The organism is Enterobacter sp. D2 (assembly GCF_034427575.1).
GTDB lineage: Bacteria > Pseudomonadota > Gammaproteobacteria > Enterobacterales > Enterobacteriaceae > Enterobacter > Enterobacter cloacae_M.
The window spans coordinates 567,268-624,085 of the sequence record NZ_JAXQPP010000002.1 but is presented as its reverse complement, the minus strand read 5'-3'; the positions used below and the strand labels follow the sequence as shown (position 1 = coordinate 624,085).

General features: G+C 55.2%; 55 protein-coding genes, 2 tRNA genes and 1 pseudogene (2 of these 58 running past the window's edge). 32 read left to right on the top strand and 26 right to left on the bottom strand.

The annotated features are described in order from the left end of the window. The 4 genes from rplM to sspB all read left to right on the top strand — a co-directional run. Positions 1-373 carry the 3' portion of a 50S ribosomal protein L13 gene (gene rplM, locus SPG90_RS15240; protein ID WP_006178824.1) on the top strand. Its footprint begins 56 nt before the window's first position, so the window shows 373 of its 429 coding nt (coding positions 57-429); its start codon lies off the left edge, out of view; the stop codon is at positions 371-373. A gap of 15 nt (positions 374-388) precedes the next feature. Next, on the top strand, positions 389-781 hold the full coding sequence (gene rpsI, locus SPG90_RS15235) for a 30S ribosomal protein S9 (RefSeq protein ID WP_003860436.1): 393 nt from the start codon (positions 389-391) through the stop codon (positions 779-781). Positions 782-1,089: 308 nt separating this feature from the next. Beyond that, a complete protein-coding gene (sspA, locus tag SPG90_RS15230) occupies positions 1,090-1,728 on the top strand; it encodes a stringent starvation protein SspA (protein WP_322408218.1) in 639 nt (212 codons plus the stop codon). Positions 1,729-1,733: 5 nt separating this feature from the next. Further along, positions 1,734-2,231, top strand: a complete 498-nt coding sequence (gene sspB / locus SPG90_RS15225) for a ClpXP protease specificity-enhancing factor (RefSeq protein WP_024906337.1) — start codon at positions 1,734-1,736, stop codon at positions 2,229-2,231. A 28-nt stretch (positions 2,232-2,259) separates the two neighbouring features. Here the strand turns inward: sspB and gltD are convergent, their stop codons facing one another. Together gltD and gltB are read right to left on the bottom strand one after the other, a co-directional pair. Next, the gene (gltD, locus tag SPG90_RS15220; protein ID WP_023309377.1) at positions 2,260-3,678 is read right to left on the bottom strand and encodes a glutamate synthase subunit GltD; all 1,419 of its coding nucleotides are present in this window, start codon (positions 3,676-3,678) and stop codon (positions 2,260-2,262) included. Between the two features lie 9 nt (positions 3,679-3,687). Continuing rightward, the gene (gltB, locus tag SPG90_RS15215) at positions 3,688-8,148 is read right to left on the bottom strand and encodes a glutamate synthase large subunit (protein WP_126303142.1); all 4,461 of its coding nucleotides are present in this window, start codon (positions 8,146-8,148) and stop codon (positions 3,688-3,690) included. Positions 8,149-8,834: 686 nt separating this feature from the next. Between gltB and SPG90_RS15210 the strand changes: the two genes are divergently transcribed. Further along, positions 8,835-9,776 carry a TIGR01212 family radical SAM protein gene (locus SPG90_RS15210; protein ID WP_126303141.1) on the top strand — a complete coding sequence of 314 codons (942 nt, stop codon included), beginning with the start codon at positions 8,835-8,837 and terminating at the stop codon, positions 9,774-9,776. Here the strand turns inward: SPG90_RS15210 and SPG90_RS15205 are convergent. Then, positions 9,756-11,258, bottom strand: coding sequence for a helicase HerA-like C-terminal domain-containing protein (locus SPG90_RS15205; protein ID WP_126303140.1), 1,503 nt, complete (start codon positions 11,256-11,258; stop codon positions 9,756-9,758). The genes SPG90_RS15210 and SPG90_RS15205 overlap by 21 nt on opposite strands. Positions 11,259-11,395: 137 nt before the next feature. On the opposite strand from SPG90_RS15205, the pseudogene SPG90_RS15200 reads away from it, so the two are divergent. Then, positions 11,396-13,035: pseudogene (locus tag SPG90_RS15200) on the top strand (dihydroxyacetone kinase subunit DhaK). A gap of 43 nt (positions 13,036-13,078) precedes the next feature. Here the strand turns inward: SPG90_RS15200 and ahr are convergent. The 5 genes from ahr to pepA all read right to left on the bottom strand — a co-directional run bounded on the left by ahr (position 13,079) and on the right by pepA (position 19,704). After that, positions 13,079-14,098 (bottom strand): NADPH-dependent aldehyde reductase Ahr, encoded by a 1,020-nt coding sequence (ahr, locus tag SPG90_RS15195; RefSeq protein ID WP_021242270.1) that lies wholly within the window; start codon positions 14,096-14,098, stop codon positions 13,079-13,081. An 83-nt stretch (positions 14,099-14,181) separates the two neighbouring features. Next, positions 14,182-14,685, bottom strand: a complete 504-nt coding sequence (locus SPG90_RS15190; RefSeq protein ID WP_023309368.1) for a GNAT family N-acetyltransferase — start codon at positions 14,683-14,685, stop codon at positions 14,182-14,184. 123 nt (positions 14,686-14,808) lie between these two features. Next, the gene (locus tag SPG90_RS15185) at positions 14,809-17,664 is read right to left on the bottom strand and encodes a valine--tRNA ligase (RefSeq protein WP_023309367.1); all 2,856 of its coding nucleotides are present in this window, start codon (positions 17,662-17,664) and stop codon (positions 14,809-14,811) included. After that, on the bottom strand, positions 17,664-18,107 hold the full coding sequence (holC, locus tag SPG90_RS15180) for a DNA polymerase III subunit chi (RefSeq protein ID WP_008502815.1): 444 nt from the start codon (positions 18,105-18,107) through the stop codon (positions 17,664-17,666). Before holC ends, SPG90_RS15185 begins: the two co-directional genes overlap by 1 nt. 85 nt (positions 18,108-18,192) lie before the next feature. Then, on the bottom strand, positions 18,193-19,704 hold the full coding sequence (gene pepA / locus SPG90_RS15175) for a leucyl aminopeptidase (RefSeq protein WP_023309366.1): 1,512 nt from the start codon (positions 19,702-19,704) through the stop codon (positions 18,193-18,195). A gap of 266 nt (positions 19,705-19,970) precedes the next feature. On the opposite strand from pepA, the gene lptF reads away from it, so the two are divergent. From lptF to mtgA, 5 genes are all read left to right on the top strand, one after another. Further along, on the top strand, positions 19,971-21,071 hold the full coding sequence (gene lptF, locus SPG90_RS15170; RefSeq protein WP_024906345.1) for an LPS export ABC transporter permease LptF: 1,101 nt from the start codon (positions 19,971-19,973) through the stop codon (positions 21,069-21,071). Continuing rightward, positions 21,071-22,153 (top strand): LPS export ABC transporter permease LptG, encoded by a 1,083-nt coding sequence (lptG, locus tag SPG90_RS15165; protein WP_126303138.1) that lies wholly within the window; start codon positions 21,071-21,073, stop codon positions 22,151-22,153. Before lptF ends, lptG begins: the two co-directional genes overlap by 1 nt. A 135-nt stretch (positions 22,154-22,288) precedes the next feature. Further along, the gene (gene arcB / locus SPG90_RS15160) at positions 22,289-24,622 is read left to right on the top strand and encodes an aerobic respiration two-component sensor histidine kinase ArcB (protein WP_023309363.1); all 2,334 of its coding nucleotides are present in this window, start codon (positions 22,289-22,291) and stop codon (positions 24,620-24,622) included. Positions 24,623-24,854: 232 nt separating this feature from the next. Then, complete coding sequence (elbB, locus tag SPG90_RS15155) at positions 24,855-25,508, top strand: isoprenoid biosynthesis glyoxalase ElbB (protein WP_126303158.1); 654 nt, start codon at positions 24,855-24,857, stop codon at positions 25,506-25,508. After that, a complete protein-coding gene (mtgA, locus tag SPG90_RS15150; RefSeq protein ID WP_047173360.1) occupies positions 25,505-26,230 on the top strand; it encodes a monofunctional biosynthetic peptidoglycan transglycosylase in 726 nt (241 codons plus the stop codon). Before elbB ends, mtgA begins: the two co-directional genes overlap by 4 nt. A 39-nt stretch (positions 26,231-26,269) precedes the next feature. Here the strand turns inward: mtgA and npr are convergent, their stop codons facing one another. The 11 genes from npr to SPG90_RS15095 form a co-directional block, all read right to left on the bottom strand. Beyond that, the gene (npr, locus tag SPG90_RS15145; RefSeq protein WP_003861872.1) at positions 26,270-26,542 is read right to left on the bottom strand and encodes a PTS phosphocarrier protein NPr; all 273 of its coding nucleotides are present in this window, start codon (positions 26,540-26,542) and stop codon (positions 26,270-26,272) included. Then, on the bottom strand, positions 26,539-27,393 hold the full coding sequence (rapZ, locus tag SPG90_RS15140) for an RNase adapter RapZ (protein ID WP_014885397.1): 855 nt from the start codon (positions 27,391-27,393) through the stop codon (positions 26,539-26,541). The genes npr and rapZ overlap by 4 nt, the downstream gene beginning before the upstream one ends. Before the next feature lie 45 nt (positions 27,394-27,438). Further along, complete coding sequence (ptsN, locus tag SPG90_RS15135) at positions 27,439-27,930, bottom strand: PTS IIA-like nitrogen regulatory protein PtsN (protein ID WP_008501443.1); 492 nt, start codon at positions 27,928-27,930, stop codon at positions 27,439-27,441. Positions 27,931-28,012: 82 nt separating this feature from the next. Next, on the bottom strand, positions 28,013-28,300 hold the full coding sequence (gene hpf, locus SPG90_RS15130) for a ribosome hibernation promoting factor (RefSeq protein WP_008501444.1): 288 nt from the start codon (positions 28,298-28,300) through the stop codon (positions 28,013-28,015). Positions 28,301-28,322: 22 nt separating this feature from the next. Continuing rightward, on the bottom strand, positions 28,323-29,756 hold the full coding sequence (rpoN, locus tag SPG90_RS15125) for an RNA polymerase factor sigma-54 (protein WP_032659700.1): 1,434 nt from the start codon (positions 29,754-29,756) through the stop codon (positions 28,323-28,325). 47 nt (positions 29,757-29,803) lie between these two features. Next, the gene (gene lptB / locus SPG90_RS15120; RefSeq protein WP_023309359.1) at positions 29,804-30,529 is read right to left on the bottom strand and encodes an LPS export ABC transporter ATP-binding protein; all 726 of its coding nucleotides are present in this window, start codon (positions 30,527-30,529) and stop codon (positions 29,804-29,806) included. 6 nt (positions 30,530-30,535) lie between these two features. Further along, the gene (lptA, locus tag SPG90_RS15115; protein WP_023309358.1) at positions 30,536-31,090 is read right to left on the bottom strand and encodes a lipopolysaccharide ABC transporter substrate-binding protein LptA; all 555 of its coding nucleotides are present in this window, start codon (positions 31,088-31,090) and stop codon (positions 30,536-30,538) included. Continuing rightward, complete coding sequence (lptC, locus tag SPG90_RS15110) at positions 31,059-31,634, bottom strand: LPS export ABC transporter periplasmic protein LptC (protein WP_126303137.1); 576 nt, start codon at positions 31,632-31,634, stop codon at positions 31,059-31,061. Before lptC ends, lptA begins: the two co-directional genes overlap by 32 nt. Then, positions 31,631-32,197 (bottom strand): 3-deoxy-manno-octulosonate-8-phosphatase KdsC, encoded by a 567-nt coding sequence (gene kdsC / locus SPG90_RS15105; protein WP_047173361.1) that lies wholly within the window; start codon positions 32,195-32,197, stop codon positions 31,631-31,633. The genes lptC and kdsC overlap by 4 nt, the downstream gene beginning before the upstream one ends. Before the next feature lie 14 nt (positions 32,198-32,211). Then, positions 32,212-33,198 carry an arabinose-5-phosphate isomerase KdsD gene (gene kdsD / locus SPG90_RS15100; protein ID WP_023309355.1) on the bottom strand — a complete coding sequence of 329 codons (987 nt, stop codon included), beginning with the start codon at positions 33,196-33,198 and terminating at the stop codon, positions 32,212-32,214. 13 nt (positions 33,199-33,211) lie between these two features. Further along, on the bottom strand, positions 33,212-34,189 hold the full coding sequence (locus SPG90_RS15095; RefSeq protein WP_047173363.1) for a calcium/sodium antiporter: 978 nt from the start codon (positions 34,187-34,189) through the stop codon (positions 33,212-33,214). Between the two features lie 227 nt (positions 34,190-34,416). Here SPG90_RS15095 and mlaF point away from each other — a divergent pair, with 227 nt between their 5' ends. From mlaF to murA, 7 genes are all read left to right on the top strand, one after another. Continuing rightward, on the top strand, positions 34,417-35,229 hold the full coding sequence (gene mlaF / locus SPG90_RS15090; protein WP_126303136.1) for a phospholipid ABC transporter ATP-binding protein MlaF: 813 nt from the start codon (positions 34,417-34,419) through the stop codon (positions 35,227-35,229). A gap of 7 nt (positions 35,230-35,236) precedes the next feature. Continuing rightward, entirely contained in the window at positions 35,237-36,019 is a 783-nt protein-coding gene (gene mlaE / locus SPG90_RS15085) for a lipid asymmetry maintenance ABC transporter permease subunit MlaE (RefSeq protein WP_010436044.1), read from the top strand. Positions 36,020-36,023: 4 nt separating this feature from the next. Next, a complete protein-coding gene (mlaD, locus tag SPG90_RS15080; RefSeq protein ID WP_023309352.1) occupies positions 36,024-36,572 on the top strand; it encodes an outer membrane lipid asymmetry maintenance protein MlaD in 549 nt (182 codons plus the stop codon). Positions 36,573-36,590: 18 nt separating this feature from the next. Further along, a complete protein-coding gene (gene mlaC, locus SPG90_RS15075) occupies positions 36,591-37,226 on the top strand; it encodes a phospholipid-binding protein MlaC (protein WP_029739617.1) in 636 nt (211 codons plus the stop codon). Further along, a complete protein-coding gene (gene mlaB, locus SPG90_RS15070; protein ID WP_045355401.1) occupies positions 37,226-37,519 on the top strand; it encodes a lipid asymmetry maintenance protein MlaB in 294 nt (97 codons plus the stop codon). Before mlaC ends, mlaB begins: the two co-directional genes overlap by 1 nt. A 126-nt stretch (positions 37,520-37,645) precedes the next feature. After that, complete coding sequence (gene ibaG / locus SPG90_RS15065) at positions 37,646-37,900, top strand: BolA family iron metabolism protein IbaG (protein ID WP_008501458.1); 255 nt, start codon at positions 37,646-37,648, stop codon at positions 37,898-37,900. Between the two features lie 50 nt (positions 37,901-37,950). Further along, positions 37,951-39,210 carry a UDP-N-acetylglucosamine 1-carboxyvinyltransferase gene (gene murA / locus SPG90_RS15060; RefSeq protein WP_023309349.1) on the top strand — a complete coding sequence of 420 codons (1,260 nt, stop codon included), beginning with the start codon at positions 37,951-37,953 and terminating at the stop codon, positions 39,208-39,210. 60 nt (positions 39,211-39,270) lie between these two features. Here the strand turns inward: murA and sfsB are convergent, their stop codons facing one another. Continuing rightward, positions 39,271-39,558: a DNA-binding transcriptional regulator SfsB gene (gene sfsB, locus SPG90_RS15055; RefSeq protein ID WP_023309348.1), complete on the bottom strand. Its 288-nt coding sequence runs from the start codon at positions 39,556-39,558 to the stop codon at positions 39,271-39,273. Between the two features lie 229 nt (positions 39,559-39,787). Next, entirely contained in the window at positions 39,788-40,759 is a 972-nt protein-coding gene (gene ispB / locus SPG90_RS15050) for an octaprenyl diphosphate synthase (protein ID WP_045355402.1), read from the bottom strand. 257 nt (positions 40,760-41,016) lie between these two features. Here ispB and rplU point away from each other — a divergent pair, with 257 nt between their 5' ends. The 4 genes from rplU (at position 41,017) to cgtA (ending at position 43,858) form a co-directional block, all read left to right on the top strand. After that, positions 41,017-41,328, top strand: a complete 312-nt coding sequence (gene rplU / locus SPG90_RS15045) for a 50S ribosomal protein L21 (protein ID WP_003025032.1) — start codon at positions 41,017-41,019, stop codon at positions 41,326-41,328. 19 nt (positions 41,329-41,347) lie between these two features. After that, a complete protein-coding gene (gene rpmA / locus SPG90_RS15040; RefSeq protein ID WP_004385076.1) occupies positions 41,348-41,605 on the top strand; it encodes a 50S ribosomal protein L27 in 258 nt (85 codons plus the stop codon). Between the two features lie 96 nt (positions 41,606-41,701). Next, on the top strand, positions 41,702-42,667 hold the full coding sequence (locus SPG90_RS15035; protein WP_047173365.1) for a DMT family transporter: 966 nt from the start codon (positions 41,702-41,704) through the stop codon (positions 42,665-42,667). A 15-nt stretch (positions 42,668-42,682) separates the two neighbouring features. Next, positions 42,683-43,858: an Obg family GTPase CgtA gene (gene cgtA / locus SPG90_RS15030; protein ID WP_023333597.1), complete on the top strand. Its 1,176-nt coding sequence runs from the start codon at positions 42,683-42,685 to the stop codon at positions 43,856-43,858. A gap of 34 nt (positions 43,859-43,892) precedes the next feature. Here cgtA and pmrB read toward each other — a convergent pair whose 3' ends face one another. From pmrB to dacB, 3 genes are read right to left on the bottom strand one after another with little or no spacing between them, the layout of a single operon-like run. Beyond that, positions 43,893-44,936, bottom strand: a complete 1,044-nt coding sequence (gene pmrB, locus SPG90_RS15025) for a two-component system sensor histidine kinase PmrB (RefSeq protein WP_045403533.1) — start codon at positions 44,934-44,936, stop codon at positions 43,893-43,895. Further along, the gene (gene pmrA, locus SPG90_RS15020; protein WP_047173366.1) at positions 44,933-45,595 is read right to left on the bottom strand and encodes a two-component system response regulator PmrA; all 663 of its coding nucleotides are present in this window, start codon (positions 45,593-45,595) and stop codon (positions 44,933-44,935) included. The genes pmrB and pmrA overlap by 4 nt, the downstream gene beginning before the upstream one ends. A gap of 2 nt (positions 45,596-45,597) precedes the next feature. Beyond that, entirely contained in the window at positions 45,598-47,031 is a 1,434-nt protein-coding gene (gene dacB, locus SPG90_RS15015; protein WP_045403530.1) for a serine-type D-Ala-D-Ala carboxypeptidase, read from the bottom strand. 228 nt (positions 47,032-47,259) lie between these two features. Between dacB and greA the strand changes: the two genes are divergently transcribed. Beyond that, positions 47,260-47,736 (top strand): transcription elongation factor GreA, encoded by a 477-nt coding sequence (gene greA / locus SPG90_RS15010; RefSeq protein ID WP_014171793.1) that lies wholly within the window; start codon positions 47,260-47,262, stop codon positions 47,734-47,736. A 151-nt stretch (positions 47,737-47,887) separates the two neighbouring features. Here the strand turns inward: greA and yhbY are convergent, their stop codons facing one another. Continuing rightward, entirely contained in the window at positions 47,888-48,181 is a 294-nt protein-coding gene (gene yhbY / locus SPG90_RS15005) for a ribosome assembly RNA-binding protein YhbY (RefSeq protein ID WP_003861814.1), read from the bottom strand. Between the two features lie 127 nt (positions 48,182-48,308). Here yhbY and rlmE point away from each other — a divergent pair, with 127 nt between their 5' ends. The 6 genes from rlmE to SPG90_RS14975 all read left to right on the top strand — a co-directional run bounded on the left by rlmE (position 48,309) and on the right by SPG90_RS14975 (position 53,901). Beyond that, on the top strand, positions 48,309-48,935 hold the full coding sequence (gene rlmE / locus SPG90_RS15000; protein WP_003861812.1) for a 23S rRNA (uridine(2552)-2'-O)-methyltransferase RlmE: 627 nt from the start codon (positions 48,309-48,311) through the stop codon (positions 48,933-48,935). 102 nt (positions 48,936-49,037) lie between these two features. Continuing rightward, positions 49,038-50,972, top strand: coding sequence for an ATP-dependent zinc metalloprotease FtsH (gene ftsH / locus SPG90_RS14995; RefSeq protein ID WP_029739626.1), 1,935 nt, complete (start codon positions 49,038-49,040; stop codon positions 50,970-50,972). A 98-nt stretch (positions 50,973-51,070) separates the two neighbouring features. Then, on the top strand, positions 51,071-51,919 hold the full coding sequence (folP, locus tag SPG90_RS14990) for a dihydropteroate synthase (protein WP_023309340.1): 849 nt from the start codon (positions 51,071-51,073) through the stop codon (positions 51,917-51,919). Next, positions 51,912-53,249 carry a phosphoglucosamine mutase gene (glmM, locus tag SPG90_RS14985; RefSeq protein ID WP_023309339.1) on the top strand — a complete coding sequence of 446 codons (1,338 nt, stop codon included), beginning with the start codon at positions 51,912-51,914 and terminating at the stop codon, positions 53,247-53,249. Before folP ends, glmM begins: the two co-directional genes overlap by 8 nt. A 223-nt stretch (positions 53,250-53,472) precedes the next feature. Continuing rightward, the gene (gene secG, locus SPG90_RS14980; RefSeq protein ID WP_023309338.1) at positions 53,473-53,805 is read left to right on the top strand and encodes a preprotein translocase subunit SecG; all 333 of its coding nucleotides are present in this window, start codon (positions 53,473-53,475) and stop codon (positions 53,803-53,805) included. Between the two features lie 9 nt (positions 53,806-53,814). After that, positions 53,815-53,901 (top strand) — tRNA-Leu (locus SPG90_RS14975). A gap of 185 nt (positions 53,902-54,086) precedes the next feature. Here the strand turns inward: SPG90_RS14975 and argG are convergent. Beyond that, positions 54,087-55,433 carry an argininosuccinate synthase gene (gene argG / locus SPG90_RS14970; protein ID WP_126303134.1) on the bottom strand — a complete coding sequence of 449 codons (1,347 nt, stop codon included), beginning with the start codon at positions 55,431-55,433 and terminating at the stop codon, positions 54,087-54,089. A gap of 287 nt (positions 55,434-55,720) precedes the next feature. Here argG and SPG90_RS14965 point away from each other — a divergent pair. From SPG90_RS14965 to nusA, 3 genes are all read left to right on the top strand, one after another. Next, positions 55,721-55,797 (top strand) — tRNA-Met (locus SPG90_RS14965). A 207-nt stretch (positions 55,798-56,004) separates the two neighbouring features. Further along, on the top strand, positions 56,005-56,457 hold the full coding sequence (gene rimP, locus SPG90_RS14960) for a ribosome maturation factor RimP (RefSeq protein ID WP_014833432.1): 453 nt from the start codon (positions 56,005-56,007) through the stop codon (positions 56,455-56,457). Positions 56,458-56,485: 28 nt separating this feature from the next. After that, positions 56,486-56,818, top strand: the 5' portion of a protein-coding gene (gene nusA / locus SPG90_RS14955; RefSeq protein ID WP_003861798.1) for a transcription termination factor NusA. Its footprint extends 1,170 nt past the window's final position; 333 of the gene's 1,503 nt are visible here — the first part of the coding sequence; its start codon is at positions 56,486-56,488; the stop codon falls past the right edge of the window.

Sequence of the window (56,818 nt, the reverse complement as noted above, 5' to 3'; positions counted from 1 at the left end):
CGCGACCGGTAAAACTCTGGGCCGTCTGGCTACTGAACTGGCTCGTCGCCTGCGCGGTAAGCATAAAGCGGAATACACTCCGCACGTTGATACCGGTGATTACATCATCGTTCTGAACGCTGATAAAGTTGCTGTAACCGGCAACAAGCGTACTGACAAAGTGTACTATCACCACACTGGCCACATCGGTGGTATCAAAGAAGCGACCTTTGAAGAGATGATTGCCCGCCGTCCTGAGCGTGTGATTGAAATCGCGGTTAAAGGCATGCTGCCAAAAGGCCCGCTGGGTCGTGCTATGTTCCGTAAACTGAAAGTTTACGCAGGCAACGAGCACAACCACGCGGCACAGCAACCGCAAGTTCTTGACATCTAATCGGGATTATAGGCAATGGCTGAAAATCAATACTACGGCACTGGTCGCCGCAAAAGTTCCGCAGCTCGCGTTTTCATCAAACCGGGCAGTGGTAAAATCGTAATCAACCAGCGTTCTCTGGAACAATACTTCGGTCGCGAAACTGCCCGCATGGTAGTTCGCCAGCCGCTGGAACTGGTTGACATGGTAGAAAAACTGGATCTGTACATCACCGTTAAAGGTGGTGGTATCTCCGGTCAGGCAGGTGCGATCCGTCACGGTATCACCCGCGCTCTGATGGAGTACGACGAATCCCTGCGTTCTGAACTGCGTAAAGCTGGCTTCGTTACTCGTGACGCGCGTCAGGTTGAACGTAAGAAAGTGGGTCTGCGTAAAGCACGTCGTCGTCCACAGTTCTCCAAACGTTAATCCATTCTGCTTACGCAGAACGATTGGCGAAAAACCCGCTTCGGCGGGTTTTTTTATGGATAATGCGCAGGTTATCCACAATATCCATGCATATATCTTCTCTTTTTCCACATTTCCAGAATCCCCTCACCACAAAGCCATCAAAATCTGGTAAACTATCATCCAATTTTCTGCCCAAATATCGGTGAATACTCGATTTTTGTTCGTTTCTTGAACAATGTGTTTTCTCTGGGATGGGCGATACAACATCTGGCTGGCCCCTGTTGGGCTGGTAGCAGTAAAAATTCTGAATATACCTGGAGGTTTTCATGGCTGTCGCTGCCAACAAACGTTCGGTAATGACGCTGTTTTCTGGTCCTACTGACATTTATAGCCATCAGGTTCGTATCGTGCTGGCCGAGAAGGGTGTCAGTTTTGAGATCGAGCATGTGGAAAAGGATAACCCGCCTCAGGATCTGATCGATCTCAACCCGAGCCAAAGCGTACCGACGCTGGTGGATCGCGAGCTGACCCTGTGGGAATCCCGTATCATTATGGAATATCTGGATGAGCGTTTCCCTCATCCGCCACTGATGCCTGTTTACCCTGTCGCGCGTGGTGAAAGCCGCCTGTACATGCAGCGTATCGAAAAAGACTGGTACTCGCTGATGAACGTGATTACCAGCGGTTCTGCTTCTGAAGCTGACGCTGCACGTAAACAACTGCGTGAAGAGCTGCTGGCGATCGCTCCTGTGTTTGGTCAGAAACCATTCTTCCTGAGCGATGAGTTCAGCCTGGTGGATTGCTACCTGGCACCGCTGCTGTGGCGTCTGCCAACCCTGTGCGTAGAGTTCAGCGGTCCTGGCGCAAAAGAGCTGAAAGGCTATATGACTCGCGTCTTTGAGCGCGACTCTTTCCTGGCATCTTTAACTGAACCGGAACGTGAAATGCGTCTCGGCCGAGGCTAATGACTGTGGAAATGTCACAACTTACCCCACGCCGTCCGTATCTGCTGCGCGCCTTCTATGAATGGCTGCTGGATAACCAGCTCACGCCGCACCTGGTTGTGGATGTGACGTTGCCGGGCGTGCTGGTTCCAATGGAATACGCACGTGACGGACAGATCGTACTGAACATCGCCCCGCGCGCGGTGGGTAACCTGGAGCTGGCAAACGATGAAGTGCGCTTCAACGCGCGTTTCGGCGGCGTGCCGCGTCAGGTTTCCGTACCTCTGGCAGCCGTGCTGGCTATCTACGCGCGTGAAAACGGTGCGGGTACCATGTTCGAGCCGGAAGCGGCGTATGATGAAGATGTTGCCAGCCTGAATGATGACAACGCATCCGATGAGCGCGAAAGCGACACGGTGATGTCACTTATCGATGGCGATAAACCCGATCATCACGATGACAATGACCCTGATGACGATCCGCCTCCGCGCGGTGGTCGTCCGGCTCTTCGCGTCGTGAAATAAAAAACAGGCCCAATCGGGCCTGTTTTTTTTACACTTCCAGGTAGTTCAGGATCCCGTCAGCCGCTTTACGACCTTCGGCAATCGCCGTTACCACCAGGTCAGAACCGCGAACGATATCGCCACCGGCGAAGATTTTAGGGTTGCTGGTCTGGAATGCGTTGTCGCTGCCTTCTGGCGCAATCACGCGACCCTGCGAATCCAGCTCAACGCTGTGCTTCGCCAGCCATTCCATGCTGTGAGGACGGAAGCCGAACGCCATCACTACGGCATCGGCCGGGATCACGTGCTCAGAACCGGCTACGATCTCGGCGCGACGACGGCCTTTCGCATCCGGTGCGCCCATCTCAGTGCGCGCCATCTTCACGCCGCTCACTTTACCGTTGGCATTCACTTCAATACCCAGAGGCTGGATGTTGAACTGGAACTCCACGCCCTCTTCACGCGCGTTTTTCACTTCGCGTTTAGAGCCCGGCATGTTCTCTTCGTCACGACGATAGGCGCAGATCACGTGTGCCGCATTCTGACGAATGGAGGTACGCACGCAGTCCATCGCGGTATCACCGCCGCCCAGCACCACCACGCGTTTTCCTTCCATGCTGACGAACGGCTCATCGGCGGTTTCGCCGTAGCCCATGATCTGCTTGGTGTTGGCAATCAGGAACGGCAGCGCGTCGTACACGCCTGGCGCATCTTCGTTCTCCAGACCGCCGCGCATGGACTGATAGGTGCCCACGCCGAGGAACACGGCGTCGTAATCCTTCAGCAGGTCGTCGAGCTGCACGTCGCGGCCCACCTCCACGTTCAGTTTGAACTCAATGCCCATGCCGGTGAAGATTTCACGGCGACGGGTCATGACCTCTTTTTCCAGCTTGAAGGCCGGGATACCGAAGGTCAGCAGACCGCCGATTTCCGGATGACGGTCAAAGACGACCGCCTTCACGCCGTTGCGGGTCAGCACGTCCGCACAGGCCAGGCCCGCCGGGCCCGCACCGATGATTGCCACGCGCTTGTCGGTTTGCTTCACGCCGGTCATATCCGGACGCCAGCCCATCTCGAACGCTTTATCGTTAATATAGCGCTCGATGTTGCCGATGGTCACCGCGCCGAACTCGTCGTTCAGCGTACAGGAACCTTCGCACAGACGGTCCTGAGGGCACACGCGGCCGCACACTTCCGGCAGGGTGTTGGTCTGGTGAGACAGCTCGGCGGCTTCAAAAATACGCCCTTCGTTGGCCAGCTTCAGCCAGTTCGGGATGTAGTTGTGTACCGGACATTTCCATTCGCAGTAAGGGTTACCGCAGGACAGGCAGCGGTCTGCCTGTGCCTTGGCCTGGCCTTCTGAAAACGGCTCGTAGATTTCAACAAATTCAATTTTGCGGATCTTCAGCGGTTTCTTTGGCGGATCAACACGCTGCAGGTCGATAAACTGGTATACGTTCTGGCTCATCTGAATTCCTTACTGCGCCTGCACGCGCAGCTCTGCTGCGCTACGACTACGGTGACCCAACAGGGCTTTAACATCGCTGGACTTCGGCTTAACCAGCGCGAATTTCGCAGAGAACGCCGGCCAGTTTGCCAGGATCTCTTCGCCGCGCGAAGAACCGGTATGCTGCACGTGTTCGGTAATCAAACCACGCAGGTGTTCTTCATGGATAGCCAGCGTATCAACGTCCAGCACTTCTACCAGCTCCGGGTTCACGCGTTTGCGGAACTCACCGTCTTCGTCCAGGACGTACGCAAAACCGCCCGTCATGCCCGCGCCGAAGTTCACGCCGGTTTTACCCAGAACGCAAACAATCCCGCCCGTCATGTATTCACACCCGTTATCGCCAATGCCTTCCACCACGGTGATAGCACCGGAGTTACGCACCGCAAAACGCTCGCCCGCACGGCCTGCTGCAAACAGACGACCGCCGGTCGCGCCGTACAGGCAGGTGTTACCGATGATGCTGGCTTCATGGCTGCGGAAGGCTGAGCCGACCGGAGGACGCACCGCCAGCAGGCCGCCTGCCATGCCTTTACCGACGTAGTCGTTGGCATCGCCGGTCAGGTACAGCTCAACGCCGCCTGCGTTCCATACGCCGAAGCTCTGACCCGCGGTACCGCTGAAGTGTGCGGTAATCGGATCTGCTGCCAGCCCCTGGTCACCGTGCGTTTGCGCGATGTAGCCGGAGAGGGAGGCGCCCACGGAGCGGTCGGTGTTGCGGATATCAAACCAGAACGTTTTGCTCTGCTTGTCGTCCACGTACGGTTTCGCCTGCTGCAACAGCTGCGCGTTCAGCACGCCGTTATCGAACGGCGGGTTGTTCTCGGTGCAGTAGACCGCTTTGCCAGGGTGCGGCTGCGCGGTTTCCAGCAGCTTGCTCAGCTCCAGCTTCTGCTGCTTCGCCGTGAAGCCTTCCAGCTCTTTCAGCAGGTCGGTACGGCCAATCAGGTCCACCAGACGCTTCACGCCCAGCTGCGCCATCAGCTCGCGGGTTTCGCGGGCGATGAACTCAAAGTAGTTGGTCACTTTGAACGGCAGACCGTGATAGTGGTTCTTACGCAGCTTCTCGTCCTGGGTAGCAACGCCGGTTGCGCAGTTGTTCAGGTGGCAAATACGCAGGTATTTACAGCCGAGCGCAACCATTGGGCCGGTACCGAAGCCGAAGCTTTCCGCGCCGAGGATCGCCGCTTTAATGATGTCGAGACCGGTTTTCAGGCCGCCGTCCACCTGCAGACGGATCTTGTGACGCAGACCGTTCGCCACCAGCGCCTGCTGGGTTTCAACCAGGCCAAGCTCCCACGGGCAGCCCGCGTATTTCACGGAGGAGAGCGGGCTTGCGCCGGTACCGCCGTCGTAGCCGGCGATGGTGATGAGATCCGCATAGGCTTTCGCCACGCCGGTAGCGATGGTGCCGACGCCCGGTTCGGAAACCAGCTTCACGGAGATCATCGCCTTCGGGTTGACCTGCTTCAGGTCGAAAATCAGCTGCGCCAGGTCCTCGATAGAGTAGATATCGTGGTGCGGCGGCGGGGAGATCAGCGTCACGCCCGGCACGGAATAGCGCAGTTTGGCGATGTACGGGGTAACTTTATCACCCGGCAGCTGGCCGCCTTCGCCCGGTTTAGCACCCTGAGCGACTTTAATCTGAATCACGTCGGCGTTGACCAGGTACGCAGGCGTCACGCCAAAGCGGCCGGATGCCACCTGCTTGATGCGGGACACTTTGTTGGTGCCGTAACGCGCCGGATCTTCACCGCCTTCGCCGGAGTTGGAGTTGCCGCCGATGCTGTTCATGGCTTCCGCCAGCGCTTCGTGGGCTTCCGGGCTCAGCGCGCCGATGGACATCGCCGCGGTATCGAAGCGTTTGAACAGTTCGGATGCAGGCTCAACCTCGTCAATGCTGACCGCTTCATCACCCGGGTTCAGGGCAATAAGGTCGCGGAGCGTTGCCGCCGGGCGGTTGTTTACCAGCTCAGCGTACTGCTGGTAATCGCTGTATTCACCGCTCTGAACCGCCTGCTGCAGCGTGCGCACCACGTCCGGGTTGTAGGCATGATACTCGCCGCCGTGAACGTATTTCAGCAGACCGCCCTGATCCAGAGGCTTACGTGCCAGCCAGGCGCGTTTGGACAGGTTCACCAGATCCTGCTGGAAGTCAGCAAAACCGGCGCCGCCGATGCGGCTGACCACGCCCTGGAAGCAGAGGTTGGCGACCTCGTCATGCAGGCCGACCGCTTCAAACAGCTTAGAACAGCGGTAGGAGGCAATGGTCGAGATGCCCATTTTGGACATGATCTTGTACAGACCTTTGTTGATGCCGTTACGGTAGTTCAGCATCACCGCGCGGTAATCTTTGTCGATCGCGCGGGTATCCACCAGACGGGCCAGCGTTTCGTAGGCCAGGTACGGGTAGATCGCCGTCGCGCCGAAGCCCAACAGCACGGCAAAGTGATGCGGGTCGCGGGCGCTTGCGGTTTCAACAATGATGTTCGCGTCGCAGCGCAGGCTCTTATCGACCAAACGCGTCTGGATAGCGCCGACCGCCATCGGGGCAGGTACAGGCAGACGGTTTTTCGCGATATTACGGTCGGACAACACCAGCAGCACGGTGCCGTTACGCACCATCTGTTCGGCTTTGTCACACAGCGCATTCACCGTCTCTTCAAGGCTCGCTTCGTTCACGTCGAAGGTAATGTCGAGCGTGTCGGCGCGGTAGTGCTCCTCTTTCATGGTGGTGAGCTGTTTGAAATCTGAATACAGCAGGATCGGCGATTTAAAGGTCAGACGATGCGCCTGGCCTTCGGCCTCGCAGAAGACGTTCATCTCACGACCGATGCTGGTGGCCAGCGACATCACGTGTGCTTCACGCAGCGGATCGATTGGCGGGTTGGTCACCTGCGCGAACTGCTGGCGGAAGTAGTCGTAAATGATGCGCGGCTGGCTGGAGAGCACGGCAAACGGAGTATCGTCACCCATCGAGCCGACCGCTTCCTGGCCGTTTTCACCGAGCACGCGGATGACAGAGTCCAGCTCTTCCGCGCTGTAGTTAAACTGCTTCTGGTAGCTTGCGAGAGTATCGTCGTCCAGCTCGCGGCTGCCCACTTCTTCGTCCGTAAGATCTTCGAACGGCACCAGGCGACGCACGTTCTTCTCCATCCACTCTTTGTACGGGTGGCGGCTCTTCAGATCGTTGTCGGTTTCGGCGGAGTGCAGGATGCGCCCACCGCGGGTGTCGATAACCATCAGCTCGCCCGGACCGACGCGGCCTTTCTCGACCACTTCGTCAGGCTGGTAATCCCAGATGCCGACTTCAGAGGCGCAGGTGATGAGCTTGTCTTTGGTGATAACGTAGCGCGCCGGACGCAGACCGTTACGGTCCAGGTTACAGGCAGCAAAACGGCCGTCGGACATAACGATGCCCGCTGGGCCGTCCCACGGCTCCATGTGCATGGAGTTGAAGTCGAAGAACGCGCGCAGCTCAGGATCCATATCCGGGTTGTTCTGCCAGGCCGGCGGCACGAGCAGACGCATGGCGCGCACGATATCCATCCCGCCCGCCAGCAGAAGTTCCAGCATATTATCCATCGAGCTGGAGTCCGAGCCGGTTTCGTTCACGAACGGCGCGGCATCGTGCAGATCGGGGATCAGTGGCGTCTGGAACTTATAGGTACGGGCGCGGGCCCACTGGCGGTTACCGGTGATGGTGTTGATCTCGCCGTTGTGCGCCAGGTAGCGGAACGGCTGAGCCAGCGGCCAGCGTGGAACGGTGTTGGTGGAGAAGCGCTGGTGGAACAGGCAAATGGCCGATTCCAGACGCAGGTCCGCCAGGTCCAGGTAGAAGCGCGGCAGGTCAGCCGGCATACACAGACCTTTATAGATATTCACCAGGTTAGAGAGGCTACAGACGTAGAACTCTTTATCGTCCTGGAGACGTTTTTCAATGCGGCGGCGGGCGATAAACAGACGGCGTTCCATATCACGTGGACGCCAGCCCGCAGGCGCGTTGACGAAAATCTGTTCAATACGAGGCAGCGAGGAGAGGGCGATTTCACCGAGCACCCCTTCGTTGGTTGGCACATCGCGCCAGCCGACAATCGACAGGGTTTCACGCTGAAGTTCTTCTTCGACGATGCGGCGTGAGGCGGCAGCCTTTTCAGGATCCTGATTCAGGAACAGCATGCCGACAGCGTAGTTTTTGGCTAAACGCCAGCCGCGCTCTTCCGCCACGATGCGGAAGAAACGATCCGGTTTTTGCAGCAGCAGGCCGCAACCGTCGCCGGTTTTACCATCGGCAAGGATGGCGCCACGGTGCTGCATACGGGCCAGTGCGTGAATAGCAGTACGCACTACCTTGTGGCTAGGTTCGCCTTCTATGTGGGCGATCAGGCCGAAACCACAGTTATCCTTCTCAAGGGATTTATCGTACAACATATCAGTGAACCTCCCCAGGCTCGTCGGGCTCCCACTGAACTTTACCGTGGCGCACAGGCACAGAAAGAGCATGGCGACGGGGTTTGCGTTTCATACGCGGACCTCGCATTCGCCCTCTTTTTCATCCTTTCGCGCAGGTAAACAAGTTTGAGGACTTGCTTCAGAGGGAATCTCAATTACTGCATAAATATGATGAGCAGGCCGCTCATCCAGAAAGCTTCCAGCGGATTTCCAACTTATCGGGAATTGGTACACAGGTCAAATGGCAATCTTATTTATACAAAAATGTGCTAAAGAGAGTCTATGTAATTGTATTTTAAGTGTATTTAACTATTTTTACATTGATTGAATGACCTGAGAGCGAGCAGCGGAGTGTGATCTGACTCACTATATGAAAGCGGTATTATCAATGTAGCGTGCTGAATAGCGGTTTTATAGCAGAACAATAATCTGGCAATGGATGCGAACCCGCATAAACCCACTGTTTTTCAGTGGTGGCGCTATAAATGAAAAAAACAATCAGAACATAAGGAAAAGTAATCACAGGCGGCGTGAATGAAATTGCAGTAATCGTGAGTATTTATTCGTGTGGATAAAGGCCGTCCAGGGCGATTGATCCAGGTCATCGCCGACAGAGGCTAAAAGTGGCAGGCTTGTCCCCTTTCTCCGGGACGGTCTATCAGATTATGCAGTTACAGAAATTAGTCAATATGTTTGGTGGGGATCTTTTGCAGCGGTACGGGCAAAAGGTTCATAAGCTGACGCTGCACGGCGGGTTTAGCTGCCCGAATCGCGATGGCACCATCGGGCGCGGCGGCTGCACCTTCTGTAACGTTGCGTCCTTTGCTGACGAGGCCCAGCGGCATAAATCTATCGCTGAACAGCTTGCCCATCAGGCCAGCCTGGTGAACCGCGCGAAGCAATATCTGGCCTATTTCCAGGCCTACACCAGCACGTGGGCGGAGGTGCAGGTATTGCGTTCGATGTATCAGCAGGCCGTCAGCCAGGCCAATATTGTTGGGCTTTGCGTGGGCACACGCCCGGACTGCGTACCGGACGCGGTGCTGGACCTGCTCAGCGAGTACAAAGAACAAGGCTACGAGATCTGGCTGGAGCTGGGCTTGCAGACCGCGCACGACAAAACGCTGCACCGTATTAACCGTGGCCATGATTTCGCCTGCTACCAGCGCACCACGCGCCTGGCCCGCGAGCGCGGGCTGAAGGTCTGCTCGCATCTGATTGTTGGGTTACCCGGCGAGGGTCAACAGCACGGTCTTGAAACGCTGGAAAAGGTGGTTGAAACCGGCGTGGACGGCATTAAGCTGCACCCGCTGCATATCGTGAAGGGCAGTATTATGGCGAAAGCTTGGGAGGCCGGGCGGTTAAGCGGTATTGAGCTTGAAGACTATACGGTGACGGCGGGGGAGATGATTCGCCATACGCCGCCGGATATTGTCTACCATCGCATCTCGGCCAGTGCCCGCCGTCCAACGCTTCTGGCACCGCTATGGTGTGAAAACCGCTGGACGGGGATGGTGGAAATTGACCGCTATCTGCAGGAGAACGGCGTACAGGGTTCGGCGCTGGGCCGCTCCTGGATTCCGCGTCTAGCGGCGACGGCCGCCTAGCAAACTCCCCAGCATGCCGCGCACGATTTGATTGGTGACCTGTCGGGCTGCGCTTTTCGCCATGGTCTGCACCACGCCGTCGCGCTTGCCGCCGCGCGGCCCGGTGCTGCCGAAAAGAATGTCTTTGAGCCCACCGAGAATGCCGTCATCGACGGCGACAGATTGCCCTTTAGCGGCAGGCGCAGCCTGCGATTCTGTTGTCGCCTGGACCCCTTTTTGCAGCATCTCGAACGCGGACTCGCGATCCTCCTCGTCTTCGTATTTCCCGTAAACCGGAGAGTGGTTAATCAGGCCGTTGCGCTCATCGTCGGTCACCGGCCCCATACGCGAGCAAGGCGCGATCACCATGGCGCGTTCTACCACAGACGGGCTGCCCTTCGCATCCAGGAACGAGATCAGCGCTTCACCGGTGCCTAGCGCCTGAATCGCCGCTTCGGTATCAAAGGCAGGATTGGCGCGCATGGTTTGCGCGGCGGCTTTCACCGCTTTCTGATCTTTTGGCGTAAAGGCGCGCAGGGCATGCTGCACGCGGTTGCCGAGCTGCCCGAGCACGTTGTCGGGGATATCCGACGGGTTTTGCGAGACAAACCAGACGCCGACTCCTTTGGAGCGGATCAGGCGGATAACCTGTTCGATCTTATCCAGCAATACCTGCGGCGCGTCGTTAAACAGCAGATGCGCTTCGTCAAAGAAGAACACCAGCTTCGGTTTTTCCAGATCGCCCGCTTCCGGTAATTGTTCATAGAGCTCGGAGAGCATCCACAGCAGGCTAGCGGCGTAGAGTTTCGGCATCTGGTAGAGCTTCTCTGAGCTCAGGATGTTAATAATGCCTTTGCCGCTGCTGTCGGTGCGCATCCAGTCCTTGATATCCAGCATCGGCTCGCCGAAGAAGTGTTCGGCCCCCTGCTGCTCAAGCGTCAGTAGACCGCGCTGAATAGCGCCCACCGAGGCGCTGCTGATATTGCCGTACTGGTTCTGGAAGGATTTGGCGTTATCGCCGATGTATTGCGTAATGGCGCGTAGATCTTTGAAATCAAGCAGCAGCAGTCCCTGATCGTCGGCAATGCGGAAGATAATATTCAGCACGCCGGACTGCACGTCGTTGAGGTTAAGCAGACGGGCCAGCAGCAGCGGGCCGAGATCGGAGACGGTGGCGCGCACCGGGTGGCCTTTCTCACCAAAGATATCCCACACCACCACCGGGTTACCGTGCGGCGTCCAGTCCGTGATGCCAATATTTTTCAGCCGCTCGAGCAGTTTTTCAGATGCCGTCCCATCCTGAGCCACACCGGTTAAATCGCCTTTCACGTCAGCCATAAAGACCGGTACGCCAATCTCCGAAAGCGACTCCGCCAGCTTTTGCAGGGTGACGGTTTTCCCCGTCCCGGTCGCTCCGGTGATCAGACCGTGGCGGTTCGCCATCGCGGGCAGTAAATACAGCTCTTTTTCCAGCGTCCTGGCAATTAACAATGGTGTACTCATGATGCGCTTCCTCTCTTAGTCCTGGGTGGAGTATAGGCAACCTGGCCGCAATTTGGTTGAGTAAATTCCTGACTTTGCGGCGCATTATCCAGCGCGGACTATGCTTTTGCATACGGTTCACAAAATAGTGGGAAACTATGTCCAGATTCTTCTTTAACGATCGTAAACAGCTGGTCAACGATGCCATTGAAGGCATACTGTTTTCTGCGCCACACGCCAATCTCGTCAAGCTTGATATCGATCCGGCCATCAGGATCGTCGCACGCGGCGACTGGGACAAAAGCCGCGTGGCGGTGATCTCCGGCGGCGGCTCAGGCCACGAACCCGCGCACGCCGGGTTCGTCGGCAAAGGGATGCTGACGGCGGCAGTGTGTGGCGATCTTTTTGCTTCGCCGAGCGTGGATGCTGTGCTGAATGCCATTGTGGCGGTCACGGGCGACCGGGGCTGTCTGCTGATCGTAAAAAACTACACCGGCGATCGCCTGAACTTTGGTCTGGCGGCGGAAAAGGCTAAACGTTACGGTCTTAAGGTGGAGATGGCGATCGTGGCGGACGATATCGCGCTGCCGGATAACAAGCAGCCGCGCGGTATTGCCGGAACGGCACTGGTGCACAAGATTGCGGGCTATGCGGCGGAGCAGGGGAAATCGCTGAGCGAGGTGCGGGATATTGCGCAACAGGCCTGCGATAACCTCTGGAGCCTGGGCGTGGCGATGCAAACGTGCAACCTGCCGGGCAGCGACGATGAAGAGGGGCGGATTAAACAAGGCCATGTCGAGCTGGGCCTGGGCATTCACGGCGAGCCCGGGGCTTCCGTGGTGGATACGCAAAACAGCAAAGCCATTATTGACACCCTGGTGACGCCGTTACGCGCGCAGGCGGGCGAGGGGCGTTTTGCGGTATTGATTAACAATCTTGGCGGCGTATCGGCGCTGGAGATGGCGCTGCTGACCAAAGAGCTGGCGCACTCGGCGCTGAAAGAGAACATCGCGTACCTGATTGGCCCAGCGCCGCTGGTCAGCGCGCTGGATATGAAAGGCTTTTCTCTGACGCTGCTGAAGCTCAATGATTTCTTCGAAAAGGCGATTCATGCTGATGTCGAGACGCTGGGCTGGCAGAAGCCCGTGGCGTTTGCGCCACTGCCTACCGTGGCGCATAGCGCCATTCATGACCGTGTGGAGTATACCCCGTCTGACAATCCGCAGGTGCGTGCGTTTGTCTCCGCAGTGTCGACAACGCTGGTCCAGCTGGAAAACCGCCTGAACGCGCTGGATGCCAAAGTGGGGGATGGCGATACCGGCTCCACCTTTGCGCAAGGGGCGCGGGATATTGCGCAGCGCCTGGAGGAGAACACGCTCCCGCTTAATGACGTGTCTAAGCTGCTGCTGCTGGTTGGCAGCGGCTGGCGACGGTGATGGGCGGGTCGAGCGGGGTGCTGATGTCGATCTTCTTCACCGCGGCCGGGCAAAAGCTTCACGATGGTCAGACGCTCCCGGAGGCCTTGCTCAGCGGACTGGCGCAGATGAAGCAGTACGGTGGGGCAGATCTCGGCGATCGCACGCTGATCGACGCGCTGCAACCGGCGCTGGAGGCGTTGCTGAAGGGAGATATCGAGGCAGCGGCGAAGGCAGCACAGCACGGTGCCGAAGCAACGGCGAAAATGGCGAAAGCCGGCGCGGGACGCTCGTCGTATGTCAATAAAGAGAATCTGGATGGGGTAATGGATCCGGGAGCGGTCGCGATAGCGGAAGTATTTAACGTATTGGCACAGCAGTGAAAGTAGGCCGGGTAAGGCGAAGCCGCCACCCGGCAAACTCACATCAGAAATCCGCTTTCAGCACCACGCGGTAGCGAGCTTTACCGTCGCGCACGTGCTGGATCGCTTCGTTGATCTTCGACATCGGATAAAGTTCGGTGGTCGGCGCCACTTTGGTGCGCCCGGCGAATTTCATCAGTTTGCGCAGCTCGTACGGCGTACCGGTAGCAGAACCGGATATGCTGCGATCCCCACCGATCAGGGTAAACGCCGGAACCGGCAGCGGCTTCATCACCGCACCCACGGTGTGGAAGTTACCGCCGTAGGCCAGCGCTTCAAAGTACGGCTGCCAGTCGAGATCCACGTTAACGGTGTTGATGATCAGATCAAACTGGCCCGCCAGCGCGTTCAGCGCCTGCGGATCGCGGCTATTCACCACTTTATCCGCCCCCATAGCCAGTACTTCTTTCTCTTTCGCCGGGTTCGAGCTGAACGCCGTGACTTCACAGCCCATCGCGTGCAGCAGCTTGATGGCGATATGGCCCAGACCGCCAATACCAATCACGCCCACGCGGCTGGTGGCGGTGATATGGTGCATCAGCAGGGGTTTGAAAACGGTGATACCGCCGCACAGCAGCGGACCGGCGGATTCGATATCAATGCTGTCCGGCAGCGGGATCACCCATTGCCAGTCGGCGCGCAGTTTGTCGGCAAAACCGCCTTTGTTCAGAATGGTGGGAACGGCGCCTTCGAGGCAGTTGATCTGATTGCCGCTGATACAGGCGTCACAGTGGCCACAGCTGCGTGCCGTCCAGCCAATGCCCACGCGCTGGCCTACCTTCAGCCCTTTGTCCTGCGCGGCGCTACCGAGCGCCACGACGCGGCCAATAACTTCGTGCCCGGCAACCAGCGGATAGCTGGAGAAGCCCCATTCGTTATCGATCATCGAGAGATCCGAGTGGCAGATCCCGCAGTAATCAACCTGTACTTCGACGTCTTCTGCTTTTAGTTCGCCCGCATCGTACTCGTACAGCTCAAGTTCTGCACCCGCCTGCGGTGCGGCGTAGCTTTTTATCTTCGACATCGTGTTTCCCCCGTTGTGGTGTGAACTGAGAGTGTAGAGCATTCATTTTACAGCCGCTTAACAGAAGAGGGCAGGAACGAAAGTTACAGACTTTTCAGCATTCTGACTTCGCAATCAACGTGGCCGGTACAGCCCAGCGGTGCATCGATATGCTCAAAGCCCAGATGTTCATACAGGCCGATGGCCTCTTTGAGGAAAGCGGTTGTTTCAAGGTAGCAGCGTGTAAAACCCTGCTTGCGCGCGTGGTCCAGCGCAATCAGCGCCAGCTTTTTTGCCAGTCCTTGCCCGCGCGCCGTTGGCAGGAAATACATTTTCTGTAGTTCACAGATATCCGGCTCGCTGCAGCTGAGGGGCGCCACGCCGCCGCCGCCCACCACCTGGCCGTTCTGCTCGATTACCCAGTAGGCATGCCCTGGCTGGCTGTAGAGCTGGTAAAGCTCGTCCAGGTTCGGGTCAGCAACCGTGTAGCCTTTGTCAGCCGTCAGGCCATATTCGGCAGAAACGGTGCGGATAACGGCGGCGATAGCCGAATTATCCTGCTCAGCGATCCGGCGCATCGTCGTCGCGACGGGGGTAATCACGCTCATAGCATTACTCATAACAAAAATTGACACATAACTGCTGTTAATAGCACCGCAGAAAGGGGAGTGCAAGCGAGGAGTTTTCAGGAAGGTTACCCCTTACGCCCTGAAGCGTAAGGGGTAAAAGCATTACAGGGCTGCGATAACCGCCTGCTGCTCGATCAGTTTGGTCTTCGCATCGGCGAAAGCAACCAGACGCTCGCGCTCTTTCGCGATGACCGCTTCCGGCGCGCGGGCCACAAAGCCTTCGTTCGCCAGCTTGCTTTCGATTTTGCCAATTTCCACGTCGACTTTTGCCACTTCTTTCGCCAGACGAGCCAGCTCGGCGTCTTTGTCGATCAGGCCCGCCATCGGGATCAGCAGCTCGGCACCGTCGATGATTTTGGTCACGGAAACCGGACCTTTGTCATCCGCAGGCAGCACGGTGATGCTTTCCAGACGCGCCATGGTCTTCAAGAAAGTGTTGTTCTCGGTGACGCGACGAACGGCCGCTTCGCTGCAGCCACGAAGCAGCAGCTCCAGCGGTTTGCCAGGGGCGATGTTCATCTCAGCGCGGATGTTACGTACCGCAACGATCGCCTGTTTCAGCCACTCGGTATCCGCGGACGCCGCTTCATCAACCTTGGCCGCATCGAATTCCGGGAACGGCTGCAGCATGATGGTATCGGCGTTGATGCCCGCAATCACCTTCACGCGCTGCCAGATGGTTTCGGTGATAAATGGAATGACCGGATGCGCCAGGCGCAGCAGGCCTTCCAGAACGGTAATCAGCGTGTTGCGCGTGCCGCGCAGTTCCGCCTCGGTGCCGCCGTTCATCACCGGCTTCGCCAGCTCCAGATACCAGTCGCAGAACTGGTTCCAGGTGAATTCATACAGGATGCCCGCCGCGATGTCGAAGCGGTAGCTGTCCAGCGCCTCGCGGAATGCTTTTACCGTCTGGTTGAATTCCGCCAGGATCCAGCGGTCTGCCAGAGACAGCGTCATTTCGCCGCCGTTGAAGCCACAATCCTGATCTTCGGTGTTCATCAGCACGAAGCGGCTGGCGTTCCACAGCTTGTTACAGAAGTTACGGTAACCTTCCAGACGCTTCATGTCCCAGTTGATGTCACGGCCGGTAGATGCCAGTGCCGCCAGGGTGAAGCGCAGGGCGTCGGTACCGTGGGACTCGATCCCGTTCGGGAACTGCTTCTCGGTGCGCTTGCGGATTTTCTCAGCCAGCTGCGGCTGCATCATGTTGCCGGTACGTTTTTCCAGCAGATCTTCCAGAGAGATACCGTCAACCATATCCAGCGGGTCAATCACGTTCCCCTTGGACTTGGACATCTTCTGGCCTTCATCGTCGCGGATCAGACCGGTCATGTAGACGGTATGGAACGGAACCTGCGGCTTGCCGTCTTCGTCTTTGATGAAGTGCATGGTCATCATGATCATGCGGGCAATCCAGAAGAAGATAATGTCGAAGCCGGACACCATCACGCTGGTTGGGTGGAACTGACGCAGTGCGTCGGTGTTTTCTGGCCAGCCGAGGGTGGAGAAGGTCCACAGCGCGGAGGAGAACCAGGTGTCCAGAACGTCTTCGTCCTGACGCAGCGCAACGTCCGCGCTCAGGTTGTTTTCCTGACGCACTTCGTCTTCGCTACGGCCAACGTAAACGTTGCCTTCGTTGTCGTACCACGCCGGAATACGGTGACCCCACCACAGCTGACGGGAGATACACCAGTCCTGAATGTCGCGCATCCAGGAGAAGTACATGTTTTCGTACTGCTTCGGCACGAACTGAATGCTGCCGTTCTCAACCGCTTCCACAGCCGGTTTCGCCAGCACGTCGGCACGCACGTACCACTGGTCGGTCAGCATTGGCTCGATAACCACGCCGCCACGGTCGCCGTACGGCACGGTCAGATCGTGAGGTTTGATCTCTTCCAGCAGGCCGAGCGCGTCAACGGCTGCCACGATGGCTTTACGCGCGGCAAAACGCTCCAGCTTCTGGAACTCAGCCGGGATGTCGCTGGAGTAAACGTCGGATTCGTTGCCTTTGGTGTCGTACACTTCTGCGCTTTCGCGGATATCACCGTCGAAGGTCAGGATGTTGATCATCGGCAGGGCGTGACGACGGCCGACTTCATAGTCGTTGAAGTCGTGTGCAGGGGTGATTTTTACGCAGCCGGTGCCTTTTTCCATGTCGGCGTGTTCGTCGCCCACAATCGGAATACGGCGGTTTACCAGCGGCAGCACCACGAATTTGCCGATCAGATCTTTATAACGCGGATCTTCCGGGTTAACGGCTACGCCGGTATCGCCCAGCAGGGTTTCCGGACGGGTCGTTGCGACCACCAGGTAATCTTTACCGTCGGCGGTTTTTGCGCCATCGGCCAGCGGATAGCGGATGTGCCACATGGAGCCTTTAGACTCGCGGTTTTCCACTTCCAGGTCAGAGATGGCGGTGCGCAGTTTTGGATCCCAGTTTACCAGGCGTTTGCCGCGGTAAATCAGGTCTTCTTTGTACAGGCGGACGAAAACTTCTTTAACGGCGTTGGACAAGCCTTCGTCCATGGTGAAGCGCTCGCGCTCCCAGTCTACGGAGTTGCCGAGACGGCGCATCTGACGGGTAATTGTGCCGCCGGATTCCGCCTTCCACTGCCAGATTTTGTCGATGAACGCGTCGCGACCGTAGTCGTGGCGGGTTTTTCCTTCTTCAGCGGCAATTTTACGCTCAACTACCATCTGGGTCGCGATACCCGCGTGGTCAGTCCCCGCCTGCCACAGGGTGTTTTTACCCTGCATGCGCTGGTAGCGGATCATGGTGTCCATGATGGTCTGCTGGAAAGCATGACCCATATGCAAACTGCCGGTGACGTTCGGCGGCGGGATCATGATGCAGAAGGACTCTTTGCTTTCGTCGCCGTTAGGCTTGAAATAGCCCTGCTGTTCCCAGTGCTCGTAAAGCGGCTGTTCGATATCGCGTGGGTTATATGTCTTTTCCATTATTTCCAGGTTGCCGTATTCAGGTTAAAACCAGCCAGGCGGTACGCTTTATAGCGTTCGCGCGCCAGTTGTTTCAAAGATTCTTCGTAAGGGACAAAGTCTACCACTTCTGTGAAAGCGGTGGCAAAATCTGCAAAATCTATCCGCAGGCTAATCAGAATATCGCGCGCGCTGCTGTTGCGCTTTTGCGGCCAGGCAATTTCAACCGGTGCACCGCCGCGCGGGCCTTCGCCCGACAGGTTATGCGGCACAAAACTCTCCGGCGGGCGCGCCCACAGCGCTTCATCCAGGCGAATCGCCTGCTGTTCATCTTCACAGGCGATCAGAACGCGTTTACCTGCGCGCCAACGTTCTGCGGCAATTTCACACACCAGCTGTTCTACGGCGCTGAGGCCATCCTGATGGGTGTCGTTGTCCAGAAGGTAGAACGTTGCATTCTTCATATATGGGGCTTCTTGTGCTCACTTTAAATGCTTAAGCCGGGCGGCGGCTTCGCCTTACCCGGCCTACGGTTTACTGCCGTTTGACTTACTCGTCGCCGTTAAAACCCGCACGATTGAGCAGGAACTGCGACAGCAGCGCCACTGGACGACCGGTTGCGCCTTTAGCTTTACCGGAGCGCCATGCGGTGCCCGCGATATCCAGGTGCGCCCAGTTGTACTTGCGGGTGAAGCGTGCCAGGAAGCAGCCCGCGGTGATCGCCCCGCCAGGACGTCCGCCAATGTTCGCCATATCCGCAAAGTTAGACTCCAGCTGATCCTGATACTCGTCACCCAGCGGCAGACGCCATGCGCGGTCCCCAGCCTGCTCTGAGGCACCAATAAGCTCATGCGCCAGCGGATTGTGGTTCGACATCAGGCCGGTGATGTGGTGGCCCAGCGCAATCACACAGGCTCCGGTGAGGGTAGCGACGTCAATCACCGCTTCCGGCTCGAAGCGCTCAACGTAGGTCAGCACGTCACACAGCACCAGACGGCCTTCGGCGTCGGTGTTCAGCACTTCAACGGTCTGGCCGGACATGGTGGTCAGAACGTCACCCGGACGATAGGCGCGCCCGCCAGGCATGTTTTCGCAGCCCGCCAGAACGCCGATCACGTTGATAGGCAGCTGCAGTTCCGCGACCATGCGCATCACGCCGTAAACCGCCGCCGCACCGCACATGTCGTACTTCATCTCATCCATGCCTTCGGCAGGCTTGATGGAGATACCGCCGGAGTCGAAGGTCAGGCCTTTACCGACGAGCACAATCGGGCGCGCGTCTTCGGACGGGTTGCCTTTGTACTCGATGACGGACATCAGGGATTCGTTCTGCGAGCCGTTACCGACCGCCAGGTAAGAGTGCATCCCCAGCTCTTTCATCTGCTGTTCGCCGATGACGCGGGTAATGACGTTTTTGCTGTAGGCGTCGGCCAGCTGACGCGCCTGAGAGGCCAGGTACGCCGCGTTACAGATGTTAGGCGGCATGTTGCCGAGATCTTTGGCCGCTTTAATGCCGGCCGCGATCGCCAGACCGTGCTGGATCGCGCGTTCGCCGCTGGTCAGCTCGCGACGGGTTGGCACGTTAAAGACCATTTTACGCAGTGGACGACGCGGCTCGCTTTTATTGGTCTTCAGCTGATCGAAGCTGTACAGGCTCTCTTTTGCCGTTTCAACCGCCTGACGCACTTTCCAGTAGGTGTTACGTCCCTTAACGTGCAGTTCCGTCAGGAAGCACACGGCTTCCATTGAGCCGGTATCGTTCAGCGTATTGATTGTTTTCTGAATCACCTGCTTATACTGACGTTCATCCAGCTCGCGTTCTTTGCCGCAGCCAATCAGCAGAATACGCTCTGACAGTACGTTCGGAACATGGTGCAGTAACAGCGTCTGCCCAGGTTTGCCTTCCAGTTCGCCACGGCGCAGCAGGGCGCTAATATAGCCGTCACTGATTTTATCGAGTTGCTCGGCGATCGGGGAGAGTCGGCGTGGTTCAAAGACGCCCACAACGATGCAGGCACTCCGCTGTTTCTCCGGGCTACCGCTTTTTACACTGAACTCCATGCACTACGCTCCTGAATCTTAAAGACAACGGCGGCAGCTACGGATAGAATTGAAACCTTTCGTAACTCATGTCCGCTGTTGTGGTGACTTCGTGTTAATCTTACGTTACTACGGTTTCGACACGTCAGAAAAAGTCCTGAAGCGTGAATCCGCCGGATGTTTTAATCTTAGCGATGATTTCGACGACTCAAGAGAATAAATGACGTTTAAGCCATGAAACAAGCGATTTTCCAGCAAAGAGACGGGTTTTTACGGGCGTATTTAAAGTGATAATCATAAGATATCTGGTGCGGGAGACGCTCAAAAGCCAACTGGCGATCCTCTTCATCCTGCTGCTGATTTTTTTCTGTCAGAAGCTGGTTAAGATCCTCGGTGCGGCCGTTGACGGCGAAATTCCAACTAATCTGGTGCTTTCCCTGCTTGGTTTAGGGATCCCGGAAATGGCGCAGCTCATCCTGCCGCTAAGTCTTTTCCTTGGCCTGCTCATGACGCTTGGGAAACTCTACACCGAGAGTGAAATCACGGTGATGCATGCCTGTGGCCTGAGCAAAGCGGTACTGGTGAAAGCGGCCATGATACTGGCTCTGTTCACGGGTATTGTCGCGGCGGTGAATGTGATGTGGGCGGGTCCCATGTCTTCCCGTCATCAGGACGAAGTGCTGGCCGAAGCGAAAGCCAACCCCGGCATGGCAGCCTTAGCTCAGGGTCAGTTCCAGCAGGCGACCGACGGCAACTCCGTGCTGTTTATTGAGAGCGTTGACGGCAGTAAATTCAACGACGTATTCCTGGCGCAGTTACGTCCCAAAGGTAACGCGCGTCCTTCCGTGGTGGTTGCAGACTCCGGTCAGCTTGCTCAGCGCAAAGATGGTTCTCAGATCGTGACGCTGAACAAAGGCACCCGTTTCGAAGGCACCGCGATGCTGCGCGACTTCCGTATTACGGATTTCCAGAACTATCAGGCCATTATCGGCCATCAGGCGGTGGCGCTCGATCCAACGGATACCGAGCAAATGGACATGCGTACCCTGTGGAATACCGATACCGACAGAGCGCGCGCTGAGTTCCACTGGCGTATTACGCTTGTCTTCACCGTGTTTATGATGGCGCTGATTGTCGTTCCGCTGAGCGTGGTGAACCCGCGCCAGGGACGCGTGCTCTCTATGCTGCCGGCGATGCTGCTTTACCTGATCTATTTCCTGCTGCAAACCTCGATTCGTTCTAACGGCGCGAAGGGTAAGCTGGACCCTATGGTCTGGACATGGTTCGTCAACAGCCTGTACATCTTACTGGCGCTGGGATTAAACCTGTGGGATACGGTGCCTGTGCGCCGCATACGTGCCCGATTCTCGCGTAAAGGAGCCATCTAATGCAGGCGTTTGGCGTTCTTGATCGCTATATCGGTAAAACCATTTTTACCACCATCATGATGACGTTGTTCATGCTGGTGTCGCTCTCCGGCATTATCAAATTTGTCGATCAGCTGAAAAAAGCCGGGCAGGGGAGCTATGACGCGATGGGCGCGGGGATGTATACCCTGCTCAGCGTGCCGAAAGATGTGCAGATCTTCTTCCCGATGGCGGCCCTGCTGGGCGCGCTGCTGGGGCTAGGAATGCTGGCGCAGCGCAGCGAGCTGGTCGTTATGCAGGCCTCGGGCTTTACCCGCATGCAGGTCGCGCTGTCGGTCATGAAAACCGCGATCCCACTGGTGCTGTTGACCATGGCGATTGGCGAGTGGGTCGCGCCGCAGGGCGAACAGATGGCGCGTAACTACCGTGCGCAGGCCATGTACGGCGGCTCGCTGCTCTCGACCCAACAAGGTTTATGGGCGAAAGACGGTAAAAACTTCGTCTACATCGAACGGGTGAAGGGGAATGATGAACTGGGTGGGGTCAGCATCTATGCTTTCGATGACCAGCGCCGTCTGGAGTCAGTCCGCCACGCCTCTTCGGCGAAATTTGACGCCGAACATAAACTGTGGCGTTTGTCCCAGGTCGATGAGTCTGACCTGACCGATCCGAAACAGATCGCCGGTTCTCAGACTGTAACCGGTACGTGGAAGACCAACCTGACGCCCGATAAGCTCGGTGTTGTTGCGCTGGACCCTGACGCGCTCTCCATCAGCGGTTTGCACAACTATGTGAAATATCTGAAGTTGAGCGGGCAGGATGCGGGACGTTATCAGCTCAACATGTGGAGCAAGATCTTCCAGCCAATGTCCGTGGCGGTGATGATGCTGATGGCGCTGTCGTTTATCTTCGGCCCGTTACGCAGCGTGCCGATGGGCGTGCGCGTAGTGACCGGTATCAGCTTCGGCTTTGTGTTCTACGTGCTCGATCAGATCTTCGGTCCGCTGACGCTGGTTTATGGCATTCCGCCGATAATCGGTGCGCTGCTGCCAAGCGCAAGTTTCCTCCTGATCAGCCTCTGGCTGCTGTTGAAACGTTCCTGATCGACCTCTCCTCGCTTCCGGTTAACCGGAAGCGAGGCTAATCTCCTGTTTCACCCCGCACTTTTTCTCACAACCTTCAACGCCTCGCCCTGAATTTGAGTATTATTGAGCGATAAAGTCGTGAAGGGATCCTCTATGAAGCAAATTCGAATGCTTGCCCAGTATTACGTCGACCTGATGATGAAGCTTGGGCTGGTGCGTTTCTCCATGCTGCTTGCGCTGGCGCTGGTCGTTCTGGCCATTGTCGTGCAAATGGCCGTCACCATGGTTCTGCATGGTCAGGTCGAGAGTATCGACGTTATCCGCTCCATCTTCTTTGGCTTGCTCATTACTCCCTGGGCGGTCTATTTCCTTTCCGTGGTGGTTGAACAGCTGGAAGAGTCCCGTCAGCGTCTGTCAAAACTGGTCGATAAACTGGAAGAGATGCGCGAGCGCGACCTGAAGCTCAACGTCCAGCTTAAAGACAACATTGCGCAGCTGAATCAGGAGATTTCAGATCGTGAGAAGGCGGAAGCCGAGCGTCAGGCCACGCTGGAGCAGCTGAAAATCGAAATGAAAGAGCGCGAGGTCACGCAGATTCAGCTTGAGCAGCAATCCTCTTTCCTGCGGTCGTTCCTCGATGCTTCGCCGGATCTGGTGTTTTACCGTAATGAAGATAAAGAGTTTTCCGGCTGTAACCGGGCGATGGAGTTGCTCACCGGGAAAAGCGAGAAGCAGCTGATTAACCTGAAGCCGCAGGACGTTTACTCTGAAGAAGCGGCGGCCAAGGTCATGGAGACGGACGAAAAAGTATTCCGCCATAACGTCTCGCTGACCTATGAACAGTGGCTGGATTACCCGGACGGACGCAAAGCCTGTTTTGAGATCCGTAAGGTGCCCTACTATGACCGCGTGGGGAAACGCCACGGCCTGATGGGCTTTGGCCGCGATATCACCGAGCGTAAGCGCTACCAGGATGCCCTGGAGCGCGCCAGCCGTGATAAGACGACCTTTATCTCCACTATCAGCCACGAGCTGCGTACGCCGCTTAATGGCATTGTCGGGCTGAGCCGTATTCTGCTGGATACCGACCTGACCGCAGAGCAGGAGAAATACCTCAAGACTATCCATGTCTCAGCGGTCACGCTGGGTAATATCTTCAACGATATTATTGATATGGATAAGATGGAGCGCCGTAAAGTTCAGCTTGATAATCAGCCTGTTGATTTCACCAGCTTCCTTGCCGACCTCGAAAACCTGTCCGGCCTGCAGGCGCAGCAGAAGGGACTGAGCTTTGTCATGGAGCCAACCCTGCCGCTGCCGCATAAAGTGGTGACTGACGGCACGCGTCTGCGCCAGATCCTGTGGAACCTTATCAGCAACGCGGTGAAATTTACCCAGAAGGGGCAGGTGGCGGTGCGCATCCGCTATGACGAAGGCGACATGCTGCACTTCGAGGTGGAGGACTCCGGGATAGGTATTCCGCAGGAGGAGCAGGACAAAATTTTCGCGATGTACTATCAGGTGAAGGACAGCAACGGCGGGAAACCGGCGACCGGAACGGGCATTGGCCTGGCGGTCTCTAAACGGCTGGCGAAGAGTATGGGTGGCGATATCACCGTTGCCAGCCAGCCGGGTAAAGGGTCAACCTTCACGCTGACGGTCCATGCGCCGGCGGTGGCGGAAGAGGTTGAAGACACCTTTGAAAACGACGACATGCCGCTGCCCGCGCTGCACGTCCTGCTGGTGGAAGATATTGAGCTGAACGTGATTGTGGCGCGCTCGGTGCTGGAAAAACTGGGCAACAGCGTGGATGTCGCGATGACCGGTAAGGCCGCGCTGGAGATGTTTAAACCGGGCGAATACGATCTTGTTCTGCTGGATATTCAGCTGCCGGATATGACCGGGCTGGATATTTCGCGAGAGCTGACGCGTCAGTACGCGGCCGACGAACTGCCGCCGCTGGTGGCGCTGACGGCGAACGTGCTGAAAGATAAAAAAGAGTATCTCGATGCCGGTATGGACGATGTACTCAGCAAGCCGCTGGCGGTGCCTGCTCTGACCGCCATGATCAAGAAGTTCTGGGATACCCATGATGAAGAGGAGAGCACCATGACGTCTGTTGATAGCGCAAAAGCCCAAACGATACTCGATACCGCGATGCTGGAGCAGTACATCGATCTGGTCGGCCCGAAACTGATTACCGATGGTCTGGCGGTGTTCGAAAAAATGATGCCGGGCTATCTGAGCGTGCTGGAATCAAACCTGACCGCCCGGGACCAGAAGGGCATTGTCGAAGAAGGACATAAAATTAAAGGTGCGGCCGGCTCGGTCGGCTTACGCCATCTGCAGCAGCTGGGTCAACAGATTCAGTCGCCTGATTTACCTGCATGGGAAGATAACGTGGGTGATTGGGTTGAAGAGATGAAACAAGAGTGGCAAAACGATGTGGCGGTGCTTAAAGCCTGGGTCGACGCCAGAAAAAAATGACCCCGGCTTAACCGGGGTGCGCGAATACTGCGCCAACACCAGGGAAATCGTGGCTGCGCCTGTTTTATAAAGTTATTTTCGAAAGGGCGCTGCCTGAAAAATTTAGGCCGCACGCAGATAAGATAGCAAATCTTAAATGGTTTGTTACATGAATCAGTGAAATGTGTGAAGCATAGCGTTTTAATCAAAATTATTAATGTGCTTCAGCAAGTTGCAGAAAAGGATTGTCATGATGAAAAAGATTGGTGTCGTGCTGAGCGGATGCGGTGTTTACGATGGTTCTGAAATACATGAAGCCGTAATCACGCTGCTGGCCCTGGCTAAGCAGGGAGCAGAGGTTATTTGTTTTGCGCCGGACAAAAATCAGGCGGATGTGATTAATCATCTGACCGGCGAGCCGATGGCGGAAACCCGTAATGTACTGATTGAAGCCGCGCGTATTGCGCGAGGTGATATCCATCCTCTTATTCAGGCAGACTCTACAGAGCTTGATGCGCTCATTGTGCCGGGTGGGTTTGGCGCGGCCAAAAATCTCAGTACCTTTGCTGCGCAGGGGGCGGAGTGTCAGATCGATCCTCATCTTAAAGCGCTGTCGCAGGCCATGCATGCGGCAGGAAAACCGCTGGGCTTTATCTGCATCGCGCCGGCAATGCTGCCCAAAATTTTTGATTTCCCGCTGCGCCTGACTATCGGGACGGATATTGATACCGCGGAGATCGTGGAGGAAATGGGGGGCGAGCACGTTCCGTGCCCGGTTGATGACATTGTGGTTGACGAAGATAACAAAATTGTCACCACCCCGGCGTATATGCTGGCGAATAATATCGCTGAGGCGGCCTCAGGTATTGAAAAGCTGGTGGCTCGCGTGCTGGTGCTGACTGAATGAGGCGTAAATTTGCCGCAGGCGCAGGGGTGAAACGTTTTATCTTGCGCATCGTACTTGTGCTGGCGGTATTCTGGGGAGGCGGGCTGGCTTTATTCAGCATTATGCCGGTTCCGTTCTCTGCCGTTATGGTTGAGCGCCAGCTTAGCGCGTGGTTCAGCGGCGATTTCGGCTACGTTGCCCACTCTGACTGGGTGAGCATGGACGAGATCTCCCCGTTCATGGGGCTGGCGGTCATCGCGGCTGAGGACCAGAAATTCCCGGAGCACTGGGGGTTCGACGTGGCGGCCATTGAGAAGGCGCTAGCCCATAACGAACGCCATGAAAACCGCGTGCGCGGTGCGTCAACCTTGTCGCAGCAGACGGCCAAAAATCTGTTTCTGTGGGATGGTCGAAGCTGGGTGCGAAAAGGGCTGGAAGCGGGATTGACCCTGGGAATGGAAACGGTCTGGAGCAAAAAACGCATTCTGACCGTCTATCTGAACGTCGCTGAGTTTGGCGACGGCATATTTGGCGTGGAAGCTGCCGCACAGCGGTATTTCAATAAGCCAGCCAGCCGTCTGAGCATGTCAGAAGCGGCGCTACTGGCCGCTGTGTTACCGAACCCTATCCGCTTTAAGGCCAGCGCCCCATCAGGGTACGTGCGAAGCCGTCAGGCGTGGATTATGCGCCAGATGAATCAGCTGGGTGGAGAGGGGTTTATGCAGCGTAATAATCTTATGTAGAGCGGGTAAGCGCATCGCTACCCGCCTGAATAGCAGACCTTAATCTTCGTCGAACCCTGCGTTAAACAGGGCAATCACCGCCGCCAGAGCTTCCTCTTCCTGAGGACCGGTGGCTTCAACCTCAATCTGGCGCCCTTTGGCGGAATCCAGCATCAGCAGCGCAATCACGCTGTTCGCTTCCGCTTCGGTACCTTCGTCATTCCGCAGCAGAACCTCGGCATCGAAACCCTGCATCAGCTCGAACAGCTTCATCGCCGGGCGTGCATGCATACCCAGCTTATTGGTGATCTCAACGGTTTGTTTTACGGTCATGTTTTACGTTTTTCCAGCGTGCGATGACGGGACTGAACGTTCTTCCCGCGCGAGCGGAAATAGTCGGCCAGCTGTTCGGCGATATAAACCGAACGATGTTTACCGCCGGTACAGCCAATCGCCACCGTCAGGTAGCTACGATTGTTTGTCTCCAGCATAGGTAACCATAGCTCAAGGTAGCTTCGCGTCTGGTAGATAAAATTGTGTACTTCTGTGTGCCGGTCGAGGAACGCCGCCACCGGCTTATCCAGACCGGTCATTGGACGCAGCTTCGGATCCCAGTGCGGGTTCGGCAGGAAGCGCACGTCGAAAACGTAATCCGCATCGATTGGAATACCGTGCTTAAAGCCGAAGGATTCGAACACCATCGTCAGTTCGCGCTCGCGTTTACCCAACAGCCGGGTACGCAGCATTTCCGCCAGCTCGTGAACGGACATCTCAGAGGTGTCGACAATCAGGTCGGCACGAGAACGCAGCGGTTCCAGCAGGTCGCTCTCTTCATCGATAGCGCTCTCCAGAGAGAGGTTCTTGCTGGATAGCGGGTGCAAGCGACGGGTATCGCTGTAGCGGCGGATCAGCGTATTGCGGTCTGCATCAAGGAACAGCAGCTGAGGCGAGAACGCGTCAGGCAGGTTGCTCATGGCCTGTTCGAAGATCTCTGGCGATTCAGGCATGTTGCGAACGTCGATACTGACGGCGGCAGAGGTTTGTCTCTCCGCCAGCGTGCGGGCCAGGTCGGGTAACAACACGACCGGCAGGTTATCGACGCAGTAAAAACCCATGTCTTCCAGGGCGCGCAGAGCAACGGATTTCCCCGACCCTGAACGGCCACTGACAATCATCAGCACCATGTTCCGTTTCTCCTCAGGACAACAGATGTGAAGGCCATCTCCTGGTTATGCATCATCCTGATTGCCTTCTGCTTCAGTGATAATTTGATAGAGCTCTTCATCACTTTGGGCCGAGCGCAGTCGACGGCAAATGGTTTTATCGGCCAGACGTTTTGCGACCAGCGACAGCGTATGCAGATGGGTTTTTGTCTGGTCAGCGGGCACCAGCAGCGCGAAGAGGAGATCGACGGGCTGGTTATCAATGGCATCGAAAGCGATGGGTGTTTCAAGCTGCACAAACACACCAACGGCACGCAGGGTATCCTCTTCCAGTTTGCCGTGCGGGATCGCGATGCCGTTGCCGATACCGGTACTGCCCATTTTTTCACGGGTCAGAATCGCTTCGAACACCACCTGCGGCGGCAGGCCCAGCTGTTTGGCAGCCAGTTCACTGATGATCTCCAGCGCACGTTTTTTGCTCTGGCAGTGAACCGCACTGCGGGTACATTCCTGGTTAAGGACATTGCTCAGTTGAAGAGCGGAATCGTTGTTCATCATAATTTCACCTAAGCGCTAACTGTACAAATGGCCTGTTGTGTTTCACAACAGGCCGTCCTGCACCCGTTAACTGCCCGGACAATTAGTGTTGTTTCAGTTTATCTTTATGTTTATTGAGCTGTCGTGCAAGCTTATCAATCAAGCCGTCGATAGCAGCGTACATGTCTTGCCCTTCCGCACTGGCATGCAGTTCACCCCCGTTAACATGCAGGGTGGCATCCGAGATATGAGTCACTTTCTCCACTTTCAACACAATATAGACCTGATTGATCCTTTCGAAATACTGCTCGAGTTTTGCAAACTTCGCGTTCACGAAGTCGCGTAAAGCCTCAGTAATTTCGACGTTTTGTCCAGTGATGTTGAGCTGCATAGTGTCTTCCTTATCGGTTGTGTCAGACCAGCTGTTTACGCTGGTTGGACGGCGGAATGGATAAAGACTCTCGATACTTCGCAACAGTACGACGTGCCACCATGATACCCTGATCGGACAGCATGGTGGTTAACTTACTGTCGCTTAGTGGCTTCGCGGGGTTCTCCGCGGCGATCAACTTCTTCACCAGGGCACGAATGGCCGTTGACGACGCTTCGCCGCCGCCCTCGGTATTCACATGGCTGGAGAAGAAATACTTAAGCTCAAAAATACCGCGTGGACTGTGCAGATACTTCTGCGTGGTGACACGGGAAATGGTTGATTCATGCATCTCGACGGCCTGGGCGATATCCGCCAGTACCATCGGTTTCATATACTCTTCGCCCTGCTCAAAGAACGCCTGCTGCTGTTCGACAATACAGCGGCTGACGCGTAGCAGCGTATCATTTCGGCTCTCCAGACTTTTGATCAGCCATCGCGCTTCCTGAAGATTGCTGCGAATATATTGATTGTCGGAGTCGTTACGCGCGCTGGTGCACATGGAGGCATACTGCTGGTTGATTTGCAGGCGAGGGATGCTGTCTGAATTCAGTTCAACGACCCAGCGGTCATTGTGTTTTCTGACCAGCACGTCCGGGATGACGTACTCGGGCTCGCTGGTCTGGATCGACTGTCCTGGGCGCGGATCGAGCGACTGGATCAGATTCACCGCTTCTTTCAGCACCTCTTCCTTCAGGCGCGTGACGCGCATCAGGCTGCGGAAATCGTGGTTGGCCAACAGATCCAGATGATCGCTGATGATTAAGCGCGCCTCGTCGAGCCATGGCGTCTCTTTGCTGAACTGAGAAAGCTGGATCAGCAGGCAGTCGCGCAGATCTTTTGCGGCCACGCCTACCGGATCGAAACGCTGGATGCGCTTCAGAACGGCTTCGACTTCCTCAAGCTCAATCTCGTCGTCGCCCATGCTTTCCAGAATATCGTCCAGCGTGACGGTCAAATAGCCGGTGTCGTCAACGGCATCGACAATGGACGTGGCAATCGCGCGGTCGGTATCGGAGAAGGGGGTGAGTTCCACCTGCCACATCAGGTAATCCTGCAGCGACTGGGTGGTCTCACCCTGGTAGACCGGTAGCTCATCATCCTGGTAGTCTGCACGCGTACCGGAAGGGGTTCCGGCGGTGTAGATTTCATCCCAGCTGGCATCCAGCGGTAGCTCGTCGGGCATCTCTTTTTGTTCGAGTGCATCCGCGGTGTCGAGCGCTTCTGTATCCTGTGACTGCTGAGTATCTACCTCGTCATGAAGATCGGTTTGTTCCAGCAGGGGGTTGCTGTCCAGCGCCTGCTGGAGCTCCTGCTGAAGTTCTAACGTGGACAGCTGCAACAGGCGAATTGCCTGCTGTAGCTGCGGCGTCATCGCCAGTTGTTGGCTGAGCCTTAATTGCAAACCTTGCTTCATGTTCAGAGCATTTTTCTCCGGTTCGGCGTTACGTTACCTCTACCCTATCAGAGTCTGAAGTCTTCCCCAAGATAGACGCGCTTAACATGATCGTCTTCGAGGATCTGCTGCGGCGTACCGTGGGCGATCAGATTGCCCTGGCTCACTATATACGCGCGTTCACACACGGCCAGCGTTTCACGGACGTTGTGGTCGGTGATCAGTACGCCAAGCCCGCTGTCACGCAGGTGTTCAATGATACGTTTAATATCGATAACCGAGATCGGGTCAACGCCGGCAAAGGGTTCATCCAGAAGGATAAATTTCGGGTTTGCAGCCAGCGCACGCGCAATCTCAACGCGACGGCGTTCACCCCCGGAGAGTGCCTGACCGAGGCTGTCGCGCAGATGCTCAATGTGGAACTCTTCCATCAGCTCGTTGGCACGATCCTGACGCTGCTCGCTGGTCAGATCGTTACGAATTTGCAGGACCGCCATCAGGTTATCGTAAACGCTGAGACGACGGAAAATGGAAGCTTCCTGCGGTAGGTAGCCGATCCCGCGACGCGCGCGCGCGTGCAGCGGCAGAAGACTGATGTCTTCATCGTCAATGATAATGTTGCCGGCATCGCGCGGCACAATGCCAACGACCATGTAGAAGGTGGTGGTTTTACCCGCACCGTTAGGGCCAAGCAGCCCTACAATTTCGCCGGAGTTGACGGTCAGACTGACATCTTCTACGACACGGCGGCCCTTGTAGGCCTTCGCGAGATTTTTTGCAGTTAATGTTGCCATAACGAATTAGTTACTCTTCTTCTGTGCCGGGGCCTGGCCTTTGCCTTTGTCCTGCAGCTGCGACGGAACCAGTACGGTCGTGACGCGTTTGCCTTTCTCGCTGGAAGCCTGCATTTTTTGCTCTTTCACCAGATAGGTGATCTGGTCGCCGGTAATGTTGCTGTCCAGCTGTTCCAGATACGCATTTCCGGTCAGGATGACCAGGTCCTTCGCCAGCTCATAGTGCATATGCGAGGCGTGACCTTTCACCGGCTTGCCGTTGTCCTGCATCTGGTAGAAGGTTGCCGGGTTGCCGTAACCATCAATGATCTCTTTGCCCTGCTCGCCACCCGGACGGGTCACGACCACTTTGTCGGCGTTAATTTTGATGGTGCCCTGAGTCATGACGACGTTACCCGTGAAGGTGACGACGTTGCCCTGCATATCGAGAGACTGGGTATCAGACTCGATATGGATCGGTTGGTCGGTATCGCCCGTTACAGCAAGCGCGGGGAGACTGGTCGCCAGCATCGCGCTGGCGATAATTACTTTAAGGCTGAGTTTGTTTGTTTTGAATTTCATAGGAGGTTCTAACCTTTTCAATCAGCTCGGCGTTCTTGCTGCGTAAGTTCCCGCGCATTCTCAAACCGCTGGAATTAAATGTTGTGCCATACAGTGTGACCAGATCCTGCGAGGTCACGTCCTGGGTTACCAGGTTAATCTGGGCATTATCCGTCGTAATTTTTCTCAGTTGCGAGTCAGCGGTCAGGGCGTTGACTTCAACGTGACCATACAGATAAAGCATACGGTCATTTGTCAGTTTTGCCCGATCTGACTTAATTGACCACGTCGGCACTTTGTCCTTATCAAATGTGGTCACGACAGGCTGGGTAAACCACGAAATACCGTCATCTGAAAAATATTCAACATGCTGGGCAATCAGGCGATAGTTCAGCGCGCCTTCCGGGCTGTAGACCACGGTGTCGCTGTGATCGCTTTTATAGGTTGGATCGTTATTGTTGACCACTTCCGTTTGCGTATCGTCGCGATCGGCAAGGTTCACGCCAATCAATACCAGTGCGACAAGCGAAAGCAAAATGATAATCCAGCGTCTGGTTTTACTCATATCGATTGCCCTTTGGCCTCATCAAGCTTGCCCTGCGCCAGCAAAAGCAGATCGCAGACTTCACGTACGGCACCACGGCCCCCGTTGATGTGGGTAACATAATCAGCGCGCGGGATCAGCAGCGGATGCGCATCGGCAACGGCGATGCTCAGCCCGACTTCAGCCATCACGGGCCAGTCAATCAGATCGTCTCCGACGTAGGCCACGTTTTCCGGTGCGATAGCCAGTTTACCCAGTAAATCCTTAAACGCCGCTATCTTATCGGATTGACCCTGATACAGATGGGTAATGCCTAAGGTTTCACAGCGGTCTTCTACCAGTTTAGCTTTTCGCCCGGTGATGATAGCCACCTCAATACCCGAGGTGAGCGCACAGCGGATACCGTAGCCGTCGCGAACGTTAAACGCTTTCAGCTCTTCACCATTGTTGCCCATGTAAATCAGGCCATCGGAAAGTACGCCATCCACGTCCAGGATGAGCAGACGAATGTTTTCCGCCTTCGCCATCATCTGGGTGCTGACCGGTCCATAACAGGTTGCAAGGGATGCACCCGCATTACTCATTGTCTTATCCTTCATTACACTACGCCTGCGCGCAGCAGATCATGCATATGTACCACACCCAGCAACTGGTCGCCATCGGCAACCATCACTGAGGTAATGTGACGGGACTGCATCAGGTTCAGCACATCCACCGCCAGCGTACCCGGACGGACGCGGATACCGCCCGGCGTCATCACGTCGGCAATGCCGAGCGTGCGGACATCTACACCCATGTCGAACACGCGACGCAGGTCGCCATCGGTGAAGATCCCCTGAATTTTCATCAGACCGTCGCACACGACCGTCATACCCAGATTCTTACGGGTGATTTCCAGCAGCGCATCACGCAGGGAGGCTTCTTTACTGACGTGAGGGATCTCATCTCCGGTGTGCATAATATCGTTAACCCGAAGCAGAAGCTTGCGCCCCAGCGCGCCGCCGGGGTGGGAAAGTGCGAAATCCTCCGGCGTAAAACCGCGGGCTTCGAGCAGCGCGACGGCAAGCGCATCACCCATGACCAGCGCGGCCGTGGTGCTGGACGTCGGCGCCAGGCCGAGCGGACAGGCCTCCTTGGGCACTTTCACGCACAGGTGAATATCCGCCGCCCGCGCCATGCTGCTTTCCGGACGGCTGGTCATGCAAATAAGCGGCACCTGCAGTCGCTTCAGTACCGGGATCAGCGCCAGAATTTCATTGGACTCCCCGGAGTTGGACAGCGCGATGACGATATCCTGCGGCGTGACCATACCCAGGTCACCGTGCGCGGCTTCCCCCGGATGTACAAAGAAGGAAGAGGTTCCGGTGCTGGCAAACGTTGCCGCCATTTTGCGTCCAATGTGGCCGGACTTACCCATCCCCATCACCACGACTTTGCCGGCACAGTAGAACATCTTCTCACATGCCAGACTAAAATCCTGATTAATGTACTGATCTAACTGCGCCAGACCTTCACGTTCAATCTCCAGAACCTCTTTGCCTGCTTTCTGAAAGTCAAAACCCGGCTGCAATTCTATTTGCGACATAATGCGTTTCCGTTTACCCAGAGAGAAGAGGCGAGAGCCAGTACAGCATCGCCATCCATACGATAAATCCACCCGTCAGCAGCGCGCCTGCGCCTTTGCCGATCTGTCGTTGCCGCCGCCAGCAGAGCAGGGCAAATATCACGCTGACCAATAACATCACGCCGTAGTCACGTGAGAACGCCAGGGAATTAAAGGGCCCTGGCGTAATCAGGGCCGGAAGGCCCATCACAATAGCGATATTAAATATGTTGGAACCGATGATATTACCTATGGCAATGTCATCCTCACCTTTACGAGCCCCCGCAATGGCCGTGGCCAGCTCCGGCAGGCTGGTACCGATGGCAATCACCGTCAGACCAATGGTAAGTTCACTGATGGCGAAATAGTTCGCCAGCACCGTCGCGTTATCCACGACCATGCGCGTTGCCATCGGCATGATGATCAGCGCAACGCCAAGCCAGAGCAGGGCAACAGGCAGCGTGCCTTCTCGCGGCAGTTCGGCGACCTGCTCCCGCGTGAGGCTATCCTGACCCTGCTTCTCAGCCAGACGGGCGATTTTAACACTATACAGCAGCCAAATAACGGCAAGCGCCAGCAGGAAAATGCCATCACTGTAGCTCAGCACACCATCGTAAAATACGCAGCCTGCCAGCAGGCTTACGATTAACATTAGCGGCAATTCGCGGCGCAGAACATCAGAATGCACGCGAAATGGATGGAGCAGTGCGGCCAGGCCTAAAATCAAGAGTATATTAACGATGTTGGAGCCAATCGCGGTACCTACTGCCAGGTCTAACTGACCATGCAGCGATGCCGAGACAGAGACGATGATTTCAGGAAGTGACGTTCCCACACTGACAACGGTCATCCCGATGACGACAGGCGGTACGCCCGTCAGGCGACACAGGATAGATGCAGCAAACACTAAACGGTCAGCACTGTAGACCACCAAAAGTAAACCAATTATTAACAGTGCTGTTGCTAAAAGCATCAAAAGTCCTTTCTTCAGGTATACTCGTCGGTCCATCGCACGGGAATGGCTGGACTGCATACAGTCTGAGGCGTAACGAATTCCTAATTTTGACTTTATGCGCCGGAAAAGTAAAACAAATGCCAGCTTTCGCTAACCTCAACGGCTATTATTCTGTAAAAATGCAGAGTTGAGGGCTGATTCAGGCGGCATGCCTTAACGTGAGCAGGGTAATAAAGGAACCATAAATGAGCCAAACGATGGCGAATTTAGTCGATGTTCGCGGCGTGAGTTTTTCTCGCGCCAACAGATTGATATTTGATGATATTTCATTGACCGTACCGCGTGGCAAGATCACTGTCATCATGGGGCCGTCCGGGATCGGTAAAACGACCCTGCTGCGCCTCATTGGTGGGCAAATCCCACCCGATCGCGGTGAAATCCTCTTCGATGGCGAAAACATCCCGGAGATGTCACGCTCGCGTCTGTATACTGTCCGCAAACGCATGAGCATGCTCTTTCAGTCGGGAGCCTTGTTCACCGACATGAATGTCTTTGATAACGTGGCCTATCCGCTGCGCGAGCATACCAGCCTACCGCCTGAACTGCTGAAAAGCACGGTGATGATGAAGCTCGAAGCTGTCGGTTTGCGGGGCGCCGCGAAGCTGATGCCTTCGGAACTGTCCGGCGGGATGGCGCGCCGCGCCGCGCTGGCACGCGCCATTGCATTAGAACCTGATTTAATCATGTTCGACGAACCGTTTGTTGGACAGGATCCCATCACGATGGGCGTGCTTGTTAAGCTCATCTCTGAACTGAACAGCGCGCTTGGCGTCACCTGCATTGTGGTATCTCACGACGTACCTGAAGTATTGAGCATTGCCGATTACGCCTATATCGTGGCGGACAAAAAGATCGTCGCACACGGCAGCGCTCAGGCGCTGCAGGAAAATTGCGATCCGCGCGTGCGGCAGTTCCTCGACGGTATTGCCGATGGCCCCGTGCCGTTCCGCTACCCGGCGGGCGACTATCGTGACGATTTACTGGGAATAGGGAGTTAAGCCACTCATGCTGTTAAATGCGTTGGCCGCTCTCGGACACCGTGGCATAAAAACCATCAGGACGTTCGGGCGTGCCGGATTGATGTTATTCAACGCGCTGGTCGGCAAGCCGGAATTCCGCAAGCACGCACCGCTGCTGGTGCGGCAGCTTTATAATGTCGGCGTGCTGTCGATGCTCATCATCATTGTCTCCGGTCTGTTTATCGGTATGGTGCTTGGGCTGCAGGGCTATCTGGTTCTGACAACCTACAGTGCAGAAACCAGCCTTGGGATGCTTGTGGCGCTCTCGCTGCTGCGCGAGCTGGGGCCGGTTGTGGCGGCGCTGCTATTCGCCGGGCGTGCGGGGTCGGCATTAACGGCTGAAATTGGCCTGATGCGTGCGACCGAGCAGCTCTCCAGCATGGAGATGATGGCGGTCGATCCGCTGCGTCGCGTGATCTCGCCGCGTTTCTGGGCTGGGGTGATCTCTTTACCGTTACTGACTATTCTGTTTGTCGCCGTGGGTATATGGGGCGGTTCGCTGGTTGGCGTGCATTGGAAAGGCATTGATGCCGGTTTCTTCTGGTCCGCGATGCAGGACGCCATCGATCTGCGGATGGATCTGGTTAACTGCCTGATTAAAAGCGTGGTATTTGCCATTACGGTCACCTGGATTGCATTGTTCAATGGATACGATGCCATCCCGACGTCGGCGGGCATTAGCCGCGCAACAACACGTACAGTCGTACATTCGTCGCTGGCCGTACTGGGTCTGGATTTTGTGCTCACCGCACTGATGTTTGGGAATTGAGTTCATGCAAACGAGAAAAAATGAAATTTGGGTCGGTGTATTCCTGCTGCTGGCGCTGCTGGCCGCACTGTTTATCTGCCTGAGAGCGGCGGATATCACGTCTGTGCGCACCGAGCCGACGTATCGCATCTATGCCACTTTCGATAACATCGGCGGGCTGAAGGCGCGTTCACCGGTTCGCATCGGCGGCGTGGTGATCGGACGCGTATCTGACATTACGCTTGATGAGAAAACCTATCTGCCACGCGTCGCGATGGATATCGAAGAGCGTTACAACCATATCCCGGACACCAGCTCCCTTTCTATCCGCACTTCCGGCCTGCTGGGCGAACAATATCTGGCGCTTAACGTCGGCTTTGAAGACCCCGAGCTGGGAACGACTATCCTTAAAGACGGTAGCGTCATTCAGGATACGAAATCCGCGATGGTGCTGGAGGATATGATTGGTCAGTTCCTTTACAGCAGTAAAGGGGATGAGAAAAAATCCGACGCTGCCCCAGCGCAGAGCGAAGATCATACCGACGTCGCACCGACGCCAGGTGCTGCGAATTAATATCAGGAGAAGTCATTCATGTTTAAACGACTGTTAATGGTTGCCATGCTGGTCATCGCCCCTCTAACCGCCGCCCACGCTGCGGATCAGAGTAACCCGTACAAACTGATGGACGAAGCGGCGAAAAAGACCTTCGACCGTCTTAAAAACGAGCAGCCTAAAATTCGTGCTAATCCTGATTATCTGCGTGAAGTTGTTGACCAGGAGCTGCTGCCGTACGTGCAGATTAAATATGCGGGTGCGTTGGTGCTGGGACGTTATTACAAAGACGCGACCCCTGCGCAGCGTGATGCCTACTTTGCCGCGTTCCGTGAATACCTGAAACAGGCCTATGGCCAGGCGCTGGCGATGTACCACGGCCAGACCTATCAGATTGCGCCTGAGCAGCCGCTGGGCGATGCGACCATCGTCCCTATCCGTGTGACGATCATCGATCCTAACGGTCGTCCGCCGGTTCGTCTGGATTTCCAGTGGCGTAAAAACAGCCAGACCGGTCACTGGCAGGCGTATGACATGATTGCCGAAGGGGTAAGCATGATCACCACCAAACAGAACGAATGGAGCGACCTGCTGCGCACCAAAGGCATTGATGGCCTGACCGCTCAGCTGCAGTCTATCTCTCGCCAGAAAATTACCTTGGACGAGAAGAAGTAATGTCACAGCAACTCAGCTGGTCGCGTGAAGGCGAGACATTAAAGCTGTCCGGTGAACTGGATCAGGATCTGCTGAACCCACTGTGGGACAAACGCCACGAAGCGATGCAGGGCGTGACGCGTATCGACTTAACCGACGTTACGCGAGTGGATACGGCGGGTGTTGCGCTACTTGCCCATCTGATTGCCGTGGGGAAAAAGCAGGGGACAAGCGTCACTCTTCACGGCGCGAGCGATAATGTCGTGACCCTTGCGCAGCTCTACAATCTCCCTCAGGACGTACTGCCTCGTTAATATTTTCAGTGCGTTACTTCCGAAAGCCCTGACTGTTTCATCGTCGGGGCTTTTTGCTTGTTTAAGACAACGCCACTTTGCTCTAAGATGTTGGGCTTGTTTTCACTATCAGATGATTAAGAGCCCATGGAAAATCATGAAATCCAGACAGTGCTGATGAATGCACTCTCCCTTCAGGAAGCCCACGTCACTGGCGATGGCAGTCACTTCCAGGTTATTGCTGTGGGTGAGATGTTCGACGGTATGAGCCGCGTGAAGAAACAGCAGGCTGTGTACGCGCCGCTGATGGAATATATTGCGGATAACCGCATCCACGCCCTGTCGATTAAAGCGTTCACCCCGCAAGAGTGGGCACGCGATCGCAAACTAAACGGTTTTTGAGCTGAGGGCGACAGGCCCGCAGCACGGTTGAATTTATAAGAGAGCACACAATGGATAAATTTCGTGTACAGGGGCCAACGCGTCTCCAGGGCGAAGTCACAATTTCTGGCGCTAAAAACGCCGCGCTGCCAATCCTCTTTGCTGCGCTGCTGGCTGAAGAGCCGGTAGAAATTCAGAACGTACCGAAGCTGAAAGATATCGACACCACCATGAAGCTGCTCACCCAGCTGGGCACGAAAGTTGAGCGTAACGGTTCCGTCTGGATCGACGCCAGCAAGGTGAACAACTTCTCAGCCCCTTACGATCTGGTGAAAACCATGCGTGCATCCATCTGGGCGCTTGGCCCGCTGGTAGCGCGTTTTGGTCAGGGTCAGGTCTCTCTGCCGGGCGGCTGCGCTATCGGTGCGCGTCCGGTTGACCTGCACATCTTTGGTCTGGAAAAACTGGGCGCCGAGATCAAGCTGGAAGAAGGTTACGTTAAAGCGTCCGTTAATGGTCGTCTGAAAGGCGCGCACATCGTCATGGACAAAGTGAGCGTGGGCGCAACTGTCACCATTATGTCTGCGGCGACGCTGGCAGAAGGTACTACCATCATCGAAAACGCCGCGCGCGAACCGGAGATTGTGGATACCGCCAACTTCCTCGTGGCGCTGGGGGCGAAGATTTCCGGTCAGGGCACCGACCGTATCACCATCGAAGGCGTTGAGCGTCTGGGCGGCGGTGTCTATCGCGTACTGCCGGACCGTATCGAAACCGGGACCTTCCTGGTCGCTGCGGCGATTTCTGGCGGGAAGATTGTTTGCCGCAACGCGCAGCCAGATACCCTGGATGCGGTGCTGGCGAAACTGCGCGATGCGGGTGCGGATATCGAAATCGGCGAAGACTGGATCAGCCTCGATATGCACGGCCAGCGTCCAAAAGCGGTCAATGTGCGTACGGCGCCGCATCCGGCGTTCCCTACGGACATGCAGGCACAGTTCACCCTGTTGAACCTGGTTGCCGAAGGTACTGGCTTCATCACAGAAACCATTTTCGAGAACCGCTTTATGCACGTACCGGAGCTGATCCGTATGGGCGCGCATGCTGAGATCGAAAGTAATACCGTGATCTGCCACGGTGTTGAGAAACTGTCAGGTGCTCAGGTGATGGCAACCGATCTGCGTGCGTCTGCAAGCCTGGTGCTGGCGGGTTGTATCGCGGAAGGTACAACCATCGTGGACCGTATCTATCACATCGATCGTGGTTATGAGCGTATCGAAGATAAACTGCGCGCGCTGGGTGCCAACATCGAGCGTGTGAAGGGCGAGTAATCGTTCCGGCAGCCCCCTGCCAGCAATGACCGGGGGGTTGCTGTTCCTGTCAAAAACGCGTTATTCCTGCGGTTCTCTTTTTACCTTTCTCTGGCGAATCATGCGCGATCTGTCGATAAATTCATGAGTAATGGGATCGTGGTAGCGCGAAGGCCAAATTACCCACGGATGCGTATCCAGCGCCGTCGCGATAATTAACTCTCCCTTGGGCCAGGGGCGGGTGAGGGCGTTTGCCAGAGTTGAAGAACTCAGTCCATGGCGGCGGGACTCTGCTGCCAGTGAAGTGCCTCTTTTGCGCAGTGCGGCAATAATATCAGCCGTGTGCCAGTCGATAAATTTCGTATCCATAACGCCGTCCTTAAGTTCGGATTCACCTACGCCGTTTCTTCTGAAACGACGCGGTTACTATACCCATTTCAACTTCTTGTTCTAAAAAGTTCGCGTTACTTGAAGGGATATTCAGAATAAGACACGGCTTTATTCATGCGGTCTCTAAACCGATGAATTTACATGAACACGGAATTTACAGGTGTGTACTGGAATCTCCCCGCTATCGCTGCGGGGAGAAACAAGGGGATTAACGGTCGCGCTGAACGGCGATGTGAGCAAGACCAATCAGTGCATCGCGCCATGGGCTGTCTGGAATGACCTGAAGCGCTTCGATGGCTTTGTCGGCTTCTTCTTCCGCACGCTGACGCGTCCATTCCAGCGATCCGCAGATAGCCATGGTTTCCAGGACAGGTTCCAGAAGATGGCGGCCATTTCCCTGCTCAATCGCTTCACGGATCATTTTCGCCTGGTCGGCTGTTCCATTGCGCATAGCATGAAGCAGCGGCAGGGTTGGTTTGCCTTCGTTCAGGTCATCGCCCACGTTTTTGCCGAGCGTCTCGCCGTCCGCACTGTAGTCCAGCAAATCATCAATCAGCTGGAATGCCGTACCCAGATAGCGGCCATAGTCCTGCAGGCCTTTTTCCTGTGCTTCGGTACAGTCAGCCAGAATGCCGGAACACTGTGCAGCCGCTTCAAACAGGCGCGCAGTTTTGCTGTAGATGACGCGCATGTAGTTTTCTTCGGTAATGTCAGGGTCGTTGACGTTCATCAGCTGCAGCACTTCGCCTTCAGCAATGACGTTTACGGCTTCGGACATCACTTCCAGCACTTTCAGTGAGCCCAGGCTGGTCATCATCTGGAAGGCACGGGTATAGATAAAATCCCCCACCAGGACGCTGGCTGCGTTTCCGAAAGCGGCGTTTGCCGTGGCTTTGCCACGACGCATATCCGATTCATCCACAACATCGTCATGCAGAAGCGTGGCCGTGTGAATAAATTCGATGAGCGCTGCGATAGTGATGTGAGCATTTCCCTGATAGCCAACGGCTCTGGCAGCCAGAATAGCAATCATCGGACGAATGCGTTTACCGCCGCCGCTGACGATGTAATAGCCCAACTGATTGATCAGCTGAACGTCAGAGTTGAGTTGCTCCAGGATTGCTGCATTCACACCCGCCATATCTTGCGCGGTTAACTCGTTGATTTTTTCTAAATTCATCGCAAAAGCCGGGCTTTTTATCCTGTTGATCCCATCTTCAATGGGGTAACGAAGGGTTTCGGTTTATCAATAGTAGTGCTGATTGTACTGAAAAAACGGCACAGATAAACGTTACCGTACGTGTTGTGTTTTTTTTCTTCATGTATTGACGGTAGCACTTGTCAAAGGCTCGCGTTTTGCGTAATATTCGCGCCCTATTGTGAATATTTATAGCGCACTCTGATTCATACGAGGACGTGCGCGGAAGCGGAGTTTATATGTACGCGGTTTTCCAAAGTGGTGGTAAACAACACCGAGTAAGCGAAGGTCAGACCGTTCGCCTGGAAAAGCTGGACATCGCAACTGGCGAATCTGTTGAGTTCGCAGAAGTTCTGATGATCGCAAACGGTGAAGAAGTCAAAATCGGCGTTCCTTTCGTTGATGGCGGCGTTATCAAAGCTGAAGTTGTTGCACACGGTCGTGGCGAGAAAGTTAAAATCGTTAAGTTTCGTCGTCGTAAGCACTACCGTAAGCAGCAGGGCCACCGTCAGTGGTTCACTGATGTGAAAATTACTGGCATCAGCGCCTAAGACCTGAGGAGAGATTTAAATGGCACATAAAAAGGCTGGCGGCTCCACACGTAACGGTCGCGATTCAGAAGCTAAACGTCTTGGCGTTAAGCGTTTCGGTGGCGAATCCGTTCTGGCGGGTAGCATCATCGTTCGTCAACGTGGTACCAAATTCCACGCTGGCAACAACGTAGGTTGCGGTCGTGACCACACTCTGTTTGCTAAAGCAGACGGTAAAGTGAAATTTGAAGTTAAAGGCCCGAACAACCGTAAATACATCAGCATCGTTGCTGAGTAAGGTTTTCTCGGTCCGGTAACGGATTAAAGCCCCGCAACCTGTTGCGGGGCTTTTTACATTGGAAACCCGGTAATTTTTTCTGTAGGGAAAACGGGCATGAAGCAGCAGGCCGGCATTGGTATTCTTTTGGCGCTCACTACCGCAATGTGCTGGGGTGCGCTGCCAATTGCAATGAAGCAGGTTCTGGAAGTGATGGAGCCGCCTACGGTGGTCTTTTATCGCTTTCTGATGGCAAGCATCGGCCTCGGGGCCATTCTGGCTATCAAAGGTAAGCTTCCACCCTTGCGGCTTTTCCGCAAACCGCGCTGGCTGGTATTGCTGGCTATCGCGACGGGCGGTCTGTTCGGTAACTTCATCCTGTTCAGCTCTTCCCTGCAATATCTCAGCCCCACGGCGTCGCAGGTGATAGGTCAGCTTTCACCGGTGGGCATGATGGTCGCCAGCGTCTTTATCCTCAAGGAAAAGATGCGTGGTACGCAGATTATCGGGGCGAGCATGCTGCTGTGCGGTCTGGTGATGTTCTTCAACACCAGTCTGATAGAGATTTTCACCCGCCTGACGGATTACACATGGGGTGTAATTTTTGGTGTGGGGGCAGCAACGGTCTGGGTGAGCTATGGCGTCGCACAAAAGGTGTTATTGCGTCGTCTTGCCTCACAGCAGATCCTCTTTTTACTGTACACTTTGTGTACAATAGCATTGCTGCCATTAGCAAAGCCGGGTGTGATTTCCAAGCTTAGCGACTGGCAACTGGCGTGCCTCATTTTTTGTGGGCTGAACACGCTGGTCGGTTATGGCGCGCTGGCCGAAGCGATGGCGCGCTGGCAGGCAGCACAGGTGAGCGCGTTAATTACGCTTACTCCGCTGTTTACGCTGTTATTTTCAGATTTGTTATCAATGGCCTGGCCCGATGTCTTCGTCAGACCGATGCTCAACCTGTTGGGCTATCTCGGTGCGTTTGTCGTGGTTGCGGGCGCGATGTATTCCGCCATTGGTCATCGTCTTTGGGGACGTTGGCGCAAAAATGAAGCGGTTGTAGTAGTCCCCCGCTCAGGCGAATGAGTTACGGAGAGTAAAATGAAGTTTGTTGATGAAGCGACGATCCTGGTCGTGGCTGGTGATGGCGGCAATGGTTGCGTGAGCTTCCGCCGTGAAAAGTATATCCCACGTGGCGGTCCTGACGGCGGCGACGGCGGGGATGGTGGTGACGTGTGGCTGGAGGCGGATGAGAACCTCAACACGCTGATCGACTACCGTTTCGAAAAATCCTTCCGCGCTGAACGTGGCCAAAACGGCCAGAGCCGTGACTGTACCGGGAAACGCGGTAAAGACGTCACCATTAAAGTTCCGGTCGGTACGCGCGTGATTGACCAGGGTACCGGTGAAACCATGGGTGACATGACCAAACACGGTCAGCGCCTGATGGTGGCGAAAGGCGGCTGGCACGGTCTGGGTAACAGCCGTTTCAAATCTTCCGTTAACCGTACGCCGCGTCAGAAAACGATGGGTACGCCGGGCGATAAGCGCGACCTGCAGCTGGAGCTGATGCTTCTGGCAGACGTGGGCATGCTGGGTATGCCAAACGCCGGTAAATCGACGTTCATTCGCGCCGTCTCCGCGGCCAAGCCAAAAGTGGCAGACTATCCGTTTACCACGCTGGTACCAAGCCTGGGCGTTGTCCGTATGGATAATGAAAAGAGCTTTGTGGTTGCCGATATTCCGGGTCTGATTGAAGGCGCTGCGGAAGGCGCGGGTCTGGGTATTCGCTTCCTGAAACACCTTGAGCGTTGCCGCGTGCTGCTGCACCTTATCGATATCGATCCTATCGACGGTTCCGATCCGGTTGAAAACGCCCGCATTATCATCGGTGAGCTGGAAAAATACAGCGAAAAACTGGCGAATAAACCACGCTGGCTGGTCTTCAACAAGATCGACCTGATGGACAAAGCCGAAGCGGAAGCGAAAGCGAAAGCGATTGCTGAAGCAATGGGTTGGGAAGATAAATACTACCTGATCTCTGCGGCAAGCCAGGTTGGCGTGAAAGATCTGTGCTGGGATGTGATGACCTTCATCATTGAGAACCCCATTGTTCAGGCGGAAGAAGCGAAGCAGCCTGAAAAAGTCGAATTCATGTGGGATGACTACCACCGTCAGCAGCTCGAAGAGCTGGAAGCGGAAGAAGATGATGAAGACTGGGACGATGACTGGGATGAAGACGACGAAGAAGGCGTCGAGTTCATCTACAAGCACTAATATCTGTCCAAAGCCCCCATTATGGGGGCTTTTTTTATTCCAGCGTTGCGGGCAGCCAGCAGCTGGCGATCAAACCACCTTCAGAGCCATTCTCAAGCGTCAACCTGCCGTGGTGGAGTTGCACGATGCGCTGCACGATACTCAGGCCCAGACCGCTGCCACCGTAGCGCTGGTCAAGACGGCGGAATGGCTCGGTAATTGACTGTCGGTGCGCTTCATCAATACCGGGCCCCTGATCGATCACGCTAATCTGCGTTCCCCCGTCGACCCCGGTTAATGTCACTGTAATCGTTGTCCCTGCCGGGCTGTAGCGCCCGGCATTCTCCAGCAGGTTGCGCAGCATCAGACGCAGGAGCACGGCGTCTCCCTGAACCGTGAGCGCGCTTTTAGCGGGCCAAATCACCGTATGCTCTTTGGCTTCATGGCCCAGGCCGAGAGGTTCAATGATATTTTCAGTCCAGCTCACGGTTTCGTAGTGTCCGCTGGCCATTGCCTGTCCGGCACGGGCCAGCATCAGCAGCTGCTCAACGGTATGCATGAGCTGATCGATACGGCTAATTAACGTCGCGGCCTGTGGTGCGCCTGACTGCGCCATAAGCTCCAGATGAAGCCGGATACCGGCAAGGGGCGTTCGAAGCTCGTGTGCGGCGTCAGCGGTGAAGAGACGCTCCTGCTGAATAGTATTGTCCAGCCGGGCGAGCAGCTGGTTCAGGGAGGTTGTAACCGCACCTATTTCTTCCATGTCGGAATACATAGGAAGCGGAGTTAAGTTATCCGCCGAACGGTTAGCCAGGCTGTCACGCAGTTTATTCAGCGGTCGGGTTATCCAGGTGACCGCCCAGAATGAAAACAGGAGTGTGAAACCGACCATCACCAAAGAAGGTACGAGAAGGGAAGCAATCGCCTCGCGGATCTCTTTTTCGACATGGTTATTGCGGGCTTTTGCCGACAGCGTTTCATTCACCAGAAAACCAATCTGCTCACGGCTTTCATGCCATAGCCAGATAACGCTTATCAGCTGGAAAAACAGGAGAATCACCGCCAGCAGCACCATCAAACGCCGACGCATGCTGTTCATTTCTGGCTCTCCAGACGGTAGCCGACGCCGCGAACGGTTTTGATCCTGTCTTTGCCGAGTTTACGCCGCAGGTTATGGATGTGGACCTCAAGGGTATTTGAGCCGGGATCGTCCTGCCAGGAATAAATATCCTGCTGGAGCGTTTCTCTGTGTACCGTTTGCCCGCTGCGCATGATCAGACGCGTAAGCAAGGCGAACTCTTTTGGCGTCACCTCTACGGCCTGATCCTGGCGCAGTACCTGCTGGGTTTGCAAATTCAGCGTAATATCGCCGTCGGTCAGTAAGTTATCACTATGGCCCAGATAACGGCGAATCAACGCTCGCACTCGCGCCTGCAGCTCCGCAAGCGCAAAAGGCTTCACCAGGTAATCATCTGCGCCTGCGTCGAGGCCGGTTATACGATCCTCAATGGCATCGCGTGCCGTCAGGATCAATACCGGGTTGGCGATACCGCGACGTCGCCACTGACTGAGCAGCGTGGCGCCGTCTTTATCTGGCAAGCCCAAATCGAGGATCACCAGGCTGTATTCCCCGCTCTGGATCAGAGAGTCCGCCTCCGCTGCGGTGCCAGCGCAGTCGAGAGCATAGCCTTCATTGGCCAGCCCCAGCGCCAGCCCTTCCTGCAATAACAGATCGTCTTCAACTATAAGTAGTTTCATCGCTAGTTATTCTGGTAGATGTCCTTATAGAGCCTGCTTTCGAAGCGAACAAGCGGAATACGACGATTGCGCTGGTCGGCCGGTTCGACGGCATAGCCGGAAAGATACTGCACGAATGCCATGCGTTGTCCGCTGGCCGTAGTGATAAAGCCTGCAAGGTTGTAAACCCCCTGCAGCGAGCCTGTCTTAGCGGATACTTTGCCATCCACGCCGGCAGCGTGAAGCCCGGCGCGATACTGCAGCGAACCGTCATGCCCGGCCAGCGGCAGCATTGAAATAAAGTTTAGCTCAGTGTCATGCTGTGCAATGTACTGAAGCACCTGCATCATCGTGGCCGGCGAGATCAAATTATGACGCGATAATCCGGAGCCATCGACGGCGATGGTATTGCCCAGCTCGATCCCGGCCTGCTGGCGTAGGATCTGACGAACGGCGTCTGAACCCGCGCGCCAGGTGCCCGGCACGCCGAAACGCGCGTGGCCAATCATGCGGAACACGGTGTCGGCAATCATGTTGTCAGACTTTTTCAGCATGATTCGCAGTAAATCGTGCAGCGGCGGAGACTGTTTGCTGGCGATGACCGTGCCGGGCTGGTTGACCTGCGTCTGGCGAAGCAGCGTGCCGGTGTAGGTTATGCCCGCTTGTTTCAGTTCATCTTTCAAAATGGCACCCGCATAGCTTGCACCATCCTGTATCGCAAAGGCCAGCGGCAGCGGATCGGCGCGCTGCGTCAGGCAGCCGGTAAGCGTGAAGCGGTTAAGATCCCCTGGCACGACGTCCAGCTCACAATATTGCGCATCCGGGGAGCCTTTCGCCAGCGTGCGGACCTGGCTGAACATGGTGACCGGGTAGTAGGACGCTATACGGATAAACGCTAAATCATCCGGCTTTGGCGCGCTGTAAAGCGAAACCGAGAAGCAGTTACGGTCAACGATTGCTGCGGCGGGCGGGGCGCTAAAACATTGTGTCATGTCGTTCCACGGCCAGCCTGGGGCTTTATCGTGGCTGGCAAAGATGGATGTGTCGATCAGCACATTGCCATCAATTTTCTGCACGCCAGATTTTTTCAGTACCGCAACCATATTGCGGATATCCTGGCGCTTAAAGGTCGGATCGCCGCCAAAACGGGCGATAAGATCGCCTTTCAGTGCGCCACCCTCGACGTTACCTTTGGTCTCGAGTGTGGTCGTAAAACGGAAATCAGGGCCGAGCTGGAGCAGGGCGGCGAGGGCGGTGATCACCTTTTGGGTACTGGCAGGCAGCGCCATCTGTTGACTGTGATAGTCAATCTCGGGAGCCTGTGCGCCAACCTTCTGCACCATCAGGGCGAGGTTCGCGCCTGCGGGGAGCTGATTAATGTACTCATCAACATTCGCGGCCTGGGCGGTGAACGTTATACTGGTAGTCAATCCGATGATAAATCTGGAAAATCGCATAATCTCGCGCTAACAACCCGAAAACAAACCGTCATACTACGGTGCATGGCACTGCAAAGTAAACGATGACCCATAGTGAACTTCGCGGTAAAATGCGTATCAAACTGAAAAATTGCTGCTGACCTGGGGCATTGCTCCCGGGTCGGTTTTCTTTTTGCTTCTTGCCCGCTTAGGGGGGCAGGAGCAGGGAACACTGCTCCCAACAGGAATGTTTAAGAGGTATAACAAATGCAAGCTATTCCGATGACCTTACGTGGTGCCGAAAAACTGCGCGAAGAGCTGGATTTTCTGAAATCCGTGCGTCGCCCTGAAATCATCGCCGCTATCGCGGATGCGCGCGAGCATGGCGACCTGAAAGAGAATGCTGAATACCACGCCGCGCGTGAGCAGCAGGGCTTCTGTGAAGGGCGTATTAAAGATATCGAAGCAAAACTGTCCAATGCACAGGTTATCGATATCACCAAAATGCCTAACAACGGGCGTGTGATCTTTGGTTCTACCGTTACCGTGCTGAACCTGGACAACGACGAAGAGCAGACCTATCGCATCGTGGGTGATGATGAAGCTGACTTCAAACAGAACCTGATTTCAGTGAACTCTCCGATTGCTCGCGGCCTGATTGGCAAAGAGCAGGACGATGTTGTCACCATCCGCACCCCTGGCGGTGAAGTGGAATACGAAATTATCAAGGTTGAATACCTGTAATTCGCTTCTCTACTAAGATGTTGATACATTGTAAAGAAAAGAAAAAGGCCGCATAGCGGCCTTTTATCAACTCAAGGAGCATGGCATTTTGCTCGCCTGCTGACAGAAATCCCTCGTTTCACACAGAAAATGTGTTTGATTCAGGATATCCTTAGCGTGGCAGCGAGATTTTACGCTCTTTAGATGGGCGGTAGAGCACCAGCGTTTTACCGATGACCTGTACATTACAGGCGCCGGTTTCGCGCACGATGGCTTCCACGATCAGGTTTTTAGTGTCTCTGTCTTCAGAGGCGATTTTCACCTTGATCAGCTCGTGGTGTTCCAGCGCTTGTTCAATCTCGGCAAGCACCCCTTCGGTCAAACCATTGTTGCCAAGCATCACTACAGGCTTGAGCGGATGTGCCAGACCTTTAAGGTGCTGTTTTTGTTTAGTACTCAGATTCATCGTATATTTTTGCTTACGTTGGGATTGAAAACGGTTCATTCTACCGCCATCTCCCTTATATCGCCAAATAGCTGCGTAGAAATTTACGTCACAGGCAGGTAACGATGAACCAGGACGGAAATGTTAAATGACAGGTAAAAAGCGTTCTGCCAGCTCCAGCCGCTGGCTTCAGGAACACTTTAGCGATAAATATGTTCAACAGGCACAGAAAAAGGGGTTGCGTTCCCGTGCCTGGTTTAAACTTGATGAAATACAGCAAAGTGACAAACTTTTTAAGCCGGGGATGACGGTTGTTGACCTCGGTGCGGCACCTGGCGGATGGTCCCAGTATGCGGTAACGCAGATCGGCGGAACGGGCCGAATCATCGCGTGCGATCTTTTACCAATGGATCCCATCGTCGGTGTCGACTTCCTTCAGGGCGACTTTCGTGATGAATTAGTGCTGAAAGCGTTACTTGATCGTGTAGGTGACAGTAAGGTCCAGGTTGTCATGTCAGATATGGCACCAAATATGTGCGGAACACCGGCGGTGGATATCCCCCGCGCCATGTATCTGGTGGAGCTAGCGTTAGAAATGTGTCGTGATGTACTAGCGCCTGGTGGTAGTTTTGTTGTGAAGGTGTTTCAGGGCGAAGGTTTCGAGGAGTATCTTAAGGAAATTCGCTCCCTGTTTGCGAAGGTTAAAGTTCGTAAGCCGGACTCTTCCCGGGCCCGTTCCCGAGAAGTGTATATTGTAGCGACCGGGCGAAAATGATAACCGGTAGATTTCAGGCGAAAGTTTGAATGAAACTGGATATAGAGTATCCTGACGCTGTTTTTAACACAGTTGTAATATGAGGTTAATCCCTTGAGTGACATGGCGAAAAACCTAATACTCTGGCTGGTCATTGCCGTTGTGCTGATGTCAGTATTCCAGAGCTTTGGGCCCAGCGAGTCGAATGGCCGCAAGGTGGATTATTCTACCTTCCTGCAGGAGGTCAATCAGGACCAGGTTCGCGAAGCGCGTATCAACGGACGTGAGATCAACGTTACCAAGAAAGATAGTAACCGTTACACGACTTACATCCCGGTGAACGATCCTAAGCTGCTTGATAACCTTCTGACCAAAAACGTCAAGGTGGTAGGTGAGCCGCCAGAAGAACCAAGCCTGCTGGCTTCTATCTTCATTTCCTGGTTCCCGATGCTGCTTCTTATTGGCGTCTGGATCTTCTTTATGCGCCAGATGCAGGGCGGCGGTGGCAAAGGTGCCATGTCGTTCGGTAAGAGCAAGGCGCGTATGCTGACGGAAGACCAGATCAAGACTACTTTCGCTGACGTCGCCGGTTGTGACGAAGCGAAAGAAGAGGTGGGTGAACTGGTTGAATACCTGCGTGAACCGAGCCGTTTCCAGAAGCTGGGCGGTAAGATCCCGAAAGGCGTGCTGATGGTTGGCCCTCCGGGTACCGGTAAAACCCTGCTGGCGAAAGCCATCGCAGGTGAAGCGAAGGTGCCGTTCTTTACTATTTCAGGTTCTGACTTCGTCGAAATGTTTGTGGGTGTCGGTGCATCTCGTGTGCGTGACATGTTCGAGCAGGCCAAGAAGGCAGCACCGTGCATTATCTTCATCGATGAAATCGACGCCGTGGGCCGCCAGCGTGGCGCAGGCCTGGGCGGTGGTCATGATGAACGTGAACAGACGCTGAACCAGATGCTGGTTGAGATGGACGGCTTCGAAGGTAACGAAGGTATCATCGTTATCGCGGCGACTAACCGTCCTGACGTACTTGACCCTGCGCTGCTGCGTCCAGGCCGTTTCGACCGTCAGGTTGTTGTGGGTCTGCCGGACGTTCGCGGCCGTGAACAGATTCTGAAAGTTCACATGCGTCGCGTACCGCTGGCGCCAGATATCGACGCGGCAATCATTGCGCGCGGTACTCCTGGCTTCTCCGGTGCTGACCTGGCGAACCTGGTCAACGAAGCAGCTCTGTTTGCCGCTCGCGGTAACAAGCGCGTCGTATCGATGGTGGAGTTCGAGAAAGCGAAAGACAAAATCATGATGGGTGCGGAACGTCGCTCTATGGTGATGACGGAAGCGCAGAAAGAGTCCACGGCATACCACGAAGCGGGTCACGCGATTATCGGTCGCCTCGTGCCGGAACACGATCCGGTGCATAAAGTGACGATTATTCCGCGCGGTCGTGCGCTGGGTGTGACCTTCTTCCTGCCTGAAGGAGACGCGATCAGCGCCAGCCGTCAGAAGCTGGAAAGCCAGATTTCGACCCTGTACGGCGGTCGTCTGGCAGAAGAGATTATCTACGGTGTGGAACATGTTTCTACCGGTGCGTCCAACGACATTAAAGTTGCGACAAACCTGGCGCGTAACATGGTGACGCAGTGGGGCTTCTCCGACAAACTCGGTCCGCTGCTGTATGCAGAGGAAGAGGGTGAAGTATTCCTGGGCCGTTCTGTGGCTAAAGCGAAACATATGTCCGATGAGACGGCACGTATCATCGATCAGGAAGTAAAATCTCTGGTAGAGCGTAACTACGCACGTGCACGCCAGATCCTGACCGACAATATGGACATCCTGCATTCGATGAAAGATGCGCTCATGAAATATGAGACCATCGATGCACCGCAGATTGACGACCTGATGGCGCGCCGTGAAGTGCGTCCGCCAGCGGGCTGGGAAGACCCAGGCGCTTCCAATAATTCTGACAACAATGGCACCCCGCGTGCGCCGCGTCCGGTTGATGAACCGCGTACGCCAAACCCGGGCAACACCATGTCAGAACAGTTGGGCGATAAGTAAGCCACTGCTGTTGAAGCGTTTGTCTGTAACTCAAACCCTGGAGCTTGCTCCGGGGTTTTTCATTTCTGTTTAACGATATAGATACCAGGGATTTCGCCATGAAATTATTCGCTCAGGACTCGCATCTCGATCTTTCACATCCCCATGTGATGGGGATCCTGAATGTTACCCCTGACTCTTTCTCAGACGGCGGCACGCATAACACGCTTATCGAGGCGGTTAAGCACGCGAATTTAATGATTAATGCGGGCGCCACCATTATTGACGTGGGCGGCGAATCGACGCGTCCTGGTGCGGCGGACGTGTCTGTGGAAGAAGAGCTGGCGCGCGTGGTGCCGGTGGTTGAAGCTATCGCGCAGCGGTTTGAAGTATGGATCTCCGTTGATACCTCTAAACCCGAAGTGATTCGTGAAGTGGCGAGAGTGGGCGCTCACATTATCAATGATATTCGTTCACTCACCGAGCCTGGCGCACTGGAGGCCGCGGCAGAGACCGGGTTACCGGTATGCCTGATGCATATGCAGGGTCAGCCGAAAACCATGCAGGAAGCACCGAAGTATGATGATGTCTTTGCCGACGTGAATCGCTTCTTTATTGAACATATTGCGCGCTGCGAACGTGCAGGTATCCCAAAAGAGAAATTGTTGCTCGACCCGGGGTTCGGTTTCGGTAAAAATCTCTCCCACAATTATGCGTTGCTCGCGCGCTTATCGGAATTCCATCACTTTGACCTGCCGCTGCTGGTGGGGATGTCGAGAAAGTCGATGATTGGGCAGTTGCTGAACGTGGGGCCGAGCGAACGCCTGAGCGGCAGCCTGGCCTGCGCGGTGATTGCGGCGATGCAGGGCGCGCACATTATTCGTGTCCATGACGTCAAAGAAACAGTAGAAGCCATGCGTGTGGTGGAAGCCACACTGGCAGCGAAGGAAAACAAACGCTATGAGTAATCGTAAGTATTTTGGTACCGATGGTATCCGTGGGCGTGTAGGCGATGCTCCCATCACCCCTGATTTTGTCCTGAAGCTCGGCTGGGCTGCTGGCAAAGTGCTGGCGCGTCATGGTTCCCGTAAGATCATTATCGGTAAAGACACCCGTATTTCCGGCTATATGCTGGAGTCAGCGCTGGAAGCGGGTCTGGCGGCGGCTGGACTGTCCGCGTCCTTTACGGGCCCAATGCCGACACCTGCAGTCGCGTATCTGACGCGTACCTTCCGTGCGGAAGCGGGGATTGTTATCTCAGCTTCTCACAACCCGTTCTACGACAACGGCATTAAATTCTTCTCCATTGACGGCACCAAGCTCCCGGATGACGTGGAAGAAGCCATTGAAGCCGAAATGGAAAAAGAGATCACCTGCGTTGATTCCGCAGAGCTGGGTAAAGCGAACCGTATCGTTGATGCGGCGGGCCGTTATATCGAATTCTGTAAAGGCACCTTCCCGAATGAGCTGAGCCTGGCTCACCTCAAAATTGTGGTGGACTGTGCTAATGGCGCGACCTATCACATCGCCCCGAATGTCTTCCGCGAACTGGGTGCGAAAGTCATCACCATTGGCTGCGAGCCGGATGGTCTGAACATTAACGAGCAGGTGGGGGCAACTGACGTTCGTGCCCTGCAGGCGCGTGTTCTGGCAGAGAAAGCCGACCTGGGCATTGCGCTGGACGGCGACGGTGACCGCGTGATCATGGTCGACCACGAAGGTAACAAGGTCGACGGCGATCAGATCCTCTACATCATTGCCCGTGAGGGCCTGCGTCAGGGCCAGCTGCGCGGCGGTGCGGTGGGTACGCTGATGAGTAACATGGGCCTGGAACTGGCGCTGAAACAGCTCGGTATTCCGTTTGTCCGCGCGAAAGTGGGTGACCGCTATGTGCTGGAAAAATTGCAGGAGAAGGGCTGGCGCATCGGCGCAGAAAACTCGGGTCACGTGATCCTGCTCGATAAAACCACCACCGGTGACGGTATCGTGGCCGCGCTGCAGGTGGTTGCCGCGATGGCGCGCAACCATATGAGCCTGCACGATCTGTGCAGCGGGATGAAAATGTTCCCACAGATCCTGGTTAACGTACGCTTCACTGCCGGTAAAGGCGATCCGCTGGAAAACGAGAACGTCAAAGCGGTGATGGCTGACGTTGAAGCGGCCCTGGGCAATCGTGGTCGCGTGCTGCTGCGTAAGTCCGGTACTGAACCGCTGATCCGCGTGATGGTGGAAGGTGAAGACGAAGCGCAGGTAACCGAATTTGCACACCGTATTGCGGATGCTGTGAAAGCTGCATAATTGTGCACGCTAAATGTATAAAAAGGCGGCTTTTGTCGCCTTTGTTTTAAGCAATTAATGGCTTTTTGCTGTTTTTTTCCGCAGTTGATACAATGCGTCAAAAATGCCCTTGCGAAGGTCATTCGCTTTGGTTAGTATTCACACCCGCTTCAGTGGGAAACAAAAATCCTGCTAAATGGTCGAAGCATTGGTATGCGGCAAATCCGCAAGGAACAGGTTGATTATGTACGAAGCTCTTTTAGTTGTTTTCCTTATTGTAGCCATCGCTCTCGTAGCGCTGATTATGCTGCAGCAAGGTAAAGGCGCTGATATGGGAGCCTCCTTCGGAGCAGGCGCTTCCGGTACGCTGTTCGGTTCAAGTGGTTCTGCGAACTTCATGACCCGCACAACGGCGATTCTGGCTACGCTGTTCTTCATCATCAGCCTTGTGCTTGGCAATATCAACAGCAACAAGACCAGCAAAGGAAGCGAGTGGGAAAATCTGAGCGCGCCAGCGAAAACTGAGCAGACTCAGCCAGCTGCACCGGCTAAGCCGACCAGCGATATCCCGCACTAAGTATTCTGTACCGAGGTGGTGGAATTGGTAGACACGCTACCTTGAGGTGGTAGTGCCCTAACGGGCTTGTGGGTTCGAGTCCCATCCTCGGTACCAATATTCCAGAAGAAAGACGTCGAAAGGCGTCTTTTTTTTCGTCTGCATATTCTGAGGTGTGGTTTTGTAGGCCCGGTAAGCGCAGCGCCACCGGGCAAAATGACGGGTGACGCTGCGTTTACCCGCCCTGCGAAAGTCCACAAAAAAGGCGTCCATAGGACGCCTTTTGCACGTTATATCAGCGATTACTTCTTATCGCTGTGCTCCAGGTTTTCAACCTGCGGCAGACCGTTACCGGAATTCGCGGAGAGCAGGCCATTCTCAACATAGTTGAACAGCTTCTCGCGGGTATCGGTGATGTCCAGGTTACGCATAGTCAGCTGACCGATACGATCGTCCGGCGAGAACACGGATTCACCTTTCTCCATGGTCAGACGCTCTGCTTTATAGGTCAGGTTGTCAGACACGGTGTTCAGGATGGAGTAGTCGTTACCGCGACGCAGTTCCAGCGTTACTTCACCGGTGATTGCGCTTGCCACCCAACGCTGCAGCGCATCGCGCAGCATCAGCGCCTGTGGATCGAACCAGCGGCCCTGATACAGCAGTTTACCCAGCTGACGGCCATGAGAGTGATACTGCTCAATGGTGTCTTCGTTGTGAATGCCGGTCAGCAAACGCTCGTAAGCGATGTGCAGCATCGCCATTCCCGGGGCTTCATAGATGCCGCGGCTTTTCGCTTCGATGATGCGGTTTTCAATCTGATCGCTCATACCCAGACCGTGACGACCGCCAATACGGTTCGCTTCCAGCATCAGCTCAACATCATCAGAGAAGGTTTTACCGTTTAGCGCAACCGGATGGCCGCGTTCAAAACGTATGGTCACTTCTTCAGCCTGGATCTTCACGTTCTCGTCCCAGAACTTCACGCCCATGATCGGGTTAACGATCTTCACGCTTGAGTTCAGGAATTCCAGGTCTTTCGCTTCGTGCGTCGCACCCAGCATGTTGGAGTCAGTGGAGTAAGCTTTCTCGACAGACATCTTATAGTCGAAACCGCAGGCGATCATAAACTCGGACATCTCATGACGGCCACCCAGCTCGTCGATGAAGTCGGTATCCAGCCACGGCTTGTAGATCTGCAGTTCGGCGTTGGTCAGCAGGCCATAACGATAGAAACGCTCAATATCGTTGCCTTTATAGGTACTGCCGTCACCCCAGATGTTGACGCCGTCTTCTTTCATCGCCGCAACCAGCATGGTGCCGGTGACCGCACGGCCCAGCGGGGTGGTGTTGAAATAGGTCAGGCCGCCGGTGGTGTTATGGAACGCACCGCACTGAATAGCCGCGATACCTTCAGCGACCAGTTGCTTACGGCAGTCAATCAGGCGCGCGTTCTCTGCACCATACTCTTTAGCGCGACGAGGAATGGCATCATAGTCGTCCTCATCCGGCTGACCCAGGTTCGCGGTATAGGCGTACGGAACCGCTCCCTTCTGGCGCATCCACAGTAGTGCAGCGCTGGTATCCAGGCCACCTGAGAAAGCGATGCCAATACGTTGTCCAACCGGAAGATGCTTGAGAATAGTCGTCATAGAATAAAACCCTGCTTGATTGACTGATTAGAGACCGCTTTCGCTCTCTTGTGCATTTTTATGCAAAATAAGTGAGTATTCATTTAATCATCTTTTGGCGAAGACCGGAAGAGAGTCGTGCGTTTTTTGTAAAAATTTTGGTCTAATTGATCTGGCGGAAGTTGGGTTGACAGGTGGGGTCAACTATCAATATACTAAACGCCGATTTTACGTCCCGTCTTCGGTACCAAATCCCAGCATTATTTGCAAATTCTGTCCAAAACGCGTAGAATTTGCCACGTTTCAGGCGCGGGGTGGAGCAGCCTGGTAGCTCGTCGGGCTCATAACCCGAAGGTCGTCGGTTCAAATCCGGCCCCCGCAACCACTTTCCCATAAAGTTCTTTTTCAAATATACTGTGAAGACTTAGAGCCTTCGTAGCTGGATTTGAAAAAATTCTTTCGGAAAGTGCTCCAGGCCACAGTTGTGGCTATAGGGTTCAGTTATCTAAAGCCCCGATTTATCGGGGTTTTTTGTTATCTGACTACAGAATAACTGGGCTTTACGCCCTTTTTTTATGTCTTGGGGGTGGGCTTGTCCACATTAGAGCAAAAATTAACAGAGATGATTACTGCACCGGTCGAAGCACTGGGCTACGAACTGGTCGGCATCGAATTCGTTCGCGGCCGTACATCGACGCTGCGCATCTATATTGATAGTGAAGATGGCATCAATGTTGATGATTGTGCTGATGTCAGCCACCAGGTGAGTGCGGTTCTTGATGTTGAAGACCCGATTACCGTTGCGTACAACCTGGAAGTTTCCTCACCTGGCCTCGATCGCCCGATGTTCACGGCCGAGCACTATGTGCGCTTTACCGGTGAAGAAGTGGCTCTCGTTCTGCGTATGGCCGTACAGAACCGCCGTAAATGGCAGGGAATTATCAAAGCCGTTGATGGTGAAATGATCACGGTGACAGTCGAAGGCAAAGATGAAGTGTTCGCGCTGAGTAATATCCAGAAGGCGAACCTGGTTCCCCACTTTTAACAGTCTGGATTGAGGTGAAAAGCCCGCGATGAACAAAGAAATTTTGGCTGTTGTTGAAGCCGTCTCCAACGAGAAATCACTGCCGCGTGAGAAGATTTTCGAAGCGCTGGAAAGTGCACTGGCTACAGCAACCAAGAAAAAATACGAACAAGAGATCGATGTTCGCGTAGAAATCGATCGTAAAAGCGGTGACTTCGATACATTCCGTCGTTGGGTAATCGTTGAAGAAGTGACCCAGCCGACCAAAGAGATCACGCTGGAAGCCGCCCGTTTTGAAGACGAAAGTCTGAACGTGGGTGACTACGTTGAAGATCAGATCGAATCTGTGACCTTCGACCGTATCACCACGCAGACCGCTAAA

Bases quoted from the DNA above. Each gene is read 5' to 3' on its own strand.
- rpsI (WP_003860436.1), top strand. From the start codon at position 389: ATGGCTGAAAATCAATACTACGGCACTGGTCGCCGCAAAAGTTCCGCA.
- sspA (WP_322408218.1), top strand. From the start codon at position 1,090: ATGGCTGTCGCTGCCAACAAACGTTCGGTAATGACGCTGTTTTCTGGT.
- gltD (WP_023309377.1), bottom strand. From the start codon at position 3,678: ATGAGCCAGAACGTATACCAGTTTATCGACCTGCAGCGTGTTGATCCG.
- gltB (WP_126303142.1), bottom strand. From the start codon at position 8,148: ATGTTGTACGATAAATCCCTTGAGAAGGATAACTGTGGTTTCGGCCTG.
- SPG90_RS15210 (WP_126303141.1), top strand. From the start codon at position 8,835: ATGCAGTTACAGAAATTAGTCAATATGTTTGGTGGGGATCTTTTGCAG.
- SPG90_RS15205 (WP_126303140.1), bottom strand. From the start codon at position 11,258: ATGAGTACACCATTGTTAATTGCCAGGACGCTGGAAAAAGAGCTGTAT.
- ahr (WP_021242270.1), bottom strand. From the start codon at position 14,098: ATGTCGAAGATAAAAAGCTACGCCGCACCGCAGGCGGGTGCAGAACTT.
- SPG90_RS15190 (WP_023309368.1), bottom strand. From the start codon at position 14,685: ATGAGCGTGATTACCCCCGTCGCGACGACGATGCGCCGGATCGCTGAG.
- SPG90_RS15185 (WP_023309367.1), bottom strand. From the start codon at position 17,664: ATGGAAAAGACATATAACCCACGCGATATCGAACAGCCGCTTTACGAG.
- holC (WP_008502815.1), bottom strand. From the start codon at position 18,107: ATGAAGAATGCAACGTTCTACCTTCTGGACAACGACACCCATCAGGAT.
- pepA (WP_023309366.1), bottom strand. From the start codon at position 19,704: ATGGAGTTCAGTGTAAAAAGCGGTAGCCCGGAGAAACAGCGGAGTGCC.
- lptG (WP_126303138.1), top strand. From the start codon at position 21,071: ATGCAGGCGTTTGGCGTTCTTGATCGCTATATCGGTAAAACCATTTTT.
- arcB (WP_023309363.1), top strand. From the start codon at position 22,289: ATGAAGCAAATTCGAATGCTTGCCCAGTATTACGTCGACCTGATGATG.
- elbB (WP_126303158.1), top strand. From the start codon at position 24,855: ATGAAAAAGATTGGTGTCGTGCTGAGCGGATGCGGTGTTTACGATGGT.
- mtgA (WP_047173360.1), top strand. From the start codon at position 25,505: ATGAGGCGTAAATTTGCCGCAGGCGCAGGGGTGAAACGTTTTATCTTG.
- npr (WP_003861872.1), bottom strand. From the start codon at position 26,542: ATGACCGTAAAACAAACCGTTGAGATCACCAATAAGCTGGGTATGCAT.
- rapZ (WP_014885397.1), bottom strand. From the start codon at position 27,393: ATGGTGCTGATGATTGTCAGTGGCCGTTCAGGGTCGGGGAAATCCGTT.
- ptsN (WP_008501443.1), bottom strand. From the start codon at position 27,930: ATGATGAACAACGATTCCGCTCTTCAACTGAGCAATGTCCTTAACCAG.
- hpf (WP_008501444.1), bottom strand. From the start codon at position 28,300: ATGCAGCTCAACATCACTGGACAAAACGTCGAAATTACTGAGGCTTTA.
- rpoN (WP_032659700.1), bottom strand. From the start codon at position 29,756: ATGAAGCAAGGTTTGCAATTAAGGCTCAGCCAACAACTGGCGATGACG.
- lptB (WP_023309359.1), bottom strand. From the start codon at position 30,529: ATGGCAACATTAACTGCAAAAAATCTCGCGAAGGCCTACAAGGGCCGC.
- lptA (WP_023309358.1), bottom strand. From the start codon at position 31,090: ATGAAATTCAAAACAAACAAACTCAGCCTTAAAGTAATTATCGCCAGC.
- lptC (WP_126303137.1), bottom strand. From the start codon at position 31,634: ATGAGTAAAACCAGACGCTGGATTATCATTTTGCTTTCGCTTGTCGCA.
- kdsC (WP_047173361.1), bottom strand. From the start codon at position 32,197: ATGAGTAATGCGGGTGCATCCCTTGCAACCTGTTATGGACCGGTCAGC.
- kdsD (WP_023309355.1), bottom strand. From the start codon at position 33,198: ATGTCGCAAATAGAATTGCAGCCGGGTTTTGACTTTCAGAAAGCAGGC.
- SPG90_RS15095 (WP_047173363.1), bottom strand. From the start codon at position 34,189: ATGCTTTTAGCAACAGCACTGTTAATAATTGGTTTACTTTTGGTGGTC.
- mlaF (WP_126303136.1), top strand. From the start codon at position 34,417: ATGAGCCAAACGATGGCGAATTTAGTCGATGTTCGCGGCGTGAGTTTT.
- mlaE (WP_010436044.1), top strand. From the start codon at position 35,237: ATGCTGTTAAATGCGTTGGCCGCTCTCGGACACCGTGGCATAAAAACC.
- mlaD (WP_023309352.1), top strand. From the start codon at position 36,024: ATGCAAACGAGAAAAAATGAAATTTGGGTCGGTGTATTCCTGCTGCTG.
- mlaC (WP_029739617.1), top strand. From the start codon at position 36,591: ATGTTTAAACGACTGTTAATGGTTGCCATGCTGGTCATCGCCCCTCTA.
- mlaB (WP_045355401.1), top strand. From the start codon at position 37,226: ATGTCACAGCAACTCAGCTGGTCGCGTGAAGGCGAGACATTAAAGCTG.
- ibaG (WP_008501458.1), top strand. From the start codon at position 37,646: ATGGAAAATCATGAAATCCAGACAGTGCTGATGAATGCACTCTCCCTT.
- murA (WP_023309349.1), top strand. From the start codon at position 37,951: ATGGATAAATTTCGTGTACAGGGGCCAACGCGTCTCCAGGGCGAAGTC.
- sfsB (WP_023309348.1), bottom strand. From the start codon at position 39,558: ATGGATACGAAATTTATCGACTGGCACACGGCTGATATTATTGCCGCA.
- ispB (WP_045355402.1), bottom strand. From the start codon at position 40,759: ATGAATTTAGAAAAAATCAACGAGTTAACCGCGCAAGATATGGCGGGT.
- rplU (WP_003025032.1), top strand. From the start codon at position 41,017: ATGTACGCGGTTTTCCAAAGTGGTGGTAAACAACACCGAGTAAGCGAA.
- rpmA (WP_004385076.1), top strand. From the start codon at position 41,348: ATGGCACATAAAAAGGCTGGCGGCTCCACACGTAACGGTCGCGATTCA.
- SPG90_RS15035 (WP_047173365.1), top strand. From the start codon at position 41,702: ATGAAGCAGCAGGCCGGCATTGGTATTCTTTTGGCGCTCACTACCGCA.
- cgtA (WP_023333597.1), top strand. From the start codon at position 42,683: ATGAAGTTTGTTGATGAAGCGACGATCCTGGTCGTGGCTGGTGATGGC.
- pmrB (WP_045403533.1), bottom strand. From the start codon at position 44,936: ATGAACAGCATGCGTCGGCGTTTGATGGTGCTGCTGGCGGTGATTCTC.
- pmrA (WP_047173366.1), bottom strand. From the start codon at position 45,595: ATGAAACTACTTATAGTTGAAGACGATCTGTTATTGCAGGAAGGGCTG.
- dacB (WP_045403530.1), bottom strand. From the start codon at position 47,031: ATGCGATTTTCCAGATTTATCATCGGATTGACTACCAGTATAACGTTC.
- greA (WP_014171793.1), top strand. From the start codon at position 47,260: ATGCAAGCTATTCCGATGACCTTACGTGGTGCCGAAAAACTGCGCGAA.
- yhbY (WP_003861814.1), bottom strand. From the start codon at position 48,181: ATGAATCTGAGTACTAAACAAAAACAGCACCTTAAAGGTCTGGCACAT.
- rlmE (WP_003861812.1), top strand. From the start codon at position 48,309: ATGACAGGTAAAAAGCGTTCTGCCAGCTCCAGCCGCTGGCTTCAGGAA.
- ftsH (WP_029739626.1), top strand. From the start codon at position 49,038: ATGGCGAAAAACCTAATACTCTGGCTGGTCATTGCCGTTGTGCTGATG.
- folP (WP_023309340.1), top strand. From the start codon at position 51,071: ATGAAATTATTCGCTCAGGACTCGCATCTCGATCTTTCACATCCCCAT.
- glmM (WP_023309339.1), top strand. From the start codon at position 51,912: ATGAGTAATCGTAAGTATTTTGGTACCGATGGTATCCGTGGGCGTGTA.
- secG (WP_023309338.1), top strand. From the start codon at position 53,473: ATGTACGAAGCTCTTTTAGTTGTTTTCCTTATTGTAGCCATCGCTCTC.
- argG (WP_126303134.1), bottom strand. From the start codon at position 55,433: ATGACGACTATTCTCAAGCATCTTCCGGTTGGACAACGTATTGGCATC.